The 57671-nt window shown below is 40.6% G+C and carries 46 protein-coding genes and 5 tRNA genes (1 of these 51 running past the window's edge); 17 read left to right on the plus strand and 34 right to left on the minus strand.

Going from position 1 to position 57671, the window contains the following annotated elements; all coding sequences use genetic code 11:
- The 6 genes from E4661_RS07710 to E4661_RS07735 form a co-directional block, all read right to left on the minus strand.
- Nucleotides 1-1392: hypothetical protein (locus E4661_RS07710; protein WP_136466262.1), on the minus strand; the 1392-nt coding region annotated here is incomplete at its 3' end.
- 437 nt (nucleotides 1393-1829) lie between these two features.
- Entirely contained in the window at nucleotides 1830-4169 is a 2340-nt protein-coding gene (locus E4661_RS07715) for a DUF7933 domain-containing protein (protein WP_136466263.1), read from the minus strand.
- Nucleotides 4170-4342: 173 nt separating this feature from the next.
- Nucleotides 4343-7138: a proprotein convertase P-domain-containing protein gene (locus E4661_RS07720; RefSeq protein ID WP_136466264.1), complete on the minus strand. Its 2796-nt coding sequence runs from the start codon at nucleotides 7136-7138 to the stop codon at nucleotides 4343-4345.
- Between the two features lie 269 nt (nucleotides 7139-7407).
- Nucleotides 7408-9366, minus strand: coding sequence for an OmpA family protein (locus E4661_RS07725; protein WP_136466265.1), 1959 nt, complete (start codon nucleotides 9364-9366; stop codon nucleotides 7408-7410).
- Between the two features lie 9 nt (nucleotides 9367-9375).
- On the minus strand, nucleotides 9376-10320 hold the full coding sequence (locus E4661_RS07730; RefSeq protein WP_136466266.1) for a PorP/SprF family type IX secretion system membrane protein: 945 nt from the start codon (nucleotides 10318-10320) through the stop codon (nucleotides 9376-9378).
- A gap of 14 nt (nucleotides 10321-10334) precedes the next feature.
- Nucleotides 10335-14270 carry a T9SS type B sorting domain-containing protein gene (locus E4661_RS07735; protein WP_136466267.1) on the minus strand — a complete coding sequence of 1312 codons (3936 nt, stop codon included), beginning with the start codon at nucleotides 14268-14270 and terminating at the stop codon, nucleotides 10335-10337.
- 386 nt (nucleotides 14271-14656) lie between these two features.
- Here E4661_RS07735 and E4661_RS07740 point away from each other — a divergent pair, with 386 nt between their 5' ends.
- Together E4661_RS07740 and E4661_RS07745 are read left to right on the plus strand one after the other, a co-directional pair.
- Nucleotides 14657-16249: a peptide chain release factor 3 gene (locus tag E4661_RS07740; protein ID WP_136466268.1), complete on the plus strand. Its 1593-nt coding sequence runs from the start codon at nucleotides 14657-14659 to the stop codon at nucleotides 16247-16249.
- A 100-nt stretch (nucleotides 16250-16349) separates the two neighbouring features.
- On the plus strand, nucleotides 16350-16781 hold the full coding sequence (locus tag E4661_RS07745) for a hypothetical protein (protein ID WP_136466269.1): 432 nt from the start codon (nucleotides 16350-16352) through the stop codon (nucleotides 16779-16781).
- A gap of 54 nt (nucleotides 16782-16835) precedes the next feature.
- Here the strand turns inward: E4661_RS07745 and E4661_RS07750 are convergent, their stop codons facing one another.
- From E4661_RS07750 to E4661_RS07865, 24 genes are all read right to left on the minus strand, one after another.
- The gene (locus E4661_RS07750) at nucleotides 16836-17147 is read right to left on the minus strand and encodes a DUF3467 domain-containing protein (protein WP_136466270.1); all 312 of its coding nucleotides are present in this window, start codon (nucleotides 17145-17147) and stop codon (nucleotides 16836-16838) included.
- A 161-nt stretch (nucleotides 17148-17308) separates the two neighbouring features.
- Nucleotides 17309-21607, minus strand: coding sequence for a DNA-directed RNA polymerase subunit beta' (gene rpoC / locus E4661_RS07755; RefSeq protein WP_136466271.1), 4299 nt, complete (start codon nucleotides 21605-21607; stop codon nucleotides 17309-17311).
- A 32-nt stretch (nucleotides 21608-21639) separates the two neighbouring features.
- Entirely contained in the window at nucleotides 21640-25461 is a 3822-nt protein-coding gene (gene rpoB / locus E4661_RS07760; protein WP_136466272.1) for a DNA-directed RNA polymerase subunit beta, read from the minus strand.
- 128 nt (nucleotides 25462-25589) lie between these two features.
- Complete coding sequence (rplL, locus tag E4661_RS07765; protein ID WP_136466273.1) at nucleotides 25590-25970, minus strand: 50S ribosomal protein L7/L12; 381 nt, start codon at nucleotides 25968-25970, stop codon at nucleotides 25590-25592.
- Nucleotides 25971-26023: 53 nt separating this feature from the next.
- On the minus strand, nucleotides 26024-26542 hold the full coding sequence (gene rplJ, locus E4661_RS07770) for a 50S ribosomal protein L10 (RefSeq protein WP_136466274.1): 519 nt from the start codon (nucleotides 26540-26542) through the stop codon (nucleotides 26024-26026).
- 22 nt (nucleotides 26543-26564) lie between these two features.
- Nucleotides 26565-27257, minus strand: a complete 693-nt coding sequence (gene rplA / locus E4661_RS07775; RefSeq protein WP_136466275.1) for a 50S ribosomal protein L1 — start codon at nucleotides 27255-27257, stop codon at nucleotides 26565-26567.
- Nucleotides 27258-27276: 19 nt separating this feature from the next.
- A complete protein-coding gene (rplK, locus tag E4661_RS07780) occupies nucleotides 27277-27714 on the minus strand; it encodes a 50S ribosomal protein L11 (protein WP_136466276.1) in 438 nt (145 codons plus the stop codon).
- A gap of 99 nt (nucleotides 27715-27813) precedes the next feature.
- Nucleotides 27814-28365, minus strand: coding sequence for a transcription termination/antitermination protein NusG (gene nusG, locus E4661_RS07785; RefSeq protein WP_136466277.1), 552 nt, complete (start codon nucleotides 28363-28365; stop codon nucleotides 27814-27816).
- Nucleotides 28366-28372: 7 nt separating this feature from the next.
- Nucleotides 28373-28561 carry a preprotein translocase subunit SecE gene (gene secE, locus E4661_RS07790; protein WP_136466278.1) on the minus strand — a complete coding sequence of 63 codons (189 nt, stop codon included), beginning with the start codon at nucleotides 28559-28561 and terminating at the stop codon, nucleotides 28373-28375.
- An 18-nt stretch (nucleotides 28562-28579) separates the two neighbouring features.
- Nucleotides 28580-28652 (minus strand) — tRNA-Trp (locus E4661_RS07795).
- A gap of 119 nt (nucleotides 28653-28771) precedes the next feature.
- Complete coding sequence (gene tuf / locus E4661_RS07800) at nucleotides 28772-29959, minus strand: elongation factor Tu (protein ID WP_136466279.1); 1188 nt, start codon at nucleotides 29957-29959, stop codon at nucleotides 28772-28774.
- A 47-nt stretch (nucleotides 29960-30006) separates the two neighbouring features.
- Nucleotides 30007-30078 (minus strand) — tRNA-Thr (locus E4661_RS07805).
- Between the two features lie 81 nt (nucleotides 30079-30159).
- Nucleotides 30160-30232 (minus strand) — tRNA-Gly (locus tag E4661_RS07810).
- A gap of 84 nt (nucleotides 30233-30316) precedes the next feature.
- Nucleotides 30317-30398 (minus strand) — tRNA-Tyr (locus tag E4661_RS07815).
- A gap of 22 nt (nucleotides 30399-30420) precedes the next feature.
- Nucleotides 30421-30494, minus strand: a tRNA-Thr gene (locus E4661_RS07820).
- A 101-nt stretch (nucleotides 30495-30595) separates the two neighbouring features.
- A complete protein-coding gene (gene hpf, locus E4661_RS07825) occupies nucleotides 30596-30898 on the minus strand; it encodes a ribosome hibernation-promoting factor, HPF/YfiA family (RefSeq protein ID WP_136466280.1) in 303 nt (100 codons plus the stop codon).
- A gap of 60 nt (nucleotides 30899-30958) precedes the next feature.
- The gene (locus E4661_RS07830; RefSeq protein ID WP_136466281.1) at nucleotides 30959-31849 is read right to left on the minus strand and encodes a tyrosine-type recombinase/integrase; all 891 of its coding nucleotides are present in this window, start codon (nucleotides 31847-31849) and stop codon (nucleotides 30959-30961) included.
- 90 nt (nucleotides 31850-31939) lie between these two features.
- Complete coding sequence (gene rpsU, locus E4661_RS07835; protein WP_073181465.1) at nucleotides 31940-32134, minus strand: 30S ribosomal protein S21; 195 nt, start codon at nucleotides 32132-32134, stop codon at nucleotides 31940-31942.
- Nucleotides 32135-32202: 68 nt separating this feature from the next.
- Nucleotides 32203-33342, minus strand: coding sequence for an acyl-CoA dehydrogenase family protein (locus E4661_RS07840; RefSeq protein WP_136466460.1), 1140 nt, complete (start codon nucleotides 33340-33342; stop codon nucleotides 32203-32205).
- Between the two features lie 34 nt (nucleotides 33343-33376).
- On the minus strand, nucleotides 33377-34246 hold the full coding sequence (locus tag E4661_RS07845; protein WP_136466282.1) for a ComEA family DNA-binding protein: 870 nt from the start codon (nucleotides 34244-34246) through the stop codon (nucleotides 33377-33379).
- Nucleotides 34247-34254: 8 nt separating this feature from the next.
- The gene (locus E4661_RS07850) at nucleotides 34255-35871 is read right to left on the minus strand and encodes an alanine/glycine:cation symporter family protein (protein WP_136466283.1); all 1617 of its coding nucleotides are present in this window, start codon (nucleotides 35869-35871) and stop codon (nucleotides 34255-34257) included.
- Nucleotides 35872-35957: 86 nt separating this feature from the next.
- Nucleotides 35958-36965 (minus strand): potassium channel family protein, encoded by a 1008-nt coding sequence (locus E4661_RS07855; RefSeq protein WP_136466284.1) that lies wholly within the window; start codon nucleotides 36963-36965, stop codon nucleotides 35958-35960.
- A gap of 2 nt (nucleotides 36966-36967) precedes the next feature.
- Nucleotides 36968-37195 carry a PspC domain-containing protein gene (locus E4661_RS07860; RefSeq protein ID WP_073181456.1) on the minus strand — a complete coding sequence of 76 codons (228 nt, stop codon included), beginning with the start codon at nucleotides 37193-37195 and terminating at the stop codon, nucleotides 36968-36970.
- A 9-nt stretch (nucleotides 37196-37204) separates the two neighbouring features.
- Nucleotides 37205-38485, minus strand: coding sequence for a DUF2851 family protein (locus E4661_RS07865; RefSeq protein WP_136466285.1), 1281 nt, complete (start codon nucleotides 38483-38485; stop codon nucleotides 37205-37207).
- A 262-nt stretch (nucleotides 38486-38747) separates the two neighbouring features.
- Between E4661_RS07865 and E4661_RS07870 the strand changes: the two genes are divergently transcribed.
- From E4661_RS07870 to E4661_RS07880, 3 genes are read left to right on the plus strand one after another with little or no spacing between them, the layout of a single operon-like run.
- Nucleotides 38748-40022, plus strand: a complete 1275-nt coding sequence (locus E4661_RS07870) for a M14 family metallopeptidase (protein WP_240751428.1) — start codon at nucleotides 38748-38750, stop codon at nucleotides 40020-40022.
- A 60-nt stretch (nucleotides 40023-40082) separates the two neighbouring features.
- The gene (locus tag E4661_RS07875) at nucleotides 40083-43304 is read left to right on the plus strand and encodes a SusC/RagA family TonB-linked outer membrane protein (protein WP_136466286.1); all 3222 of its coding nucleotides are present in this window, start codon (nucleotides 40083-40085) and stop codon (nucleotides 43302-43304) included.
- Nucleotides 43305-43309: 5 nt separating this feature from the next.
- The gene (locus E4661_RS07880) at nucleotides 43310-44740 is read left to right on the plus strand and encodes a SusD/RagB family nutrient-binding outer membrane lipoprotein (RefSeq protein WP_168796348.1); all 1431 of its coding nucleotides are present in this window, start codon (nucleotides 43310-43312) and stop codon (nucleotides 44738-44740) included.
- Between the two features lie 29 nt (nucleotides 44741-44769).
- On the opposite strand, the gene E4661_RS07885 is transcribed toward E4661_RS07880, so the two are convergent.
- The 4 genes from E4661_RS07885 to E4661_RS07900 all read right to left on the minus strand — a co-directional run bounded on the left by E4661_RS07885 (nucleotide 44770) and on the right by E4661_RS07900 (nucleotide 46855).
- Entirely contained in the window at nucleotides 44770-45279 is a 510-nt protein-coding gene (locus tag E4661_RS07885; RefSeq protein WP_136466288.1) for a DinB family protein, read from the minus strand.
- A gap of 10 nt (nucleotides 45280-45289) precedes the next feature.
- On the minus strand, nucleotides 45290-45601 hold the full coding sequence (locus tag E4661_RS07890; RefSeq protein ID WP_136466289.1) for a rhodanese-like domain-containing protein: 312 nt from the start codon (nucleotides 45599-45601) through the stop codon (nucleotides 45290-45292).
- Nucleotides 45602-45675: 74 nt separating this feature from the next.
- A complete protein-coding gene (locus tag E4661_RS07895; protein ID WP_136466290.1) occupies nucleotides 45676-46293 on the minus strand; it encodes a thioredoxin family protein in 618 nt (205 codons plus the stop codon).
- A gap of 4 nt (nucleotides 46294-46297) precedes the next feature.
- The gene (locus tag E4661_RS07900) at nucleotides 46298-46855 is read right to left on the minus strand and encodes a TlpA family protein disulfide reductase (protein WP_136466291.1); all 558 of its coding nucleotides are present in this window, start codon (nucleotides 46853-46855) and stop codon (nucleotides 46298-46300) included.
- Nucleotides 46856-46987: 132 nt separating this feature from the next.
- On the opposite strand from E4661_RS07900, the gene E4661_RS07905 reads away from it, so the two are divergent.
- From E4661_RS07905 to trpA, 12 genes are all read left to right on the plus strand, one after another.
- Nucleotides 46988-47434 carry a MarR family winged helix-turn-helix transcriptional regulator gene (locus tag E4661_RS07905; RefSeq protein ID WP_136466292.1) on the plus strand — a complete coding sequence of 149 codons (447 nt, stop codon included), beginning with the start codon at nucleotides 46988-46990 and terminating at the stop codon, nucleotides 47432-47434.
- A 1-nt stretch (nucleotide 47435) separates the two neighbouring features.
- Nucleotides 47436-48068 (plus strand): NAD(P)H-dependent oxidoreductase, encoded by a 633-nt coding sequence (locus tag E4661_RS07910; protein WP_136466293.1) that lies wholly within the window; start codon nucleotides 47436-47438, stop codon nucleotides 48066-48068.
- Between the two features lie 38 nt (nucleotides 48069-48106).
- Nucleotides 48107-48679: a YceI family protein gene (locus tag E4661_RS07915; RefSeq protein WP_136466294.1), complete on the plus strand. Its 573-nt coding sequence runs from the start codon at nucleotides 48107-48109 to the stop codon at nucleotides 48677-48679.
- A gap of 309 nt (nucleotides 48680-48988) precedes the next feature.
- Nucleotides 48989-50761, plus strand: a complete 1773-nt coding sequence (locus E4661_RS07920; protein WP_136466295.1) for an Ig-like domain-containing protein — start codon at nucleotides 48989-48991, stop codon at nucleotides 50759-50761.
- 203 nt (nucleotides 50762-50964) lie between these two features.
- Nucleotides 50965-52362: an anthranilate synthase component I family protein gene (locus E4661_RS07925; protein ID WP_136466296.1), complete on the plus strand. Its 1398-nt coding sequence runs from the start codon at nucleotides 50965-50967 to the stop codon at nucleotides 52360-52362.
- A gap of 1 nt (nucleotide 52363) precedes the next feature.
- Nucleotides 52364-52936, plus strand: coding sequence for an anthranilate synthase component II (locus E4661_RS07930; RefSeq protein ID WP_136466297.1), 573 nt, complete (start codon nucleotides 52364-52366; stop codon nucleotides 52934-52936).
- A 48-nt stretch (nucleotides 52937-52984) separates the two neighbouring features.
- A complete protein-coding gene (locus E4661_RS07935) occupies nucleotides 52985-53341 on the plus strand; it encodes a four helix bundle protein (RefSeq protein WP_136466298.1) in 357 nt (118 codons plus the stop codon).
- Nucleotides 53342-53367: 26 nt separating this feature from the next.
- The gene (trpD, locus tag E4661_RS07940; protein WP_136466299.1) at nucleotides 53368-54360 is read left to right on the plus strand and encodes an anthranilate phosphoribosyltransferase; all 993 of its coding nucleotides are present in this window, start codon (nucleotides 53368-53370) and stop codon (nucleotides 54358-54360) included.
- Complete coding sequence (gene trpC / locus E4661_RS07945) at nucleotides 54360-55145, plus strand: indole-3-glycerol phosphate synthase TrpC (protein ID WP_136466300.1); 786 nt, start codon at nucleotides 54360-54362, stop codon at nucleotides 55143-55145. Before trpD ends, trpC begins: the two co-directional genes overlap by 1 nt.
- On the plus strand, nucleotides 55142-55771 hold the full coding sequence (locus tag E4661_RS07950; protein WP_136466301.1) for a phosphoribosylanthranilate isomerase: 630 nt from the start codon (nucleotides 55142-55144) through the stop codon (nucleotides 55769-55771). Before trpC ends, E4661_RS07950 begins: the two co-directional genes overlap by 4 nt.
- On the plus strand, nucleotides 55768-56949 hold the full coding sequence (gene trpB / locus E4661_RS07955; RefSeq protein ID WP_136466302.1) for a tryptophan synthase subunit beta: 1182 nt from the start codon (nucleotides 55768-55770) through the stop codon (nucleotides 56947-56949). The genes E4661_RS07950 and trpB overlap by 4 nt, the downstream gene beginning before the upstream one ends.
- On the plus strand, nucleotides 56946-57671 hold the 5' portion of the coding sequence (gene trpA, locus E4661_RS07960) for a tryptophan synthase subunit alpha (RefSeq protein WP_136466303.1). Its footprint extends 36 nt past the window's final position; the window shows 726 of its 762 coding nt (coding positions 1-726); it begins with the start codon at nucleotides 56946-56948; its stop codon lies beyond the right edge, outside the window. The genes trpB and trpA overlap by 4 nt, the downstream gene beginning before the upstream one ends.

Raw genomic sequence — 57671 nt, forward strand, 5'->3', positions numbered from 1 at the left:
GGCGAAGAGCTCACCGCCCACTATCGACAGGGCGTTGCCAGCGTTGCCGCTGATCGCCACAGTGAACTCGTTGCTCCCATCAAGGTTCAGGCCGTTGCCGGCAGTGTACTGTGTGTCGTTGTCCGTATCGGGGACATAAAGCCCGTTCGCATCGATCGTCAGGGCGTTGCCCGCAGTCGTGCTCACATCCGCGGAGAAGACCGTGCCCGTAAGGTCAAGGCCGCCGCCGGCAGTGTACTGCGTGTCGTTGTCGGTACGGCCAGCAAGTGCGTCGATGGCCCCCTGTACATCGGTCTCGCCCAATGAGGAGGTGCTGTCGTCGAAGGACACCTCTCCGGCGTCCTGGTCGTCCGTCGCGTAGATGCCGTTGGCGCGTACGTCAAGGGCATTGTTCGCATCGGGGCTCGCAACGGCCGTGAACTCGTTGCTGCCGTCAAGGTCAAGGCCGCCGCCGGCAGTGTACTGCGTGTCGTTGTCCGTACGGCCGGCAAGTGCGTCGATGGCCCCCTGTACATCGGTCTCGCCCAATGAGGAGGTGCTGTCGTCGAAGGACACCTCTCCGGCGTCCTGGTCGTCCGTCGCGTAGATGCCGTTGGCGCGTACGTCAAGGGCATTGTTCGCATCGGGGCTCGCAACGGCCGTGAACTCGTTGCTCCCGTCAAGGTTCAGGCCGTTGCCGGCAGTGTACTGTGTGTCGTTGTCCGTACGGCCCGCAAGTGCGTCGATGGCACCCTGTACATCGGTCTCGCCCAATGAGGAGGTGCTGTCGTCGAAGGACACCTCTCCGGCGTCCTGGTCGTCCGTCGCATAGATGCCGTTGGCGCGTACGTCAAGGGCATTGTCCGCATCAGGGCTCGCAACGGCCGTGAACTCGTTGCTGCCGTCAAGGTTCAGGCCGTTGCCGGCAGTGTACTGTGTGTCAGTGTCAACTAAAGCAGCTATATCAGCTAAAGCAACTGAATATGTATTGGTATCTGAATCGGTAATAACCAAATTTGTATTGGTGGCATCTATGCCAAAAGAGGCAATTGTCGTATTTGTATCGGTCAATGTATCGCTAAGACTACTTAAATCGACATTTACATTTCCCCCATTTTCTAAAGTTAATGTCAATTGATTGGTAGCTCCATCAAAAGTGAACCCCGTTAATTGTTGGTCATCCGAAGATGTCAATTCCCAGGAATCTCCATCCCAAAAATAGATGGTACCTGTGCTGGTATTCACATATATGTCTCCTGCATCTGCTCCACTTGGAGTGACTGCTCCTGAACTGGAAACGGCTGTTCCACTCAACACTTCACAATTGCATTGGTCTTGCAATGTTACCGTGGTCTGTGAATAGGCAAATCCTGAGAAAAATAATAAGGCAATGATTATAATGCTCTTTTTCATGGGGTTTACGTTAAATGACATCGTCTGAATATGTTTTTTGTAATCTTTTATGCTAATTCGTTGTGTGCATTTAAATCGTTCACAATTCAAAACACTACAACACTTTACAAAATTACCTTTACCTATAGGGGGTGAAAATATTTGTTGTGTATACCTAAATTCCGAAGGTATAGCGGTTAAATCTTGAGGTGATAACTTAAAAAAACTTTAATTTTTTAGAGGTCATTGGTCGATAATACCAGTATTTTTAAAGGCTTTCGGATGCCCACTTTCTTTTGCAAAAAGAAATTTTATCTTATTTCAAAAAACAATTTTTATCGTTGAATCCAGCTTATTTGATAAAACAAACAGATTATATTCAAAGAAGTCAAATTTTGGAAAACAGTAAATGGAAAATGTTTTTCCTCTCCTATTTCTTATAAAAATCAATAAGCAAATCAGTCCTTATCTACCCTATATGTTATTTGACGATTAGTAATTAAGGTTGCAGGTCTCGCCAAAACCGTCAAATCCGAAGTTGTTGTTCCTGAAAGCGGGATATTTTGATCGTTAGTTATATCAGATGGAGAAATTGTATTTGTGAAAACTCCTGCAGCATTTGTGGTCACGTCAAATGTAAAAGTACAAGTGGTTCCTGCTGGTAAGCTGACACCGGAAATAGAAAAACTTGAAGCTCCCGAAACAGCAGAAATTGTCCCTCCACACGAAGATGAAGCATCGGGAGTAGAAGCTATTGTCATTCCTAAAGGGAGGTTGTTTGTTAAATCCAGATTAGTTAGTGAAACTCCATTGGAGGGGTTTTCAATGCTTATTGTTACGGTGGATTCTTGTCCTTCGTAAATTGTGGTGGGGTTGAAAGATGATGTGGCCACTGTTGGAAAAGCAATCTCATTTGAAGTAACAAAGACTCCTCCCCATATACCTTCAAGACTACTTCCCAATACCACATCCATTTCGGTTGCATTATTGGCAACAAGTCCGGTTGCATCAAATACATCAATATCCACCCCCCAACTATAGCCAAAGTTTGGGTTTCTAGTTCCCAAGTCAATGCCAAACTCTGAAATGGTTCCATTTAGTGTATTATTGGCAGGGTTCAATGCATTTGAAAGTGAAGTTCCTTCTATACTTACAAAGTCTCCTGTGCTACTAGCCTCACCATCCATACCATAATAGCCAACATGTGTCTCAAAAGTCCCTATAGATGGAGTCAAAAGTCCCGTAACGGTAAAAGAGTCGTTGGCTCCAAATCCAAAGAAATCAAATCCATCCCAAACACTAACGTTTCTTGATGTATCAGCAGGGTCGTTATAAATCACTACCATGGTCCATCCTCCATGAGGTCCTGTAAACGAACTTCCCGTAACCAAAGCTATATCGGCGACGAAATAATTACCATTTCCTCCGGATTGTACAATAGAAGTAACATCTGAGTAAGCCATAAATGTATTCCAGCCAGCGAAACTTGTCGTTTCTATGTTTCTTACATCCGAATTCACTGAGGTGTATGTTCCAGACGTGGGATCCATAAATTTAACTTGGTCAATATTCAACGCGCCAGAAGGATTTGTGATACCCCCATTGGAACTGTTGTAAACCCCTCCCCAGTATAATCCTGCCCATTGTACCGTAGACCCCACGGGCAAACTAAGGTTGCTACTACTTGAATTTACAGTACTGCCATCACTATCTACATCTGCGTATCCCATGACCACTGGTGGATTATTTGATACAGGGGTACCAGGACAACCTGAAGTACATTGTAAATTAGTATTTCCGAGCATCTTAAAGTTCCCCATTAGGTTTATTGCCACTCTTTCCTCATAAGGTCGCGTCACATTTGGATCATTATCATTATCATTAATTGTTACCGTAGCGGTATCGACAATCGAGATTGATGGGTCTGAAGTCGCCGTAAATGATATTGTAAAATTCTCGGTCGATTCAAAGGTGGTATCATCCAAAATGGTAATTGTAATTTGTTCGGTATCACCAGAAGTACCATTAAAATTAAGGGTTCCCGTATCTGAGGTATAATCTGACCCTGCCAAGGCAGTACCATTATTAGTTTGATAATTTACTGTAAAAGCTCCTGTAGCATCTGGACCATTGTGTGTTGCAGTCAGTGTAGCGGTTCCTGCATCTTCATTTATCGAAACATCTTCTATCAATATTTCGGGTGCAATGGTCGTTATGCTTAAATCATCTATTCCACCTTCAATAATATCTCCAGGTCCTGATCCATCTGAAACCGTTACCCTAATTACAACGTTAGACCCAGCTGGTATAGCAGCGGTTGCTTCCGTCCAAACCGCATTAGTAGTAATATCTCCAATAGATACCAAATTGGTATAACTACCTCCCCCGTTTAAAGAATACTCCAATAGAAAAAAGTCATTTACATCATCACCATTATCACGTTGCCCAAAAAAATACCAAATTGAGAGTTGAGAAGCCAACGTTATGTTATATGTTGGTGAGGTGGTAATGGATGTTCCTCCATCAACATCTGCATTACCTGCTGAGCTATTGGTAGCCGTAAAATAGGCATTTACACCAGCTGCCGTATGGTCATCCTCCAATTGAGTAGTAACACCACCACTGCTCTCTCCCGTAGGGTTGGCAACAATGAAAGTTCCTGTTGATGAAGTTCCGGATGTAGTCCAACCAGTTGCCGTACCACTTTCAAAATTCTCACTTACCTGCCCTACAACATCATGTGATAGCAATAGTGTGATCACTACGAAAAGAAAAGCTGAAAAATGCAATCTGCCCATAAATTTAAGTTTGAACCTATCAATTGTTAAAACTAGAACTCATTGGATTACTTGCACAAAAAATGTTGTCTAGATTGGAATCGTCTTGGTGAAAAGTTAAAATAATGAGGTATATCTATCTGATATTAAATCAAATACCGATGTTTAAAAGATCTATTACGTTGATTTCTTTTTTAGTTTCTATCTACTCGGTACGTAATTCTTCGGTTAGTTATGACGCTATTAACACGTAAGGTCAGAGTGGCATTTGAAGAAGTCAAAGATGGACAAGAACCTGTTGAGTTGGATACAATTACCCTGTAGACATATCCCTGCTTATCAGAACCCGCAGTCAAAACGGTAAGTAAAGCAGTATCTACGCCTGAATATTCAGACCCATTGGTTATGTTGGAAAAGCTACCTCCTCCATTAGCACTTACCTGCCACTGATAGGTATCTGCATTGGTGGTGCTGGTGGTAAAAGTGCCATTTGTACCCAAAATCACAGTTTGATCACTAGGCTGGGTATCAATGGTTATAGGGCTTACTATAATGGTCTGGGTAACATCGACAGTATTACCAGAACCATCTGTAACCCGGTAAGTTCTGGTGATTATTTCTGGGTTACTTCCCCCGTCACTCGAATCACCAATAAACGTTACAGTAGGGTTAGCGGTACAATTATCAGCCTCGTCAGTTACCACAGTAATGTCAGAAGCTGGTATATCAGATGAACAATAGACTGTAACAGGGCTTGGATTGCTTGCAGTCGGTGCTACATTATCCACAGTTAATGTAGTAACACCTGTAATGCTCAAAACAGGGTCACCTATTGTTCCACCATATTCCACAATATACCCTTGAGGGGCATAAGCTCCGCCACCTCCAGCTTCTGGTAAATCATTCCAAGATCCTGGGGTTGATGTAACTGAAGGGTCTGTAATATGTGCATAATCTTCATTTCCAACATTATTTGGTTCCCCAGCATTCCAAAAGGCAAAATTAGGTGTGCTTCCTCCTGCTCCTCCATTCCAGAAGTTCGTTCCTGCTTCAGGGCCTGTGACCCAGTTCCAAACTCCTTCCGTAGCCGCATCACTTCCACCAATCCATCCTACTCCCTGTGCTTGAGATCCCGAAAAATCTGCTTCAACCTGTGAAGTCAATGTTGCCAAATATCCTTGCAAACCAAAATAGGTTCTTAGCGCTGCAGCATCTCTAGCTGCGGTCCATGAAATTCCTGGGTTGGCGATAAATTCGTAATAATGCCCGGTTGGTGGTAAATAGTTAGCCGTACCTGGGGTAATTGAGAACTGTCTAGTTCCTGTTGGGCTTCCAGAACTACTTGAATATTCTACTGCTAAGATTGCTGTTTCAAACTCAGCAAAAGTAGTAGGCCCTTGTAAGGTAAGCTCCCCTTCCACCGCATCCCATGAGGCCGTTATATTCGGATGAGTGCCCGTTAGGGTCAACAAATCTTCCCCATTAATATATCCCGAGGAAATCTGAATATAAATGGCGTCCGCTGTAGTATCATCAGGGTCGGTTAAACTAACCGTCTCTACTATGGCCTGTGATGTTCCAGGGCAATATACTTGATTCCCCGATACTGTAAGTACAGGGGGCTGATCTGCTGCCGGAACAATTGACTCGCTCAAATCATCTGCAGTGGCATCACTATCAGTTTGATCGACATTCACAGCAGTAATCGTATTGGTGATGGTTGTACCACTAGTACCTCCATTTACACTTGCAGTAATGTTTAGGGTTGCAGTAGCGCCATTGTTCAAGCTTCCTATTGTCCAAACTCCAGTTCCCGAGTTATATGCACCATCATCACTTACATAAGTAACTCCTGCCGGTAAAATGTCTGTTAGGCTCACATTGGTTGCATTTTCAGGGCCATTATTGGTTACAGTAAGGGTGTATACAACATTGCTGCCCTCCTTTGGTGTACCATTATCAACTGTTTTGGCCACTGCCAAATCCGTAGATACGACTCCAAGGGTACAGACTTCTATGGAAAAACTATCTAAGGTTCCAGCATCCGCAAAAGCGAAATCATCGTTAACTGATAACGTCCATGTACCACTGGGATCCTCTCCGTTAAAATCTGATAGGTTCCCCTCTGGACTAAAGCTACCTGTAAAAGGTGCCGTTCCTGCAGTTATTGCAGTTGCTGCGGCGTCATCAAATACGGTATTGGTATAGTTATCACCGCCGCCGCCATTATCACTGGAAAGAAGAACCGTAGTTCCTCCAGGGCTGGTCAAAGTAATATCTAAATCATCATCCCAAGGATGGGTAATGTTCAAGGTAACATTCACATCGGTAATTGTACCTGATGCAAATCCACTCAAATTTGCGTTAAGTGGCCCTGATCCATCATCCGGAATATTGGATCCAGGAGAAGAAGAAATTGTATTACAGCTTGTTCCTCCCGAAGTCCCTTGAACCAAGACATCATCGATAAAATAGTATTCGGAATCACTATTTTGATTTGTCGCGAATTGCACTCTAATTTCAAGGGTTGAGCCAGATAGACCCGTAACAGAATACGAGGCCAGAACCCCAGTTACTGTTGAACTTTGAAAATCTATCCATCCTCCTCCGTCAATTCTATATGCGCCCGCAAACCTGTCAAATGTTGCGTTATTGTTTTCCACTCCAGCAAAGCCCGCGTCCAAACTAAAGGAAACATTGGTATATGCCGATATATCTATAGCTCCAGTGGACCAGGTTTCCACCTCATCCGTATTTCTGGCATGCATAACCTGATCACCACTTAAATTTTCGACATCCAACCTTCTAATAACATTGTTGTGGGTTTCGCCAGTAATTGACCATGTTGTTGCTTCAGGTCCAGTCGCAGTTCCGGATACATCTTGAACAGAACTTGGGCTTTCAAAGTCTTCAAACCATATGGTTGTTTGTGCAGAAACACTTATCGTTCCTAAAAATAAAAGAAAAAGTACGAGGGTTTTGATGTTCATCTTTTTGATTCAGCCAGATTACTTTGGAAATTGATTTATCATCTCCGATTATCTATAACCGAATAAAAATAGATTGAATGCCTCAAGGCAACCAAAAAATGTTGTCTAGTATGCTATTCTACTTGTGAAGAGACGAAACCAAGGTGTGAGTGAAAAAAAAATGCCGTGATTGAATGTATTTTATCAATCAATTCATAACAATATGGCTCTTTGGCATATATGAGATAGAGGGGCCATTCCACCCTTATTTGTAATCCGCTATGGATGCCCTACTCAAAAATAATGAATTCGGAACGTCTATTTAATTGATGTTTTTCACGAGAACATGAGACACCATTGAAGCAATCGTTCACCAAACGGGTTTCACCAAAACCTTCTCCCTCCAATCGGTCTCGAGCTATACCCTTAGAGATCATATAATCTACTGTCGATTGTGCTCTCTTTTGCGATAACCAAAGGTTGTACGCATCGTTGCCACGACTGTCAGTATGTGAGTTCACTTTAATCTTTAGACTTGGATATTTCTCCATCGCTGCAATTACCTTTTGAATTTCAATCTCCGCATCTGGACGTATATCAAACTTGTTAAGGTCAAAATAAATGGTACTCAGTTGGAGCAACTTGGCCAAATCATCGCCAAAACCACCAGTGACCACATCCCGTTCTAAATAAAAATCAACAATTCGAGGTTTTCCATAGGATTTGTTTAAATACTCCTCTGCGGGAACATAACCATCCCTAGATGCTCTAACAAAATTTCCCTTGGAGCAATCCAAATCAAGAACATAGTTCCCTTTAGAATCCGTTAAGGTAGAAGACACCTCGTTATTTTCCTCATCAATGATTTTAACTGTTGCACCAACCAAAATCTCGTTGGATATTCTATCCCTTACAGTACCTGTAACGTCTTGAATACAGTCCAGCACCAATGGCTCATTTTCCACAAATTCATAGATATCATCCTCTCCTACCCCTCCTGTCCTATTCGAAGAAAAGTAACCTGTTTTGCTTTCATTATCCATGATAAATGCGAAATCATCTTGGTTACCATTTATGGGTTTCCCAACATTTACCACAGGTTCATCAAAATTTCCAAAAGCAATTTTGGTAGCAAAAACATCCAACCCTCCTAAACCTTGATGTCCATCAGACGAAAAATAAAGCACACCGTCCTTGGTGATATAAGGAAAGGTTTCACGCGCCCTAGTGTTAATGTTTTTGCCCAGATTGATAATAGGTCCGTATGTTCCATCACCAATAATTTCCGTCATGAAAATATCTGACTCACCATGTGATCCTGGCATATCAGATACAAAATATAATTTCTTTTCATCTGGGCTCAAGACCGGATGCGCGACTGAGTACGAATCATTGTTAAACGGCAGTTCTATTACATCGGTCCACTCTCCATCAACAAGTTCGGCACTATATATCTTTAAGCGAATGACTCCTTTTTCGTCTTTCTTCTTCTTTCCATCCAAAAAATTGTTTCTTGTAAAGTAAATTGTCGAACCGTCTTTGGTAATAGCAGAGGTGGATTCGTGCAATCTAGTATTTACGTCTCCCTCCAATTTTACCACTCGATCATTGGAAATACTATCTGCGTTTACCTTATATAGATCTAAAAAATCCTTTGAATTCCACGTATGTCTGTAACGTGCCAAGTTTCCTGTATCTCTATCTGAGGAAAAAATCAAACCTTTTTCATAGTAGGATGCTGCAAAATCTGTGTACTTACTGTTATATGGAAATGGTTTAACGTTATACCTACCAGAGTTCTTCTCGATTTTCTCCAAATAATCCTCATCAAATGTATCTTCAGATGATGCGGCGGTTATCTCCTTGAATTTTGCCATTATTCGGGCAGATTCATCATAATCTCCCAACGTTTTCAAACTTTGGGCGTATCGGAAATAATAATCAGGTTCTATTTCTTCTGGATAAGCTTCTGCCAGTCTTTGATATACTTTAGCAGCTTCTTCATACTTGGCATTGAAATAATATGAATTTGCAAGTCTTTTTAACAAGTCTTGAGAAACATATCCCTTGTCAAGAACTTTTTTGTAAATATCTATGGCAGGACTAAAAGAGTATTCATTATACTGCTCATCAGCCTTAGCTTTAACCTTGGCTTGTTGCTTCTCGTTGACCTTTTCCTTGTCTTGGGCCAAGCCATATAATGCACCCCCTAAAAAAATGATAAGAAGTATGGATATTCTTTTTAGCATAACCCTATATTAAAAGAATCTTGGTGACACAGTTTTTTGAAAGGCTTTTAAAAGCTCCAATCTTAAAAAGACCTCGAATGATCCATCATTAAATTGGGTGCCTCCAAGCTCGGTTGTTTCGCGATCATAGGCAAGCCCCAACATAATCTGATCAGTTACTTGAAATCCAGCTAGCGCGCTTACCGCAGCATCTAATCTATAAGCTGCACCAAAACTAAATTTTTCAGCAAAAAGGAAAGTAGCCGAAACATCTACTTGAATGGGAGCCCCACCAACTGCCTTGGTTAAAAGAGCGGGTTTGAATTTCAGATCGGAATTTAAATCAAAAACATACCCCGTTATGAAATAGAAATTGATTCGCTCCGCAGCCAAGAAGTTAACCGAATCGGAATCGCCATTGTCAAAATATTCGGTTTGCAAAACATTTGGAGCGGAAAGACCTGCATAAAACCTATTGTTATGGAAATATACCCCCAATCCAAAATTTGGATTAAACTGATTATCGATATTGTCCTGTTGCACTATCTCCTGATCGAAGTTTCTTAAGCCATTAAAATCCAAGCTTAACATATTTCCGCCGGCTTTCAAACCAAATGATAGCTTGTTCTCTCCAGCAAATTCCAGCGTATAGGAAAGAACAGCATCAAGATATGTTTCTTGAACAACCCCATCGCCAATATTATCATTAACTATGGAAATACCGTAGCCCAACCTACTGTTTCTAATTGGAGAATGAAGATTAACCGTAAAAGTCTCTGGAGCTCCATCAAGTCCTACCCATTGCGAACGATATAATCCCGCAAATGTCAACTGCCCTCTTGACCCAGCGTACGCCGGATTTACACTAAGGGTGTTGTACATGTATTGGGTATATTGCGCATCTTGCTGAGCAGTAAGGTCCTGAAACGTCAAGACAATAAATAAAAACGGAATTAAAAAGTGTTTTTTAACCATTCTGATTCAATATGTTACCTGCTTATATATATGTATTCGGAGTCGGTAAAACTTCCTTCATCCGTTTCGTAGTCAAATATATAAAAATATACTCCCGCGGGGAGATAATCGTTGACGCTCAAAGTTGACCTACCACGTGAACGTCCGTCAAAAACATTGTTCACATTGTCATAGTTTGAACCTTCATAAACGGTCTTTCCCCACCGGTTGAAAATTCTGAGTGTACTTGATCTCACATAGTCCAGTCCTCTGATGAACAGAAAATCATTTTTAAGGTCTCCATTAGGTGTCAACATTTGATTCACTTCTATGTTCTCAATATTTACCGTAACAATTGCAGTATCACAATTACTTGGGTTGTCTACTTCACAAATCATGTATTCAATGGTATACGTACCACTTGCTGTTCCTGAAGTCACAACAACACTTCCATCGGTATCAATAGTAAGTACATTGGTTGCTGTAGAAGTCAAGATTACATCTGAAAGCATAACTGGATTATCGTTCAAAGTATCGTTGGTAAGCACATCACTATTTGGGATGGTTCCTCCTGAACCATCAGAACCATAAGAGTCGTCAACCGCTTCGATAGCATTAACCATGCTAGGTTCCACCACCACTGTGACGGTAGCTGTGTCACAATTATTGACATCCGCTGCTTCACAGATGGTATATTCAATAGTGTATGTGCCTGCCGGTGTTCCCGATTCAACGGTGATACTTCCGTTCTCTTCATTGATAGTCAGTTGATCCGTAGAAGTGGAAGTAAGAATCACATTAGAAAGGGTTACGGGGTTACCATCCAAAACATCATTATCCAAAACATTACTGTTAGGAATAACCCCTCCTGAATCATCCATGCTGTACATATCATCAACGGCGTCAATAACACTACCCATACCAGGTTCGACAACAACTGTCACGGTCCCCATATCACAGTTGTTAACATCAGCAATCTCGCAAATGGTATATTCAATAGTATACGTACCTCCTAGTGTTCCGGGTTCAACAGTAATACTTCCGTTCTCTTCATTGATAGTCAGTTCATTCGTAGAAGTTGACGTCAAAATTACATCGGAAAGCGTAACAGAGTTACCATCTAAAGTATCATTATCAAGCACATTGGCATCTGGGATTGTCCCTCCAGAAATATCAATGTTGTATGCATCATCCACAGCATCTATTACATTAATCATGTCAGGATCCAGATAGTCAGGCGTACCGTCACCATCGGTATCGTCATCGGTGGGATCCCCATCGCCATCAGCATCCTCGTCGGGGGTGTCGATGCCGTCACCGTCGTCATCGATATCACGGTAGTTCACGTCCTCGGTGCCATCCGTGTCCGGTAGGTCGTTGGCAGGGTCGTCAATCTCGTCGTTCACATCATAGCCATCATTGACATCGCTGCCCTCATAGCCGTCGTCAAGACCGTCGTTGTCCGTATCGGTGCCCGTGTACGCTTGGTCTGGGACACCGTCGAAATTGAAGTCGTTCCCCTCGTTGTTGTCCGCTACCATGTCGTTGTCCGTGTCCTCGTCAAGGTAATCAGGAATCTCGTCATCATCCGAGTTCTCAGGTGTAAGGCCTCCGATATAGGCGCTGTTCACACCATCGTTCGCCTCATAGGTCGCCTCGTCGTCATCGTTCGGAGGAATATAGGTCGATGTGGGCTGGGCCTCAACATTGTCCGGGATGCCATCGTTATCGCTATCTATGTCCAAGTGGTCAGGGCGTCCATCCCCATCACTGTCCAATGGATTGGTCAACGGGTCGTTGTCCCCGTCCGCATTGTGGTCCTCCACCGTGTCCAGGATACCGTCATTGTCATCGTCAAGGTCCACACTGTCCGGTACGCCGTCATCGTCAGTGTCGTCTCCCGGGTTATCTGGGTCGAGGTAATCCGGCGTACCGTCACCATCGGTATCGTCATCGGTGGGATCCCCATCGCCATCAGCATCCTCATCAGGGGTATCGATGCCGTCACCATCATCATCGATGTCACGGTAGTTCACGTCCTCGGTGCCATCCGTGTCCGGTAGGTCGTTGGCAGGGTCGTCAATCTCGTCGTTCACGTCATAGCCATCATTGACATCACTGCCCTCGTAGCCGTCGTCAAGACCGTCGTTGTCCGTATCGGTGCCCGTGTACGCTTGGTCGGGGACACCGTCGAAGTTGAAGTCGTTCCCCTCGTTGTTGTCCGCTACCATGTCGTTGTCCGTGTCCTCGTCAAGGTAATCAGGAATCTCGTCATCATCCGAGTTCTCAGGTGTAAGGCCTCCGATATAGGCGCTGTTCACACCATCGTTCGCCTCATAGGTCGCCTCGTCGTCATCGTTCGGAGGAATATAGGTCGATGTGGGCTGGGCCTCAACATTGTCCGGGATGCCATCGTTATCGCTATCTATGTCCAAGTGGTCAGGGCGTCCATCCCCATCACTGTCCAATGGATTGGTCAACGGGTCGTTGTCCCCGTCCGCATTGTGGTCCTCCACCGTGTCCAGGATACCGTCATTGTCATCGTCAAGGTCCACACTGTCCGGTACGCCGTCATCGTCAGTGTCGTCACCAGGGCTATCAGGGTCGAGGTAATCGGGCGTACCGTCACCATCGGTATCGTCATCCGTAGGGTCCCCATCGCCGTCAGCATCCTCGTCGGGGGTGTCGATGCCGTCACCGTCGTCATCGATATCACGGTAGTTCACGTCCTCGGTGCCATCCGTGTCCGGTAGGTCGTTGGCAGGGTCGTCGATCTCGTCGTTCACGTCATAGCCATCATTGACATCACTGCCCTCGTAGCCGTCGTCAAGACCGTCGTTGTCCGTATCGGTGCCCACGTACGCTTGGTCGGGGACACCGTCGAAGTTGAAGTCGTTCCCCTCGTTGTTGTCCGCTACCATGTCGTTGTCCGTGTCCTCGTCAAGGTAATCAGGGTTATCGGCTTCATCAGTATTCTCTGGGTCTATTCCTTCGTCTCCATTTCCCTCATACGCATTATCCAAACCATCGTTATCATCATCATTTCCTGTTGGAGGAATGTATCCCGATGTTGTTTGCCCTTCTACATTATCTGGTATGCCATCGTCATCAGAATCAATATCCCTAAAATTGGGTAACGGATCTGTGTCGCTATTAATAGGAGTAATTCCTTCCCCAGCTCCAGGATAAGATTCATAATGATCATCCAAGCCATTTTTATCATCATCTATACCACAAGGGATTTGAATATGACCAGGATCTTGAGCTTCAATGTTATCTATTATACCATCGTTATCGGAATCGATATCCCTATAATCTTTGATATAATCACCATCAGTATCGATTGGTAAAACACCACCACAACTGCCGGGAGTTTCTTCATAAGCATCATCCAAGCCATTACCATCGACATCGTTTCCAGACGGTGGAGTATATCCCACTGTAGGCTGTGCCTCTACATTATCAAGTATGCCGTCATCATCTGAGTCAATGTCCTTGTAATCTGGAATGTGATCATAATCTGTATCTACGGGAATCAAGCCACCGCAACTTCCAGGGGTTTCTTCGTAGGCATCATCCAAACCGTTGCCATCAATATCTTTTCCTGAAGGGGGAATATATCCATTTGTGGATTGCGCTTCAATATTGTCAATTATTCCGTCATCATCAGAATCTATATCCAAATAATCGGGAACACCATCTCCATCTGTATCGGTTGGATTGGTCCAATAACAATCATCACCATCTAAATTTTCATCTTCAACGGTATCGATTATTCCATCGTTATCGGAATCTATATCATCATTATCAGGAACTCCATCATTATCCGTATCAGTATAGTACGGTGTATTTCCTTTAGGATTTAATGCATTAAGAGGAGTTGTCATTCCTAGACAAAAGGCAAGGAACACCAATGAAAAAAGACTGTATGAAACCTTTTTCTTAAAAAATAAGAAAGTATTTTTTTCCATAATGATAGTTTTGGTCAACTAATCACCATGGCATTAGAGTTCTCGTACTTGCAAGAAAATGGGGCTTTTCTTAGCTTTCGTGGTTTTTATAATTTACCTACCACCTTTTGCGCACATAATTAATCTATTTCAGATGCACTTCCTATTTTAATCGACAAAAAGCGTATTCCTTGTCATTACCTGCCACTATTATTTATACGGACAGTGATATAAAAAAGATTACGTTTCGGTAAAAATCAAAAAAACGACATGCGAAAATTACTTCACTTTTACTCATGGAGCAAGTAATTCTTCTTTTTTTGTCCCCATACTATCAACAACTATTTAGAGTTTCCAATATGGGTTTAAAAAGAGATAATTACGCTATTTTTGCCGAAATTTTGTAGATGGATTTTGTATCAGAAATAGCTAGACGGAGAACTTTTGGAATTATTTCGCACCCAGATGCCGGAAAGACCACATTAACCGAAAAACTTTTGTTGTTCGGAGGAGCAATCCAAGAAGCGGGAGCGGTCAAAAACAATAAGATTAAAAAATCCGCCACCAGTGATTTTATGGAAATAGAGCGACAGCGTGGGATTTCCGTAGCTACTTCTGTATTGGCGTTCATCTATAATGACAAAAAAATCAATATTCTTGATACACCCGGTCACAAAGATTTTGCAGAGGATACTTTCAGAACATTGACCGCGGTGGATAGTGTAATCGTTGTAATAGATGTGGCCAAAGGTGTAGAGGAACAGACCGAAAAATTGGTCGAAGTATGCCGTATGCGCAACATTCCCATGATTGTTTTCATCAATAAGTTAGATCGAGAAGGGAAAGATGCTTTTGACCTTCTGGACGAAGTTGAGCAAAAATTAGGGCTTTCAGTCACGCCATTGAGCTTTCCGATTGGGATGGGCTATGATTTCAAGGGCATTTATAATATCTACGAAAAAAACATCAATCTATTTAGCGGTAATAGTAAGCAGAACATTGAAGAAACCATAGCCTTTACAGATATTGAAAATCCTGAATTGGAAAACATTATCGGAGAAGCTTCGGCGTTAGAGCTTAGAGACAATCTGGAACTGGTTTCGGGTGTTTATCCAGAGTTTGACAAAGAGGCTTATTTAAATGGAACTCAGCAGCCTGTGTTTTTTGGATCTGCTCTAAATAATTTTGGTGTTAGGGAGCTGCTGGACTGTTTTGTGGATATTGCACCTGCACCTAGGGCAAAAATGGCGGAGGAGCGACTTGTGGCATCTGATGAGAAGGATTTTTCCGGTTTTGTTTTTAAAATCCATGCTAATATGGACCCGAAACACCGAGATCGATTGGCATTTATAAAAATAGTTTCGGGTACTTTTGAACGTAACAAACCTTACCTTCATGTTCGACAAGATAAGAAGTTAAAGTTTTCAAGTCCCAACGCCTTTTTTGCTGAAAAAAAGGAGATTGTGGATGTATCCTTTCCTGGAGACATTGTAGGACTTCATGATACGGGCAACTTCAAAATCGGAGATACGCTTACCAGTGGTGAAAAATTGAACTATAAAGGCATTCCAAGTTTTTCCCCTGAGCATTTTAGATATATCAACAACGCAGACCCGATGAAGGCCAAACAGCTTTATAAGGGCATCGATCAACTTATGGATGAGGGGGTTGCGCAGTTGTTCACCCTTGAAATGAACGGTAGAAAAGTCATAGGAACTGTCGGAGCTCTTCAATATGAAGTAATCCAATATCGCTTAGAGCATGAATATGGTGCCAAATGTACTTATGAAAACTTCCCTGTACACAAGGCCTGCTGGGTAGATTCAGAAGATCCTAACGGTGAGGAATTTAAGGAATTCAAACGGGTAAAGCAGAAGTTTTTAGCCACAGATAAACAAGGGCAGTTGGTGTTTTTGGCAGATTCCGCTTTCTCACTTCAAATGACCCAGCAAAAGTACCCCTCCGTTGTTCTTCGTTTTACCTCGGAGGTAACAATTTAGCACCATTCATACCTAAACTTCTCATTATAAATAGTTTAAAACGAAGAACATTTCTACATTTTTTGTACTTTATTGGCTGTAACCAATAAAAACTGTTCTTATGACTGATTCAAACAAGCCACCAATCTGGTTTTGGATGGTAAGTGTCTTGGCGCTTCTTTGGAATTCAATGGGTGTGTACAATTATTTGTATACTAAATTCAATCAAGTTGAAATGTTGGAAGCCATGACCCAGGAACAACGCGCACTTTTTGAAGGTATCCCAGCTTGGGCAACAGCGGCGTTCGCTCTTGCGGTTTTTTCGGGAGTCATTGCTTCCATTGGTCTTTTGCTACGAAAAAAATGGGCAAAACCCCTATTCGTGGTGTCCTTGGTAACAGCTGTAATTCAATTCATCAATTGGCTATTTCTACAAAATGCCGCAGAAGTTTATGGCGGTGCAGCTTATACTATGCCCATTTTGGTAGTGGTGATAGGACTTGCCCTAATCTATTTTTCTAAAAAAGCAATTCAAAAGGGTTGGTTAACCTAAGTAGTAAAATATGAAGTAATAAAAAACCTGACATTAAATGTCAGGTTTTTTGTTTTATGCTTCTCCAGTTGGCCCAAAATTCAAGGGAATCGGAGGCTGCTCATAATCTTTGATGGTACCATGGGCCTGTTCAAATCGTGTCACATTATCGCTTAATGCTTTTAAAAATTTCTTAGCGTGCTGTGGGGTCAGAACAATCCTGCTCTTTACTTTAGCTTTAGGTGCTCCCGGCATCATGCTAATAAAATCCACTACAAATTCGGATACAGAATGATTTATGATTGCCAAATTGGAATAGGTTCCCTCGGCAGTTTTTTCATCCAGTTCTATATTGATTTGTTTTTGATTTTTATCGTTTTCAGCCATTATAATTTTTGTTTTAAAATTGTTTTGGATTTATTGCTAAGTTAAAGAAGGAATATTCTTCCATGACAATAAATTTTGATGAGACCCCGAAATAAATTCAGGGTGACGGTCATGTCCGACCTTAAAAAAAGAAAACCCTGACTTTCGCCAGGGTTTGTTTATTAGAATTTGAATTCCTCTTTTCGGGCCATGATTTCATCGTATTCTTCTTTTGAACCTACGATGATACTATCATAATCCCTCATACCGGTACCGGCTGGAATTTTATGTCCTACGATGACATTCTCCTTCAATCCTTCCAAAGTATCAACCTTACCGCTTACAGCAGCTTCGTTCAATACTTTAGTAGTCTCTTGGAACGATGCAGCAGAGATGAACGATTTTGTCTGAAGCGAAGCTCTGGTAATACCTTGTAAGATTGGCGTTGCTGTTGCTGCAACTGCATCTCTGGCTGACACCAAAGTTTTATCTTCTCTACGCAAAATGGAGTTTTCATCCCTAAGCTCTCTAGCTGTAACTATTTGACCAGCTTTTAAGTTTTCAGAATCTCCAGCGTCTTCAATCACTTTCTTTCCGAAAATCTCATCGTTCTCACGGATAAAGTCATCCTTATGCACCAACTGGTTCTCCAAGAATGTTGTATCTCCAGAATCCTCGATACGAACTTTACGCATCATCTGTCTAACAACTACCTCAAAGTGCTTATCGTTAATCTTCACACCTTGTAAACGGTAAACTTCTTGTACTTCGTTCACCAAGTATTGTTGAACTGCAGATGGTCCTTTGATGGATAAAATATCTTCAGGAGTAATGGATCCATCAGATAATGGCATACCAGCGCGAACATAATCGTTCTCCTGAACCAAAATCTGGTTGGATAGTTTTACCAAGTACTTCTTGATTTCACCCGTCTTTGATTCAATAATAATCTCACGGTTACCACGTTTGATCTTACCAAAGGAAACTACACCATCAATTTCAGAGACAACCGCTGGGTTGGATGGGTTACGCGCTTCGAAAAGCTCGGTCACCCTTGGAAGACCACCTGTAATATCCCCTGCTTTTGCAGATTTACGCGGAATCTTCACCAAAATCTTACCTTCTTTGATTTTCTCACCATCATCCACCATAATGTGTGAACCTACTGGCAAGTTATAAGAACGTAAGGTCTCTCCTTTTCCATCCTTAATCAATAAGGTTGGGATAAGTTTCTTATTCCTAGATTCAGAAATTACCTTTTCCTGGAAACCGGTTTGTTCATCGATTTCTACCTGATAAGTAACTCCCTGCTCGATATTCTCGTAAGCAATCTGTCCAGTAAATTCAGAAACAATAACTCCGTTATATGGATCCCACTGACAAATCACGGTGCCTGGTTTAATTTTGGCACCATTCTTTACGAACAATTGAGAGCCATAAGGAATGTTATTCGTGCTTAAGGTAATACCTGTATTGGCATCAACAACCTTAATTTCTGATGTTCTAGAGATTACAATGTTGGCTTTTTCACCTTCACTGTTCTCCCCTACTACAGTTCTCAAGTCCTCGATTTCTGCAATACCTTCAAACTTAGCTTCTAATTTATTATCCTCAGAAATGTTACCTGCAATACCCCCTACGTGGAAAGTACGCAAGGTAAGCTGTGTACCTGGTTCACCGATGGACTGAGCAGCAACAACACCAACAGCCTCACCTCTTTGAACCATTTTATTCGTCGCCAAGTTTCTACCGTAACATTTGGCGCAGATACCCTTAGGCGCCTCACAAGTCAAAGCGGAACGTACTTCAATTTTCTCAATTGGCGCAGCATTGACTTTCCTGACATCAGCTTCTGAAATCTCTTGTCCAGCAGCTAAAATCAATTCTTCAGTCAACGGATTATAAACATCATGCAATGAAACCCTACCAAGGATTCTTTCCCCAAGGGTTTCAACCACTTCTTCATTTTTCTTCAGGGCCTGAACCTCAATTCCACGAAGTGTACCACAATCATCAATATTGATGATCACATCTTGGGAAACATCCACCAAACGACGGGTCAGGTATCCAGCATCCGCAGTTTTCAAAGCGGTATCTGCAAGACCTTTACGTGCACCGTGAGTAGAGATAAAGTATTCCAAAATGGATAATCCTTCCTTAAAGTTGGAAAGAATTGGGTTTTCAATAATCTCACCACCACCAGCTGTAGATTTTTTAGGCTTAGCCATCAATCCACGCATACCAGTCAACTGACGAATCTGCTCTTTAGAACCCCTTGCTCCAGAATCCAACATCATATACACCGAGTTGAATCCTTGCTGATCTTCACGAATTCGCTTCATGGCCAATTCGGTCAACATGGCATTGGTAGAAGTCCAAACATCAATAACCTGGTTGTATCTTTCGTTATTGGTGATAAGACCCATGTTATAGTTCATCATAATACCATCGACTTGCTCGTTGGCATCATTGATCATGTCATGTTTCTCTGGTGGAATAATAATATCACCTAAACTGAAGGACAAACCTCCTTTAAAGGCGAATTCGTATCCCATCGTCTTAATCTTGTCCAAGAATTCAGCTGTAGCCGGCACATCGGTCACAGCGAGAATATCCCCGATAATGTTACGCAAGGATTTCTTGTTCAAAACTGTATTGATGTAACCTGCTTGTTCTGGAACCACGCGGTTGAACAACACGCGACCTACGGTGGTTTCGATAATCTGGTTTACAAGTTCTCCTTCTTCATTAAAATCCTTTGCACGCACTTTGATTCCCGCGTTCAAGTCTACTACCCCTTCGTTATGGGCAATCACAACTTCTTCAGCTGAATAGAACGTCAACCCTTCTCCTTTAATCGGAACTTCCTTGGTTGATTTTCTTTCTTTGGTCATATAATACAGACCCAATACCATATCCTGAGAAGGTACAGTAATTGGAGAGCCGTTGGCTGGATTCAAGATATTCTGTGAGGCCAACATCAATAATTGCGCTTCCAAAATAGCTTCAGGTCCCAGTGGCAAGTGAACCGCCATCTGGTCACCATCGAAATCCGCGTTAAATGCCGTACATGCCAATGGGTGCAAGCGAATAGCCTTACCTTCTATCAACTTAGGTTGGAAAGCTTGGATACCCAATCTGTGTAGTGTGGGGGCCCGGTTCAATAGTACTGGGTGTCCTTTAAGGACGTTCTCCAAGATATCCCAAACCACAGGCTCTTTTTTGTCTATGATTTTCTTGGCTGATTTTACTGTTTTTACAATCCCTCTTTCAATCAGTTTTCTGATTACGAAAGGTTTATAAAGCTCAGCAGCCATATCTTTTGGAAGACCACACTCGTACAACTTCATTTCCGGGCCAACCACAATTACGGAACGAGCAGAGTAATCCACACGTTTACCCAATAGGTTTTGACGGAAACGACCTTGTTTACCTTTCAAAGAATCAGAAAGGGATTTTAATGGTCTGTTAGATTCTGTTTTGACAGCAGATGCCTTTCTAGTATTATCGAAAAGTGAATCCACCGCTTCTTGAAGCATACGCTTTTCATTCCTCAAGATTACCTCAGGAGCCTTAATTTCCATCAATCGCTTTAAACGATTGTTACGGATAATAACCCTACGGTATAAATCGTTCAAATCTGAAGTAGCAAAACGACCACCATCCAAAGGAACCAATGGACGTAATTCAGGTGGAATTACTGGAACCACCTTCATGATCATCCACTCAGGTTTGTTCTCTCTATTATTCTGTGATTCACGAATTGCCTCAACAACTTGAAGACGCTTCAACGCTTCTGTTTTACGTTGCTTGGAAGTTTCGGTATTGGCCTTGTGCCTCAATTGATATGAAAGTTCTTCCAAGTCAATCCTACCCAAAAGGTCAATCAAACATTCCGCTCCCATTTTAGCGATAAACTTATTGGGGTCGGTATCTTCCAAATATTGGTTCTCACTTGGAAGTGATTCCAAAATATTCAGGTATTCCTCTTCGGTCAAGAAATCCATTTTATTGATTTCCTCACCTTCTGGACCTTTGGCAACGCCAGGTTGGATGACCACATATCTTTCGTAATAGATGATCATATCCAATTTCTTGGATGGAAGACCTAAAAGGTATCCTATTTTGTTCGGAAGTGAACGGAAATACCAGATGTGCGCTACAGGGACCACAAGATTGATATGCCCCACACGGTCTCTACGTACTTTTTTCTCCGTTACTTCAACACCACAACGATCACAAACAATTCCGCGATAGCGAATACGTTTGTACTTTCCACATGCGCATTCGTAATCTTTTACAGGTCCGAATATACGCTCACAGAACAAACCATCACGTTCCGGTTTGTGCGTTCTGTAGTTAATGGTCTCCGGTTTTAAAACTTCACCTCTTGACTCTGCCAAAATAGACTCTGGAGAAGCCAATCCGATGGAAATTTTATCAAACCTTTTTGGTGCGTTATTATCTTTTATTCTAGCCATAATACTATGGAGATGATATGATTAAAAATGCTTTATATAGTGTTCTTTTCTTCCAATCTGATATCCAAGCCCAAACCTTTAAGTTCGTGCATCAATACGTTGAAAGATTCTGGTAATCCAGGTTCTGGCATGGTCTCACCTTTTACAATGGACTCATAGGTCTTGGCCCTTCCGATTACATCATCGGATTTTACGGTCAAGATTTCACGAAGGGTAGAAGAAGCTCCATAAGCTTCCAATGCCCATACCTCCATCTCACCAAAACGCTGACCTCCAAACTGAGCTTTACCACCCAATGGTTGTTGTGTGATCAACGAGTATGGTCCAATAGATCGTGCGTGCATCTTATCGTCTACCATGTGACCCAATTTCAACATGTAAATCACCCCTACAGTAGCTGCTTGGTCAAATCGCTGACCTGTACCTCCATCGTATAAGTGGGTATGTCCAAATCTAGGCACGCCCGCCTCATCAGTATAAGCGTTAATTTGATCCAAGGTAGCTCCATCAAAAATTGGAGTTCCGTATTTTTTGCCCAATTTCAAACCTGCCCATCCAAGAACAGTTTCGTAAATCTGACCAATGTTCATACGGGAAGGTACCCCAAGTGGGTTCAATACAATGTCAACCGGTGTTCCATCTTCCAAAAACGGCATGTCTTCTTGACGAACGATTCGCGCAACGATACCCTTGTTACCGTGACGACCTGCCATTTTATCACCAACTTTAAGCTTACGTTTTTTCGCTATGTAAACTTTGGCCAACTTCATGATTCCTGCAGGTAGTTCATCTCCAACAGAAATAGTAAACTTATCTCTTCTAAGGTTTCCTTGAATGTCGTTCAACTTGATTTTATAGTTGTGCAACAAATCGGCAACCAAAGCATTGGTCTTATCGTCCGTTGTCCAGCTTCCGCCCACCAAGTGTGCGAAATCGTCAACGGCGTTCAACATTTTGATGGTGTATTTCTTTCCTTTTGGAAGTACTTCTTCACCCAAATCGTTGATGACACCTTGAGATGTTTTTCCGCTAATCAATCCAAAGAGTTTCTCTACAAGAACATCTTTTAATTGCTGGAACTTCACTTCGTAGTCCATTTCCAATCTAGAGATGGCTTCTTTATCCTCAGAACGCTTACGCTTGTCCTTGATGGAACGTGAGAACAATTTCTTGTCGATAACTACCCCTCTTAAGGAAGGCGAAGCTTTTAAGGAAGCATCTTTTACGTCTCCCGCTTTGTCACCAAAGATGGCACGCAATAATTTTTCCTCTGGAGTTGGGTCAGATTCACCTTTTGGTGTAATCTTACCGATAAGAATATCACCGGGCTTTACCTCGGCACCAATACGGATCATACCGTATTCGTCCAAATCTTTAGTGGCCTCTTCAGAAACATTAGGAATATCATTGGTCAATTCCTCCGCTCCCAATTTGGTATCCCTTACCTCCAAGGCATATTCATCGATATGGATAGAAGTAAAGATATCTTCGCGTACCACTTTTTCGGAAATCACGATCGCATCCTCAAAGTTGTATCCTTTCCATGGCATAAATGCCACTTTCATGTTTCTACCCAGTGCCAATTCACCTTTTTCGGTGGCGTACCCTTCACAAAGCACTTCACCTTTTTTAACCTTATCACCTTTTCTAACAATAGGTTTTAGGTTAATGTTGGTACCTTGGTTGGTCTTTCTGAACTTAACAAGTTCGTAAGTCTTAGAATCTTCTTCAAAACTTACTAATCTTTCTTCGTCTGACCTTGAGTATTTTATGGTAATCTTTTGAGCATCCACATATTCCACAGTTCCGTCTCCTTCCGCATTAATCAATACTCGAGAATCTGTAGCCACTTGTCTTTCCAACCCAGTACCTACAATCGGAGATTGTGGTCTAAGCAATGGTACGGCCTGACGCATCATGTTTGATCCCATCAACGCACGGTTCGCATCATCGTGCTCCAAGAATGGAATCAAAGAAGCAGAGATAGAAGCAATTTGGTTCGGGGCAACATCCGTGTAATTTACCTCAGATGGGGCAACAACCGGGAAGTCACCTTCTTCACGTGCAATTACTTTATCATCTTCAATTTTCCCTTTGTCATCCATGGGGATGTTTGCTTGGGAAATCTTCATTCCTTCTTCTTCTTCAGCACTTAGATAGGTATACTCCTTGGTATCAACAACACCATTTTCCACTTTGCGGTATGGAGTTTCCAAGAAGCCCATAGGATTGACCTTGGCAAATACTGAAAGTGAAGAAATCAAACCAATGTTTGGTCCTTCAGGCGTTTCAATAGGGCAAAGTCTTCCGTAGTGCGTATAGTGAACGTCACGAACCTCGAAACCTGCTCTTTCACGTGAAAGACCACCAGGTCCAAGTGCGGACAATCTTCTTTTGTGTGTAATCTCCGCCAATGGATTGGTTTGATCCATGAACTGGGAAAGCTGGTTTGTACCAAAGAACGAGTTGATCACCGAAGACAAAGTCTTTGCATTGATCAAATCAATAGGGGTAAATACCTCGTTGTCACGAACGTTCATACGCTCACGAATGGTACGTGCCATACGTGCCAAACCAACACCAAACTGAGACGACAATTGCTCACCAACGGTTCTAACTCGACGGTTAGACAAGTGATCAATATCATCAATCTCCGCTTTGGAGTTGATCAACTCGATCAAATATTTGATGATGGTTATGATATCTTCCTTGGTCAAAACTTGTTTGTCCATTCCAATATCAAGACCCAGTTTCTTGTTCATTCTGTAACGACCAACTTCTCCTAAGTTGTAACGTTGGTCAGAGAAGAACAATTTGTCGATAATACCACGAGCCGTTTCCTCATCTGGCGGCTCGGCATTACGCAATTGTCTATAAATATGCTCTACCGCTTCTTTTTCAGAGTTGGTAGGGTCTTTTTGCAATGTATTGTGGATAATTGCATAATCCGACTGTGTATTGTTTTCTTTATGAAGAAGGATTGTCTTCACATCGGCATCAATAATCTCGTCGATGTGCTCCTTTTCCAAAACAGTGTCACGATCAAGGATAATCTCGTTTCTTTCAATAGAAACAACTTCTCCTGTATCTTCATCCACAAAATCCTCATGCCATGTGTTCAGTACCCTTGCGGCCAATTTTCGGCCCAATACTTTTTTCAATCCGGCTTTGGAGACCTTTACTTCTTCAGAAAGGTCGAAAATTTCCAAAATATCCTTGTCACGCTCAAATCCGATAGCACGGAAAAGTGTTGTAACAGGTAACTTTTTCTTTCTATCAATGTAAGCGTACATCACACTATTGATATCGGTTGCAAATTCAATCCAAGAACCTTTAAAAGGAATTACCCTAGCTGAATACAACTTGGTTCCGTTGGCGTGGAAAGATTGACCGAAGAAAACTCCAGGAGATCTGTGCAACTGGGAAACTACAACCCTTTCGGCACCATTGATCACGAAAGTTCCACTTGGGGTCATGTAAGGAATGGTACCCAAGTACACATCTTGAACGATGGTTTCAAAATCCTCGTGCTCTGGATCGGTACAATATAATTTTAACCTAGCTTTTAATGGAACGCTATAGGTAAGGCCACGTTCGATACATTCTTGGATAGAATATCTTGGTGGGTCTATAAAATAATCTAGAAATTCGAGTACGAATTGGTTTCTAGTGTCTGTAATGGGAAAATTTTCCATGAAGGTATTGTAGAGACCTTCATTTCCTCTTTCGTCAGATTTAGTTTCAAGTTGAAAAAAGTCTTGAAACGATTTAATCTGAATGTCCAAGAAATCCGGGTATTCCGGTATGTTCTTAGCGGATGCGAAATTTACTCTTTCAGTAGTGTTTGTGAACATCAATGGACAAATTTTGATCGTGAAATATTACTGCGGGCCGTGTACGACTTTATACACTCCTATTAAATAGGCTAAGGTCTAACCATTATTATGGAAAGACCTTAACCAAATTTGTATGGTAAAAGCTATTATTTAAGCTCAACTTCTGCTCCTGCTTCTTCCAATGATTTTTTGATACCTTCTGCCTCATCTTTGGCAACACCTTCTTTAACAGCTTTTGGTGCGCTGTCAACGATGTCTTTAGCATCTTTTAATCCAAGACCAGTCAATTCCTTAACTAGTTTTACAACTGCCAATTTAGAACCACCAGCAGCAGTAAGGATTACATCAAATTCTGATTTTTCCTCTGCAGCTTCTTCACCACCACCGGCAGCACCACCACCAGCAACGGCTACTGCAGCAGCAGCAGGCTCAATACCGTATTCTTCTTTTAATATGTCGGCCAACTCGTTTACCTCTTTTACTGTTAGGTTAACCAACTGTTCTGCAAAATCTTTTAAATCTGCCATTTTTCTATCGTTTAATCAAATTTTTAAAATATACTTAGTTTATTGTGCGCGAATTATTCTTTCTCAGATAATGTCTTAAGGATACCGGCCAATTTACCGCCACCAGATTTAAGTCCAGAAATAACATTCTTGGCTGGTGATTGTAACAATCCGATAATATCCCCAATAACTTCCTCTTTAGACTTGATATTAACAAGTGCTTCAAGGTTTTCATCCCCTACATAAACTGCTTCTTCTATAAAAGCTCCTTTAAGTAAAGGTCTATCTGATTTTTTTCTGAAATTTTTGATAAGTTTCGCAGGTGCATTCCCGGTTTCGGACAACATCAAAGATGTATTGCCTTTCAATACTTCGGGGAGTTCACCAAATTCCTTATCAGAAGCCTCCATTGCTTTTGCAAGCAAGGTGTTCTTAACAACTGCAAGTTTAATATTGGCTTTAAAACAAGCTCTTCTAAGGTTAGAAGTGGTTGTCGCATCCAATCCTGAAATATCCGCCAAATAAATATTAGCGTTATCAGCCAACTGCGCAGTCAAGTCTTCTATTACGATTGCTTTTTCTTCTCTTGTCATAATTAAAATATTGAACTACCAGTTACGAAACTGCTTTTGGATCTAATTGAACACTAGGACTCATAGTACTGGACAAATAGATGCTCTTCATATAAACTCCTTTTGCGGCGGCAGGCTTCATTTTAACTAAAGTATCTAACAATTCCTTAGCATTACCTGCAATCTTATCCGCTGAGAAAGAAGCCTTTCCTATTGCAGCATGTACAATTCCAGTTTTGTCCACTTTAAAATCAATCTTACCAGCTTTAACTTCGGATACTGCTTTTGCGACATCCATAGTTACTGTACCGGTTTTTGGATTGGGCATTAAACCTCTTGGCCCCAAAACTCTACCTAAAGGACCTAGTTTACCCATAACGCTTGGCATGGTGATGATCACATCAACATCGGTCCAACCGCCTTTAATTTTATCCAAATATTCATCCAACCCAACAAAGTCTGCACCCGCTTCTTTAGCTTCTGCTTCCTTATCTGGGGTCACCAATGCTAAAACTTTAACGTCCTTACCAGTTCCATGAGGAAGGGTAACAACACCACGCACCATTTGATTTGCTTTTCGAGGATCTACACCCAAACGAACTGCAAGGTCAATGGAAGCGTCAAATTTTACATTGGTTATTTCTTTTACCAAAGCTGATGCTTCTTCCAAAGAGTACAATTTGTTTTTGTCTATTTTGGAATTAGCGTCTTTTTGCTTTTTAGTCAATCTTGCCATTATAAATTGCTTTAAGATTTTAAAAAGGTCTTTTACCGGCCACTTTAAGTCCCATGGAACGTGCAGTACCCGCAACCATACTCATTGCAGATTCCACTGTAAACGCATTCAAATCGACCATTTTGTCTTCAGCGATTGCTTTTACCTGATCCCATGATACTGAACCAGATTTAACCCTGTTAGGTTCGCCAGATCCTTTTTTAATCTTAGCTGCTTCCATCAATTGAACTGCCGCGGGTGGTGTTTTTACAACAAACTCGAAAGATTTGTCTTTGTAAACGGTGATAACAACAGGTAAAACTTTACCTGGCTTGTCCTGCGTACGAGCATTAAACTGCTTACAGAACTCCATGATGTTAACACCAGCAGCACCTAAGGCGGGTCCAACCGGTGGCGATGGATTCGCAGCACCTCCCCTAACTTGTAATTTAACTACCTTATCTACTTCTTTTGCCATTGTTTTTAATTAAAATGAAAGTGTGTCAATTGGAAGCAACACAACTTTATATATGTAACAGCTCTATTATTTTTCAGATATCTGATATCAGACCTCTGATTAAACTTTTTCAACTTGCATATAGCTGAGCTCTAACGGTGTCTTTCTTCCGAAAATCTTCACCATTACCTCTAGCTTACGTTTTTCTTCATTGATTTTCTCAACAGTTCCATTGAACCCATTGAAAGGACCATCAATAACCTTAACGGTTTCACCCAACACAAATGGAATGGCCACGTTATCTGTATTCACAGCTAGCTCATCCACTTTTCCTAGCATACGGTTTACCTCAGATTTCCTTAATGGAACGGGATCACCGCCTTTAACTTCACCCAAGAAGCCAATGACGTTGGTAATGGAGCGAATAATGTGCACCATTTCCCCACCCAAATTGGCCTTTATCATAATATATCCTGGAAAGTAAACTCTTTCTTTATTGATTTTCTTTCCATTTCGAATCTGAACTACTTTTTCAGTAGGAACAAGAACCTCCTCTAGATAGTCACCAAAACCATTACGCTCCACCTCACTTTCAATGTAACCTTTGATTTTGTTCTCTTGACCACTAACAGCCCTTACTACATACCATTTTTTCTCCAGAACCTCAGACATATCCTAACTACCCTATTATGTTATCAAAATACAATCGAATCAACTTGCTAAAAAGGGAATCAACACCCCAAGTTGCCAATGCAAACAAAATTGAAAAAACAGCAACTACAACCATAAGGTTGGAGGCTTTTTCCCTGTTCAACCAAGTCACATTGCTTTTTAATTCCTCAAATGATTCCTTTATGTACGTGAACATAATTATTGTATTTTCTCGCACGGGCGGAGAGACTCGAACTCCCGACACCTGGTTTTGGAGACCAGTGCTCTACCAACTGAGCTACGCCCGTAAAATTTGGCGTCTTTACTATCTCAAATTTCAGAGATGAACCACACCCGTTTATAATTACACTGAAAGGTATTCCGCCGCAACGGAACACCCTTTAGTGCAATATTTATTGTAAAATGATTAATCTAAAATCTCGGTAACCTGACCAGCACCTACTGTTCTACCACCTTCACGGATAGCGAAACGCAGACCTACGCTCAATGCAATCGGCTGAATCAAATCAACGTTGATGGTCAAGTTATCACCTGGCATAACCATTTCAACTCCATCAGGAAGACCAATGTTCCCTGTTACGTCAGTAGTTCTTACGTAGAACTGTGGACGGTAGTTGTTATGGAATGGCGTGTGACGACCACCTTCTTCTTTTTTAAGGATATAAACCTCAGCTTTGAATTTAGCGTGCGGCTTAACGGAACCTGGCTTACAGATTACCATACCTCTTTTGATATCGGATTTTTCAATACCTCTCAAAAGGATACCTACGTTATCACCAGCTTCACCTCTATCCAAAATCTTACGGAACATCTCAACACCAGTAATTGTAGAAGCTAATTTCTCAGCACCCATACCAATGATATCAACAGCATCACCTGTATTGGCAACACCAGTTTCGATACGTCCTGTAGCAACAGTACCACGACCAGTAATGGTGAATACATCTTCAACAGGCATCAAGAAATCTTTATCTACATCTCTTTTTGGAAGCTCGATCCACTCGTCAACAGCAGTCATTAACTCCATTACGGTATCAACCCACTTTTGCTCACCGTTAAGTGCACCAAGAGCAGAACCAGAGATAACAGGTCCGTTGTCACCATCGTACTCATAGAAAGAAAGCAATTCTCTTACTTCCATCTCAACAAGTTCCAAAAGTTCTTCATCGTCAACCATGTCAACTTTATTCAAGAAAACAACGATTCTTGGAATACCAACCTGACGACCTAAAAGAATGTGCTCACGAGTTTGTGGCATAGGACCATCAGTTGCAGCAACAACCAAGATAGCACCGTCCATTTGAGCAGCACCAGTAACCATGTTCTTTACGTAATCCGCGTGACCTGGACAGTCAACGTGGGCATAGTGACGGTTAGCTGTTTGATACTCTACGTGAGAAGTGTTGATGGTAATACCTCTTTCTTTTTCTTCAGGGGCATTATCAATAGAGTCAAAGCTTCTAAGCTCTGACAATCCCGCGTTAGCCAATACGGTAGTAATAGCAGCGGTCAACGTAGTTTTTCCGTGATCCACGTGGCCAATAGTACCAATATTTAAGTGCGGTTTGGAACGATCAAAAGTTTCCTTTGCCATTTTAAATAATTTTAATCTTAGTTTATATTAGTGTACAAATCGTTTTGAGCCAATGACGAGATTTGAACTCGTGACCTCTTCCTTACCAAGGAAACGCTCTACCCCTGAGCTACACCGGCGTAAAGTGCTGAATCAACTACTTCAAAATAGTTCTCCCATAAATTTGGAAGAGATTCTTGCTTTCGCAAGGATGACTTTAGAGCGGGAGACCGGGTTCGAACCGGCGACATTCAGCTTGGAAGGCTGACGCTCTACCAACTGAGCTACTCCCGCATTTTTTATTTGGGCTAAACCCAAAAAACACTTCAATATTTCAAAAAACTTCTCAAAACAAACTTTCTTTCAAAAATTTGTTTGTGGGGAGAGCAGGATTCGAACCTGCGAAGACATAGTCAGCAGATTTACAGTCTGCCCTCGTTGGCCGCTTGAGTATCTCCCCGCCTTATTTTCAATATGTTACGAGCCGATGGAGGGACTCGAACCCACGACCTGCTGATTACAAATCAGCTGCTCTAGCCAGCTGAGCTACATCGGCATTTTATGGCCTTTTTTCCATAAAAAAAGCCCGCTATTTCTAACGGACTGCAAATGTATATATTTATTTTTTTAATCAAAATAAATTTTGAAAAATTTTCATCAAGCTTTTGCTCTAAGTTTTTCTTTCTTTTTAACCAATTGTCTCTCCAACGAACTACAGGCAGAATCCACTGCTTCCTCAAAAGTTTTGCATTGTTTCTTTACAATAAAATTATCCCTAGGCACCAACACCTTAATTTCCACTATCTTATTTTCTTTTGCACTTGTATTATCAACCTTTAAATATACATCGGAACCAATGACCTTGTCATAGAATTGTTCCAATTTATCCATTCGCTTTTGGACAAAATCCATCAGCTTTCCATCAGCTACAAAATTTACCGATTGCGTATTTACTTTCATAAGATTTAGTTTTTAGGGCTACCTTTTGGCAGACTGGTTAAACAATTATAAGGAATGGGGCTATCCCTTATTTCTTGGATGGGCCTTGGCATGCACCTTTTTAAGTTCGGCTATACTATTGTGTGTATACACCTGGGTAGACGCCAAACTTGAATGACCCAATAACTCTTTCACAGCATTCATGTCCGCTCCCCTGTTCAGCAGATGCGTGGCAAAAGTGTGTCTCAGAATATGCGGACTCTTTTTTACCTTAGGGGATACCAAACTAAAATACTTATTTATGGTACGATAAACAAGTGTTTCGTAAATTTTAAGCCCTCCTTTGGTTAAAAAAAGATACGAGGCATCCACCACCTCTTCTAGTTCATTTCGATACTTCAAATACCTTAACACTACTTCTATGGTGCTAGGCAAAAGAGGCAGTATACGCTCCTTATTTCTTTTTCCCAACACTTTTAAGGTATTACCGGATCGGTCATAATCCGTAAGTTTAATATTCACCAATTCTGTCCTACGCATTCCTGTCGCGTATAATAACTCCACAATCAATCTATCGCGAGCACCTTCAAAACTTTCTTCGAAAGGAATCTCAGAGAGAATTTTTTCCATCTCTTCTTCTGAAAAAGGCACTTCCAACTTCTTTTTCGTTTTTAGAGCTTTATGTTTTTTTAAAGGAGTAACCGAAATCTGCCCAATTTTCTGCAAAAACCGATAGTAAGCCCGAAGGGAGGATATTTTTCTGTTTATAGTACGATTCGAAATCTTTTTGCCAACTAAGGAGATAATCCAGCCTCTAATGACAGGATAATCAATATCATCTATGGAGCTTAAGTCGTAATCAGAGCGGCAAAAATTCATAAACGTTTCTAAATCCCTTTGATAAGCCAGGATGGTATGCTCAGAATAATTCTTTTCAAGTCTGAGATAGGATATGAAAGCAGCTAAGGACATATTCAAAGTTACCCAAACAGTTCAGCTATTGCAACAAAAAAAATCCCGCTCCTATTGGAACGGGATTCTTAATTTGTTTGTGTCAAAGACCTAAATCTCTTCTTGATCTCTAAGTCCTTGTATATATTGAGCTTTTTGAATTTCAGCTCTACGCTTTACAGAAGGTTTTGTAAACTGCTGCCTTTTTCTCAACTGGCGCATTGTACCTGTCTTATCAAACTTACGCTTGAAACGCTTTAAAGCTCTATCGATGTTTTCTCCTTCTTTTACTGGTATTATTAACATGGGCTACAACCTCCTCTCTTTTAGATTTTGGAGTGCAAATATACAAGTATTAATTAGTAATGGGCAAATTACTTTAGAATATTTCTTGAAATGACCACTTTTTGGATTTCGGTGGTGCCTTCTCCAATGGTACACAGCTTGGCATCACGATAAAATTTCTCTACAGGAAAATCTTTGGTATAGCCATATCCGCCATGAATTTGAACCGCCTCATTGGCGGCCTTTACGCAAATTTCAGAGGCATACATCTTCGACATGGCACCCAATTTGGTCATGGGTCTACCTTCATTCTTTAGAAAGGCAGCCTTATGCAAAAGCAGTTCGGCAGCTTCAATTTCCGTAGCCATATCTGCCAATTTGAAAGATATTCCCTGAAACTCACTTATAGGTTTCCCGAACTGAACTCTTTCCTTGGAGTATTTAAGGGCTGCTTCATACGACCCTTTGGCCACACCAAGCGACAGGGCTCCGATGGAAATCCTTCCACCATCCAGTACTTTCATCGATTGGATAAAACCATCTCCAACTTTCCCAAGTCTATTTGCGTCAGATATACGACAGTCTGAAAATATCAATTCTGCCGTCTCGCTGGCACGCATTCCCAATTTATCCTCTTTTTTACCACTTGTAAACCCTGGTGTTCCTTTTTCGATGGCAAAAGCTGTCATCCCATGGCTATCTCCTTTTTCTCCGGTCCTAGCAATCACAACGGCAATATCTCCGCTCTTGCCATGGGTTATGAAATTTTTAGCACCATTCAAAACCCAGTGGTCCCCATCTTTTACAGCAGTGGTGTTCATTCCACCAGCGTCTGAACCAGTATTATGTTCAGTCAGTCCCCATGCCCCCAACCATTCTGCAGTGGCCAATTTAGGAATCCATCTTTGTTTCTGTTCCTCATTTCCAAAGGATAAAATATGATTTGTACAAAGTGAATTATGCGCGGCTACGGAAAGCCCTATAGCAGGGTCAACCTTTGAAATTTCCTCTAGGATGGCAACATATTCATGATATCCAAGCCCTGAACCTCCTAATTCTTCTGGAACCAAAACACCCATAAAACCCATTTCACCGGCTTTTTTGAATACCTCAATAGGAAAGGTCTGTTTTTCATCCCATTCCATCACATAGGGCAATATATATTGTTGGGCAAATTCCCGCGCAGATTCAGCTACCATCTTTTGGGTATCCGAGTAATCAAAGTTCATTGTGGACATCGTATCCGTAACCATCAGCTCAATTTTATAGGGTCAAATATAGCTTAATTCTATCAATCCTTTCGACAGGGAACGACTCTATATTCTTAAGTACTTCGAAAGAATCAAAGGGTCCATTTTGTTCTCGAAAAGTGACTATTTTCTTGGCCAAATCCTTCCCTATATATATTAAACGTGCCAATTGTTCGGCTGTTGCATTATTGATGTTGATTTTTAGAACCTTTGGCGGCTGAATCACCTTAAATTGATCTAGTACGCGTTGCACTACGTCGGATTCCAAACCGTAGACATCGTTCAATTGCTCATTAATTAGAAATCCTCCAAGCCTGTCTCTAAACTTAATGATTCGTCCAGACAACTTATCTCCTATTCCTCTAACTTTTTTGAGTTGTTCAGCGGTTGCCGAATTCAAATCGATGATTTCAACAGGACTTTCCATCGTTCTGGCGGACTTCCTTGTGCTCTTGGTTTCGCCATTTCTCTGGGTCCATTTAGGAAAATTAAAATAGGGTGAAATTGCAGTAAGCATGGAGTCGGATATTTGGGTCACTTCTTGAAATTCGGAAGCGGAATTAATGAATTTGCCCGTCTTTCGAAAAGCAAACAATTTGTCAAGCTCTTCTGTTGACATGCCCAAAGCATATCCTCTGTAATCACTAATGTAATTTGGGTTAAAAGGAAAGATTTTTGTCTTTTTTTCTTGCAATGCTAAAAATCGGAGGCTATCCACACTGGTTTGCATAGCCATGTCCACCGTTACCTTGGCCTCACCTCCAAAAGGCTTTGTTTTTATATAAAAGTATGCTCCTTGAAGAATAACGATAATGAGGAGTAAAAAGAAAATCCCACTTCGTTCTTGTTTATTGAATCTAAAGTGGGATTTTATTTTATTCAATGTGAAATTTATTTGCTCTTCACAAAATTCTTGATATCCGTAAGATACTTGTCCATCTCTTCCCTAACCCTAGGGAATAAGAACAATAATCCAATCATATTTGGGAATACCAGCGCCAAAATCATGGCGTCGGAAAATTTGATTACGGCATCTAGTGTAGCACCAGCCCCGATGACCACAAACAAAAGGAACATTACTTTGTATACAATATCTGCTGTTCTCCCTCTTCCGAAAAGGAATTTCCATGATTGCAACCCGTAATATGACCAAGAAATCATTGTGGAAAATGCGAACATAATAATAGCAATCGTCAGTACATATCTAAATCCTGGAATAACAGAGTCATAGGCCATAGAAGTCAAATCAACTCCTCCCACATAAGCTCCTGATTCATTAAGCAGCACTGTACTACCTACAGCGTTTCCATAATCAAAAGCACCTGCATCCATATTAAAAAAGATAATTACCAAAGCGGTCATGGTGCATATGACCACGGTATCGATAAATGGTTCCAATAGCGCAACTACACCTTCACTAGCTGGATATTTTGTCTTTACTGCAGAGTGAGCAATAGCTGCCGAACCAGCGCCCGCTTCGTTGGAAAAAGCTGCTCTCTGAAAACCGACAATAATTACACCAACAATACCTCCGAGTCCAGCGGCAGGTGTAAAAGCACCGCCGATGATCATTCCAAACGCATCCCCAATGTATTCGATATTGGCAAAAATGATGACCAAGGAGGCTAAAACATAGACCCCAGCCATAAACGGAACTATTTTCTCAGTTACACTGGCAATTTTCTTAATACCACCGATAATCACAATTCCCACCAATAACGCCAAAACCACACCGATAATAACACCAGTGGCTCCACCTTCCAAACTCAACATCGTAGAAAGTTGCACCGCGGCTTGGTTAGACTGAAATGCATTACCTCCACCAAATGATGCGCCTACACATAGAATGGCAAAAATGATGGCCAAAACTTTTCCAAGTCCAGTAAATCCTCTTTCTTTCAATCCCTTGGACAGATAATACATGGGACCGCCATATACAGTACCGTCTTCTCCTACGTCTCTATACTTTACACCTAGGGTACATTCCACGAATTTGGTGGACATTCCTATTAAACCACAAGCAATCATCCAAAAGGTAGCTCCGGGACCACCCAACGCAATTGCAACGGCCACACCAGCAATATTTCCTAAACCTACTGTTCCAGAAACCGCAGTGGCCAAAGCTTGAAAATGGCTTACCTCTCCTTCCTTGCTTTCATCCTTTATTGTACCGGGTAAATCTCCGTCTGGTGCGCTCAATTCTGTTTTTTCCACACTATGATGATCCAACTCATCATATTTTCCTCTTACCGTATTTATGGCCAACCCAAACTTGGTTATGTTAGGAAATTTGAATTTTATGGTAAAAAATGTAGCTCCAAATATTAGTAGAATAAGCACTAAAGGCATGTTGTATTCCCCAATTGGAATCGATGTTAACACAAAGCCTTCCCACCAAGTGGCAAAAGGCATAAAGGCATCGTTAACCCTCTCGTCCAAACCCTTTTCCTGTGCATTTGACATTAAGGGTAGTAAAAGAGAAATCATCGCAAGAAGTTTATACTTCATAATGTTCTATTTGGTTATGTTAATTTGATGTATAGTGGGCAATATCCTAAAAAAATTCAACGGAATCAAATTTAAAAGTTAGAAAACTACCCTATCTGAAACATTTGGTTGAGCTTTTTTATCTGCTCTGGTCGTCCTAAAACAATGACTTTCCCTTTAGGTTCCAACACCAAATCAGCTTCGGGATTTATAATATAATTTCCGTTGGGTTCTATATAACCTATAATGGTACAACCTGTTCTTTTTCGCAAATCCAAGTCGCGAAGGGAATTACATTCAATTTGATCCGTAAAATCCTCAATCTCTACCTCTTCAAGATTGGTAGTATGCTCCCCCTCGACTGATAATTTATTGATAAAGGTCACCAAGTCTGGCATGACCACTAAAGACGCCATATAATCCCCTCCTATTTTATCGGGCATAATTACCTTGTTAGCTCCTGCCAATTGAAGTTTGCTCTGAGAGGTGACTTGGGAAGCTCGGGTAATAATGAAAAGACTTTTATTTAATTGTCTTGCCGAGAGAACAATGAAAAGGTTCTCAGCGTCATCAGGAACAGCGGTAATCAGGTATTGCGCGCGTTCAATCCCGGCGGCCAAAAGGGTTTCATCTTCATTGGCATCGCCTTCAACAAACAAAATCTCTTCTTCATAGCGCTCTATGACCTCTTTGTCCTTTTCAACAACTACAAATGGCCTTTTATAGGCCTTCAACTTTTCTGCCGCCTGCATTCCATTTCTTCCAAATCCGCAGACCACGACATGGTCGGACAAGCTGTCAATTTTTTTCTTCACTTTTTTCTTTTTTAAAATCTGGAGCGAATTGCGTCCCAATAGATATTCTGTAATGACCGAAATGGCAAAACCGAAAATAAAAACACTGGTAACAATTAAAAATACGGTAAAAATCTTTGCATTGGCATCCAAAGGCCTTACCTCTGAAAACCCAACCGTTGTGACCGTTATAATGGTCATGTAAACGGCCTCAATCCATGTAAAATCCGAAAGCAGCTTGTACCCGACTACCCCAAAAAGTAGCACGAGCAGCATTAAACTGAGAGCCCACACAATTTTTGAACGCAGTAATCTAATCATAATCAAAGATCAAAGACTGAGGTTCTTTTGGTATAGACCAAATCTTTGATCTTTAACCAAAATGCAATAAAAAGATAAAGGGCGAAACCAAAGCCCAATGTTGCAAAAGTCAGATAAATAAACGTGGTTCGGACTACCCGGGCCCTGATACCCAATCGTTCGGCGATACGCCTACAGACCTCAAAACCTCTTTTTTGAAAGTAGTAGAGGGTATTGTAAAACAAACTCATAATTTAAAATTATGTATTTCTGTTCAATAAATGAGCGCCCAAGGTACAATGAAGACATTTATTTTTTAAACAATAGTTGTTGTACAGTTGAATTTTAGCTTGACTTTCCAATGCGTTCCCAGTGTTCGAACCTAAATTCTTAAATCCATCTATAATGGAATTTTTTTCAGGATTTATTTGGGTGATCAAAGACAATACATCGTTGGTCCAAGCGAGACCCTTATTTTTCGAATAACAGAAACGGAGAGGGACTATAGTATTGATGATTAATAGGTCGATAAAGCTTTTTGAAAGTTTCTTTTTAGTTTTTTTTGATATCCTTCCAAAGGTAAAATGGCTTTCCCAGTACAAGCTGGCCTCCGTTGCCAGAATAGCATGGATATCTTTCACGTGATTGACTTGCATCAATTTGGCAAACAAACTTTGATACCGATGGTAGAGACTCGCTAATTGTGAAATTCGGATGGTTGGGAAATTATTAGGTCGCAACCCAAAGAAACCTGGTTTTTTCATTGGTGGTTCCAGTTCAAACTTTTTTGAGAGATAATCATATTCCTTACGGAGCCCTAAATAATATGAATCGGTACAATCTTCAACATCTAGTAAACCCAAATAACCAAAAAGAAGGCTCTCCAATTGATGTAGATTGGCGCTAGTTTTCCTTATTCTGGAAAAATCCAACTGCAGAGCTCTTTGCACAAAGAAATCTCCATTCACTTTGGAGCCAAAATTCTTCATCAACATTACAAAAAGTACAGCTTCCCAATTATTGTTGGTTTTTTGAAGTAGTTCGGAAATGAGTTTTGACTTTTGCTCCAGTCGCTCTATGTAAAGTCTTTCCAAAAAATTGTCCACCAAAAAGGAATCTAGCTGGGCAAAATCCTTTTCACAATTAATAAAAGTGGGATTAAAATGTTGAAACAGTTGTTGATACTTCCTTAAAACCTGAGAAGAGATATAATTTTTTAACTCCAAAGTCGGAATCTGGGAACCATCTTTTCTAAAAACAGCGATATCGTCCTCCCATACCACATGCAGAATTACATTGTCGTAATTGGAATCCGTTTCGTGATGGTGGATATACCAATCTGATGATTTGAGGTGCATTTCTACATTGCCAGCCCATAGCTGACCACCAACCTCGACTTGCGCATTAAAAAAATCCGGACCAGCCAATAGATTTAAGCTTCCTGTTTTTTTAATAACAACGTTTTCGGAGGTTGATGTGGTAAGTGGTCGTCCTTGAAGCTTATCGCACCTCCATATAAAATGGAGTAGGTCTTCCCGCATTGTTCAAGCTTTGTTATTTCTGTTCAAAAGACTTGTTGTCTACAAATGTATGAAATCTTCATTTCAAGCCTATTTATCCATTTGAAAAACTACAATCCAGAAGTTGAATTTTCAACAGTAAAGTTTTTTTTATAAATTTATTCATCATATCAATACGTATTTGTACAACCTCTTCATATACAAAACGTAGTTGATACTCAACCCAAAGTGTTATTTCTCAATCTTTTGTTTGATTTAATCAATCGAGACAAATACGTATGTAATGCATTTTTCAATCAAGACCAGTATTGAAGCTTATAAACTTTTTCTAGTGCTGCATCTAATTTCAACCCCTTTTGTGTTTGAGATGGATGCCCAAACAGCGCTAAAGGAAGTTTATTTCCCTAAAAGTGTAAACACTATTTCAAGGAGCATCTCATTTCAGAATAAACAAACATTTGAATTGACTGATATCGGTATATATGCCAGTAACGAATTTCAAGGAGCTCGCCTAAACGATTTTAAAAAGCTAAATGACAGCACTGTTGCCGTATTCATTGAACCCGAAAACATACCTATCAATAACAGTGCTTATTATTCCTTCTTAATATGGGCCGAGAGCGAAAAAGAAATATACCTAAACTTTAAATACCCCTCTAAATACAAGCACCGATACAGGCCTAAGATAAAACGTGTGGATCACGGCTGGAAAAAATTAAAGAAAAAAGATGTTATAAAAGATGGTAATGGAGCCATCATAAAAATACACGTTGACAAAACCCCTATTTTGGTATCCGCCCAAGAATTATCAACATCAAAAGCTACCGAAAAATGGATAAACACCTTAGTTTCTGGCAGAGAAGATTATGTGCATCTATTATCGGCGGGCAAATCCAAATTTCAAAGAAACATTCCTGTTTTGGATATTTACAAAGGTTCAAAACAAGGAAAGCCCATTGTGGTGCTACTAACACGTCAACATCCGCCAGAAATCACAGGTTTTTTTGCCTACCAGTTTTTTTTAGAGACCATATTGGAAGAATCGGAACTTTCTAAGACCTTTTTTGAGAAATATAGGGTTTTGGCTTTCCCTATTGTTAATCCGGACGGTGTTGACCTCGGCCACTGGAGGCATAATGGTGGTGGTGTAGATCTTAACAGGGACTGGGCCGTGTTCAACCAACCAGAAACCAGGAATGTTGCAACCTTTATAACCAATTCCAAGAACGATGGCGGAGGTAAAATTATACTGGGGTTAGATTTTCACTCTACATACAAAGATATTTTTTACACCAATAAAACCAGAGCAAAGACCGCCATGCCCAATTTTATTCCCCAGTGGTTCAAAAGTTTGGAAAAAAACATACCTAATTACGAGGTAAATGAAAACAAAAACGATAGTAAAACCCCCAATACCAAAGGATGGTTTTTATATGGTCATGATGCTGTTGGTATAACATATGAGATAGGTGACTCCACACCTAAAAGGAAAATAAAACTTATTGGAAAAGTTTCAGCACTGGAAATGATGAGAATTTTAGTGGAAAACTCGGAATAATGATAAAAACACATAGTCTTTAATAATTGGTATCCCAAATACTGAACCATAACCTACATTATGAACAAACTACTCAAAAGAATACCCTTGTCATTTATTTTATTGGCAAGCACAATCCATGCTCAAAGGACCATAACCGGCACCGTAAGCGATGATTTTGACATATTGCCCGGAGCAACAATACTTGTAAAAGGAACAAATCAAGGAACTACTACAGACTTTGATGGAAAATATTCCATTGAAGTTCCTGGCGACAATGTCGTTCTGGTATTCACCTATCTTGGATACAAAGACAAAGAGATAGAGGTAGGTGACAAAATCTTGATAAATGTACTATTGGAAGAAGATGCCCAAGCTCTTGATGAGGTGGTGGTAAACGCTTTAGGTATAGAAGTTGACAAAAAAACACTCGGCTCTACAGTTTCCAAGATCAAGGCTGAAGATATGGCCACTTCAGGAGAGGTAAATATTATCAATGCCCTGCAGGCCAAAGCTTCAGGTGTTAGAATAGCTCGTTCTAACGGAGATCCAGGAGCGGGCTCCAATATCCAAATTCGGGGAGCAAATACCATTTCGGGCAGTACACAGCCCTTAATTATCCTAGATGGTGTGCCTATTAGCAATGATAATGAAAATGGCAGTAACGATCCAGATGCCGGAACATCCCAGCAATCCAGAATGAATGATATCAACGAAGATGACATCGAATCAATAGACATCTTAAAAGGGGCGTCTGCAGCTGCCATTTGGGGTTCACAAGCTGCCAATGGGGTAATTGTTATAACAACCAAAAGAGGTAGAGATACAGGAAAACTAAATGTAGAGTACAAAACAACCATTTATATAGACAAAATAGCTAATCTTCACCCCCTACAAACCACCTATGGGCAAGGTAGAGATGGAGTTTATGTAAACGACACCAATATCTCATGGGGAGATAGAATAGCATCTCGACCAGGTGGAGCCGACGAGTTCTATACAAAAGATGAAGAAGGCTTTTATACCGATCAAAATGGTATTGAGTGGTTATTGGTCAAATCCAAAAATTCCAGACAAACCTTTATAGAAAGCAATATGGATAAAGTTTTTCGGGAAGCCTTTTCGCAAAAACACAACCTTAGTATAAACAACGCCAATGAAAATGGCCGATATCGTTTTAGTTTGGCTTCGGTGAATCAACAAGGGGTTATTAAAACGAGTGACTACAAAAGAATAAATTTAGGATTTAGCGGAAAATACAAGTTCAACGATAAACTAGATGTATATTTCCGAACAAGATACACCAATACCAAATCCAATCGAATACAACAAAGTTCTAATACTGCTGGCCTGCTGCTAGGTCTGTTGAGGAACGCTCCAGACTTTGACATTTCAGGATATACAGGAACATACACCAATGAGGATGGAGAGCAAAGCATAAACAGGCACCGTTCATACAGAAATCCAATAGGAGCAAGTACAAATCCCGGCTACAACAATCCGCTATGGACACTATATCGACAAAAAAGCCCTAATGTAGTCGATAGAATTATCGCTTCGGCAGATTTTAATTACAAGTATAACAAGTGGCTTCGATTTAAGTTCAGAGGCAGTTATGATTCCTATTTTGATGAAAGAAGATACTTTTTCCCAATCCATACAGCCGGAAGAGGCACGGGAAGGTTCAACCTGGATAACATTAACAACAGAGTAGTAAACTTCGATTTCATTGCAAGAACCCGAAATCTAAAAATCAGTAAAAAACTGAAAGGAAATCTTTTAGTCGGGTATAATTTCAATGACAGAAACAGAAAATCGGTTTACAATCAAGGAAGCAATTTTTTGGTAGATTCAGAGAAGCAAGTTTTCTCAAATTCTGCCCAAATTGAAACACCTAGGCATTTTATCACCCAAAGACAAAAATTCAGGCTTTATTACGCAGGCGGCCTTAACTACGCAGATCAATTATTTTTAAACACCTCGGGGGCGGTTGAACAGGCTTCAACCGTGAACGGGGCGTTCTTTTATCCTTCCGTAGACATTTCTTGGATTTTTACCGAGTTAGAAGGGCTGAACAACAGTTTAATACTAAGCTCAGGAAAATTGCGATTGGGTGTTGGCCAAGTGGGTGTAGAACCAAGAGCCCATAGAGCGCAAACTTCATACGAAACCCCTACTTACTCTGATTACTCCGATCCTTTAAGTCTCGAAGATTTTGGTGGAGGATTCAGAGTAAACAACAATCTAGGAAATCCCAATTTAAAACCAGAAATCAAAACAGAATATGAAGTTGGACTGGACTTGACGTTTTTCGATAATAGACTTTCCTTGAACGGCACATATTATTATAATAAAGTAGTAGACATACTTATTCCGATACCAAAATCGCCTAGTACTGGTGCTGATGATATTTATGGAAACGGAGCCAGTTTGGAAAATAAGGGCCTAGAGTTCGATTTTAAATATGACTTTATAAAAAACAACAGAGGATTGAAAGCATCTATTTATGGTAATTTCAACAATAATAAAAACAAGGTACTCTCAATTTTGGGGTCAACCTCCATATCACTAACGGGTAATTCAATCAGCTCAAGAGCAATTGTCGGATACCCAATGGGCACTTTATGGGGTTCAAAAGCCTTAAGAAATTCAGATGGCACGTTCGATTTGGATGAAAATGGATTTCCACAACTTGATCCTGAACAAGGTGTTTTGGGCGACCCCAATCCAGAATGGAGAGGCGGAATTGGATTACGAATCAATTATAGGAGTTTCTTCTTTAATACACTGTTCGAACACTCTCAAGGAGGTGTTTTTGCAGAAAGAACCCGTTTCATTCTGCGAAACTTCGGTACACATGCCGATGTAGGATATACGGTAACACCATCAGTTGATTTAATAGATAGAGCTGGAATTATCCACCCGGCCGGAACACCTGTTCGAGGAAACATCAGGGATTTTGGTGCAGGGCCAGTGCTACTGAACGAATCATACTATTCAACCATTGGAGGTGGTTTTGGTTCCTCCGTTATCAATGAATTTGCAATTAACCAAGATGCCACCTGGACTCGTTTAAGCGAACTCACAATGGGGTACACTCTTAACTCTGAAAGATTTCGCGAAAAAACAAAATTGTCATCAATTTCTTTTACCTTAACAGGAAGGAATCTGTTTTTATGGACCGATATCTTAGGAATAGACCCACAAACAAACCAGACCGGGGTAGGCAATGGTTTTGGCATAGATTATTTTACAAATCCAGCCTCAAAAACATATTCTTTCACACTGGAAATCAAATATTAAAACTTATGAAAACAAAAACTTATATCGGAATATTTTTTGCTTTCCTCATGTTTTCATGCGATGAATCATTTGAAGAGCTAAACCGTAACCCAAATGCCATAACCGCTGATGAGTTGATTCCTCCAAACTTGCTCATCAAAGGAACCATGCTGGCCGATATTGCCATGAACGTAAGTCACCTCCAACGTATTTCAGGAATGTGGTCTGGTCAATATAGGGGCGAACTGGCACTTTACTTAGGCATATACAATTATGATATATCCTCTGAAGAATCCAATAGTGCATGGGGCTATCTGTATAATGGCATTATCAGACAAAACAGACAAATGACCAAATTCTATGATTTAAATGGAATCAATGGAGAAGGAATGCTCATAACCGCAATTACGAGGATAATTGAAGCACATGCAGCCGGAACGGCGACTGCAATTTGGGGAGATATTCCTTATTCCGAAGCAGTATTGGGAATAGAAGATCCAAAATTTGACCAACAAGTTGAAGTCTATGAATCTTTACAAACCCTTTTGGATGAAGCCATTATCTTATTGGAAAGTGATAACACCGAGGATGACCTAGAAGAGGATATTTTCTTTGGAGGAGATAAAGAAAAATGGAAACAAACAGCATATACCTTAAAAGCTAGATATTATTTACAGACAAGACAATATAATTTGGCACACGAAGCCGCGCAAAATGGTATTTCGGAACACGAGGGAACCATGAGATTTATACCATTGTCAAGTGGAACATTTGGCACTGAAAACTTATTATACAGATTTATGATAGGTAGCAGAACGGGATATCTAAGTGCCTCCGACACCTACTGTAGAAACCTATTAAGCACCAATTCTGGTAATAGGAATAATGCTAAAACAGATGAAAAAGCTAGGAGAAATTTTTTAAATGCTGGAGGCAAATCAGGCAGTCGTGCAACAAACATTATAAACGGTGAATTTACTCCCATGAATTTGGTAAGCTATCAGGAAAACTTGTTGATTTTAGCAGAAACAGCTACAAGAACCATCTCTTTTGAAGAGGGGCTTGCTCAGCTTAATTTGGTAAGGGAGTTTTTGGAATCTGAAGATTCTTTTGACCTGAGATTCTCTTCAGATGAAGACAATAAAATCTATGAACCTTATGAAGCTGTTGATTTTGAAAATGGAGGGATGGAAAACGAAGATGGTATTGATCCAACCAGGGCCCTATTGCGTGAAATAATAGAAGAGCGCTATGTAACTGGTTTTGGCACATTTATTCCTTGGAACGATTTAAGGCGTTTACGCACTGAAGAAGATATTGTTGTTCCAGTACCTTTTAACAGATTAGGAATTTCAATACATCCACAACGTTTTATAATATCCCAAAATGAGTTGAACTCCAATACCAATGCCCCTAATGGATTATCAATTTTTGACCCTACTCCTATTAATCAATAAAAAGAATGATCATTAAATTGGAAAACCAATCACCATTTCCCGGCATAGGCTAATGAATCTCCGGAACTTTCCAGAAGATAGGCGCGCCTAATCCTATTCACCTGCCTTATATGCAGATAATCATGGGCTAACCAACTATTTAAAAAGGATCGTGCGGTAATTGGACCTAAATCAGGATGATCAACGGCATTTTCCCATTTTGGGTTGGACAATCCTCTTAACCAAGCTATTGAGTTTTGACGTTCTTGATGCCATCGTTCAACCGATGATTCAAAATTTTGACCCCTGTAATTTCGGGAAATAGCCCAACCGGGTGGATCAATGGGAATCAAAGGTTTCTCTGGAGTGTTCAGCGCATGGTTGATGCGAATCCTGAAATCCTCGACTTCCTCATCAATTAAATGACAAACGATTTCAAGTATGCTCCAATCCTTTGGATTGACTTTCCACTTAACAAATTCGGAAGGCAATCCTTGGAATATTCCAAGAAACACCTTCCGATTTCTTTCAAGTTCATTTATGACATTGGAAACATCCACGGCATAGAATTTATTCTGCTACTTCACCTTCCCAATTCATGAAACCTCCTTCGAGGTTATAGGTATTTTCAATGCCAACACTATTCATTATGGCACAGGCTTGGGCACTTCGGTTACCTGATCGGCAGTAAACGTAGTAGTTCTTAGACTTATCGAGCTTCTCAATTTCGTCTAAAAACTCCTGCCCTAAATAAATATCTATGTTGGTTGCTCTGGGAATATAACCCTCTTCTACTTCCACTGGTGTTCTTACATCGAGGATGAAGGCGTTGGTGTCATTTTCCAATTGTTCTTCCCATTCTTCTTGTGATAAATCTGACATCTTTAAAAGTTTAAGTTTAGCAAAAATAAAAATCCGGAGCATTACCCCGGATTTAAACATGCGTAATTTTCCTTTTAAGTTTTTATAGTACATCCTATGGCCCTAGTCTTGGTAACTTTTATCTCTTTTCTGGCCAACATGGCGTCCACTGCATTTTCTACGTATTTCTCGTCTACTTTAGATGCGCTTTGGTAATTATCATCGATGGCTCCAATATATCTGACAACGTTTCCATTCGCTGTTTTTTCCAACAGAAAAACATGGGGCGTCCTTGTAGCTCCATATTGCGGATAAACGGTTTGTCCTTCATCTAGTAAATAAGGAAAAGTGAATCCTTTTTCGGCTGCTCGAGTTTTCATTTTGGCAAAGCTATCACCAGGTTTCTTTGAAGGATTGTTGGGATTAATGGCGATAACTGGTACTCCTTTTGACTTATATTTTGCATCCAGAGCATTGATTCTGTCTTCATACGTCACAGAATATGGGCACGTATTACACGTAAAAATCACTAAAAAACCTTTGGCTTCGTTGTAATCTGAAAGGGAAACCATGGAACCGTCCACATTTTTTAAGGAGAAATCCGTTGCAATATCCCCAATAGCATACCCCTCATATTTCGAGGTTAAGTTTCCAGAGAAAGCTCCCAGCGTAACCACCAGAGCGATCAGTCCAAAGATTTTAAGCGTTTTCATGTCATCAGTTTATAAATTTATTCAGTTCGTCATTCAATTCGTCGTAGGTAAAACCACGTTCGTAAAAACTTCGTTTGTTCTTATTATAAATTAAGGTAGCAGGTATACCCCCACCCCATGCTTCGTCAATTTTAGGAATCCACTCATTTTGTTTTGGGTCATCCAAAATCACCACCTTTCCCTTAAGTCCTTTCTTTTCCACAAAGGGCTCCAATCGTGTTTTCCACATCGAAGGCATGTCCAGACTCACCAACACCAGCTCTACATTATTACCTTTTTGCTCTTCATAAACTTTTTCGAAATATGGAAGTTCCTCAATACAAGGCTTGCACCAAGTTGCCCAAAAATTGATAATATAGGTTTTGCCATCATCCTTATATAAAAGCGGTTTCAAACCTTCATAATCATATACAGGAAATTTTACCGGATCATTTTCATCCATTTGCACTCCCGCATGGGCCACTTCTTTATGGGTTTGGGCAGTTTCCTTACTCTTTGATTTCTCTCCGCAGCCCACCATCAATAAAATGGAACAAGACCACAAAAACAACAAGTGCTTCATTATCTGGTATTTACAAATTAAAATTAACCAATGTAGTTCCCTTGGAACTGTTTTTAACAAAAATTTATCTGTTAAAGCTAGGTGCGAAGTTAATTATAGATATACATTTGTATATACAATTATTGTATCAACATGAATGTAGAGGAAATTATAAAAACAGAAAAGAAGCTTCCTTTAAAAATGAGGACCATGATTCATTTTGCCTTGGTCAGCAACAAAATTGTTGAGCAATTTGCCGCTGCCCTTAAGCCTTTTGAAATTTCCCAGCAACAATTTAATGTAATGCGGATTTTAAGGGGGCAAAAAGGTAAGCCCGCGAATTTGTCAACCATCAACGAACGCATGGTGACTAAAATGAGTAATACTACCCGATTGGTTGATAAATTGATTACCAAAGGTTATGTAGATCGGTCAGTGTGTCCATCTAACCGACGTAAGGTCGAAATTTTAATTACCGATGAAGGCAAAAAGGTTTTGGAAAAACTTGATGTCGTCATTAAAGAAACGGAAAACAAAATCCTTAAAGATTTTACCAATAAAGAATTGGAAGAACTGAACATATTATTAGATAAATTTTAAAATGAGCAATATCCTAGAAAATAGAACCTGGCGTTATGCCACCAAAAAATTCGATAGTACCAAAAGGGTGTCAGATGAAGATTTAGAGTTGTTATTGGAAGCGACCAGATTGAGCGCATCGTCATATGGATTACAACCTTACCACATTTTTGTAATTACCGATCAAGAGACAAAGGAAAAACTAAGACCTGTTTCGTGGGGGCAATCCCAAATTACGGATGCATCACACATCATTGTCTTTGCTAACGTAACCGATTTTGGGGAAGAGTTAATGGATGGGTATCTGGAAAATGTGAGTTCTACACGGAATATTCCAACGGAAGGACTCCAAGGTTATGGAGATTTTATGAAATCCAAACTATTAGAGCTACCCTTGGAAACCAAAAGCATTTGGGCCTCAAAGCAAGTCTATATTGCTTTTAGCAATATGATGCAGGCAGCAGCCGAGTTAAAAATTGATACCTGCCCCATGGAAGGCTTTCAGGCGGCAGCATACAACCAGATTCTAGGTTTGGAAGAAAAAGATCTTAATGCATCCGTTGTGCTAGCCGTGGGCTACCGTTCCGAAGAGGATGAAACACAACACTATGCCAAAGTAAGAAAATCAAAAGAAGAATTATTTACATATATATAAACCCTAATTATTTAAAAACGAAAATTAATTACACAATCATGAAAAAAACAGTTTTAAGCCTTGTATTGACCACTGTATTTGGACTTTCTGCAGTAGCAAATCCAATCGACGGTGTTAAGAAAGACATCAAAGCGGATAAAAGCACCGTAACTTGGAAAGCTTATAAGGTAGGTGGATCGCACACGGGAACCATTGATCTTAAATCAGGAGCGTTGGAGTTTGATGGTGACAAATTGGTAGGCGGAGAGTTTGTCGTGGACATGACCACTATCAATACAACTGACCTACAAGGTGACTATAAAAACAAATTGGATGGTCATTTAAGCTCTGATGATTTCTTTTCAACAGCTTCCAATCCAACAGCAAGCTTAGTTTTCACGGAAGTAAAAGGAAATGGAACAAACACTTACAAAGTTACCGGGAACCTTACCATAAAGGGAATTACCAAACCTGTTTCTTTCGAAGTTTCCATAAATGGTGATAAGGCAACCGCTAATTTGAAAGTTGACAGGATTAAATACGACATAAAATACAAGTCCGGTATTATTGGTACCGCAAAGGACAAGTTGATACATGACAATTTTGACCTTGTGGTCGATTTGCAGATGTAATCAGCTGAAGTTTAGTGTTTGGAAATCCCGCTTGAATTATTTTAGGCGGGATTTTTAAGTTATTAGCATTATGAAAGCACCTTAATCATTTGTTAGATATATCATCTTGCAACAATCATTTTTTTAGTATTTTTTGAACGCTTATATTCAGAAAGGTTAATATTCTGTTTCGACCGGCCTTTTCCATGATACTTCCCTGATTTTGTGAAATTTACTTTCTGTTTTCGACACGAAATCTATATATTTATACTACCTATTAATGCTAGAATATTTTCCGCCCCATAAAATATCCTACTAAAAAATTTTACCATGAAACAATTAGCAAAAAATCGCTTGGTTTTTTTTGTTGTCCCTATGGCATTACTCCTTGCCTGTAGTAGCAATGAAGACAACAATGCAAACCACCTAGCAGAAATTAGACTGAACAAATCAGTTTTAGGAATTATTGTAGGAGAAACCTACACATTATCAGTAACTTCTCCATCAGACAACTACAACATTGAATGGAGCAGTAATAAAACAGATATTGCCTCAGTAGACTCACAAGGCATTGTAACCGGGCTTTCCGAAGGAACCGCTGTTATAACGTCAAAAATAGGAGACTCTAGGGCCATTTGCACAGTGGTCATAAGAAAAAAAACATACGATTTAGAACTGAACCAAGACAACCTTAGGTTATATCCATATCCTGAATATGCCCAAACTTTAGAAGTGCTTACTGATTTAGAAGGTAATGAGGTTATTTGGGAGAGTAGTGACCAAAGTATTGTTACGGTCGATCAAAACGGGAATGTAACCCCAATAGCCATTGGAGAAACCACTGTAACGGCCAAATTTGATGATTTTTTTGTTGAATGTTTTGTTGAAGTGGTAGAAGGGCCGGTAACCCATATTGAACTTAATAAGACAGGGGTCGTTATGAAAACCTTCAAAACAGACCAATTATCCATTGAGAACATAGAATCAGAATTGGAAGAAATAGGTTCCCCAATATGGGAGAGTAGCAATCCAGAAATAGTGAGTGTGGACAATCAAGGGAAACTTACCAGTTACGGACAAGAAGGTGACGTTACCATATCTGTAACGATTGATAACCTAACCGTTGAAGTTATAGTCACGGTTACACCCGCAACTATTTATGTTGTGGGGTGGGACAATGGAAAAAAAGCCATGCTTTGGAAGAATGGCGAAGAAATTTCCCTAAATGAAGGGGAAAGTGAGGCAGAGTCGGTTCATGTAACGGATGGCGGAGATGTTTATATCTCAGGACATGTGGGTTCTAGTAATAACAGAACCGTAACAGTATGGGACGGCACTGGCGCGGAATTGCATACTCTTACGGATGGAAATAGAGATGCCCGAGGTAAAGGAGTACTCTACAACGATGGCACCAACACTATATATACTGTTGGATATGAGGACGATGCACAAGGGGATAAAATTGCCAAAATATGGCAAGATGATCAAATTCTATATGAACTCACCAATGGTAGCGAAGACGCCCTAGCTGACGACATCATTCCACACTCTGGAAGCCTTTACTCTGTCGGTTATGAAAGGAACTCTATGACCAACAAGTTGGAGGCTACGGTATGGCAAGATAATATGAAGTTATATACACTGACCGACAGCGGATTCGAATCACGGGTTTATGCAGGGGAATTCATTGACAATGATATCTATACTGCAGGTTATGAAAGAAATCCAGATTCAGATATCGGTCGTATTGCCAAGGTTTGGATAAATGATGAAGAACTGTATGTTTATTCAAACAAAACTAGGGCATATGATATGTATGTTTACAATGGTGACATATATGTTGCTGGCCGTGATGATGAGATAGGACCCGACACTGCAATTATTTGGCGGAACGGGAACGTATTGTATGAACTTACCGATGGGAATAATAATGCAACTGCTTATTCAGTGTACGTTACAGAGAATGGAGATATATATGCCTCGGGCTCTGAAGAAGATGGGAACGGGAACGAAGTGGCCAAAATATGGAAGAACGGAGAAGAACATCTTACATTAAGTGATGGTAGCACAGATGCCCGTGGACTATCTATTGTTGTAAAATAAAATCTAGAATTGTATTAATTGCTTTTATTGAGTTAAAAATTGGTTTGTTTTATTTTCCTTTCTATATTTGATGCAATGAAATTTAGAACAGTAAATACTTGGTGGTGGATCAACTTACGTCAAACGTCGTGAGCTAGTCCCCATTGTAATCATATAGAGGCTTGTCATCACGACAGGCCTTTTTTAATTTATCACTATTTGATATGGTTTATGAACTAAAAACACATTACAAACAAATTCTGGCCGATACCATTACCCCAGTCAGTGTTTATCTTAAAATCAGGGACAAATTCCCGAACAGCATTCTTTTGGAAAGTAGCGACTACCATGCCAACGATAACAGCTTTTCATACATCTGCTGCAACCCGATTGCTTCGATTAAGGTTGAAAACGAAGTAATTACACAACGATTCCCTGATGGCACAAAAGAGGAATTAGCTATTACCCCTGAGGTAGATGTTACGGATGTCATCCATCAATTCGGGCAAAAATTTTCTGTCCCAAGTAATGGTTTTAAGTTCATTAACAACGGACTCTTCGGATATATGGCTTACGATGCTGTACGGTATTATGAAGATGTGGAAATTTCTAAAAAGGAAGATTCGGTTCAAATTCCAGATATCTATTATGCGGTATACCAAAACATCATTGCTATAAACCATTTCAAAAATGAGGCTTATCTGTTTGCACACTGTTACCAGAGTGAAAGCAATGTTGATGAGATTGCACAGTTATTCAATGTGCGGAATTTCGCTTCGTATAACTTTTCAAAGGATGGTGAACCTATTTCCAACCTAAAGGATGAGGAATACAAAGAGCATGTGGCCTTGGCCAAAAAACATTGTCAACGGGGTGATGTTTTCCAGCTAGTACTATCTCGAAGATTCTCACAAGGGTTCAAGGGAGACGAATTTAATGTATACAGGGCACTTCGTTCCATCAATCCATCTCCTTACCTATTCTATTTTGACTATGGAGATTTCAAGATTTTTGGGAGCTCTCCAGAAGCTCAATTGATTGTTAAAGATGGTAAGGCTGAGATACATCCTATTGCTGGAACCTATAAAAGAACCGGAAATGATGAGCAAGATGCCGAGCTGGCTAAAAAACTGGCACAAGATGATAAGGAAAATGCCGAGCATGTAATGTTGGTGGATCTAGCCAGAAATGATCTCAGCAGAAATGGAAATACCGTAAATGTTGAAACCTACCGTGAAGTTCAATATTTCTCCCACGTGATTCACCTGGTGTCCAAAGTAACCGGACTAAAGAAAAAAGACAGTCCAACCATGAAAGTGGTTGCAGACACCTTCCCAGCCGGAACCTTGAGCGGTGCTCCAAAACACATGGCGATGCAACTGATTGAGAAATACGAAAAAACCAGTCGTGCGTACTACGGAGGCGCCATTGGGTTTATGGATTTTAAGGGCAATTTTAACCATGCCATTATGATCCGGACTTTTTTGAGTAAAAATCATCAATTGCATTATCAAGCCGGAGCAGGCTTGGTAGCAGCTTCCGATCCAGAAGCCGAATTACAAGAAACCTATAACAAATTGGGCGCGTTGAACAAGGCGCTGGAAATTGCAGAAACGATCTAAAATGGGAAGAAAGATTCTAATGATAGACAATTACGATAGCTTCACCTATAACCTAGTGCACTATTTAGAGGATTTAGATTGCGATGTTACCGTAAAACGAAACGATCAACTGACCTTGAAAGATGTTGAAGCTTTTGAAGAAATCGTATTGTCGCCCGGACCTGGAATCCCGGATGAAGCAGGTTTGCTCAAGGAAATTATCGAAACCTATGCCCCTACCAAACGGATATTGGGTGTTTGTTTGGGGCAGCAGGCCATCGGTGAAGTTTTCGGAGGAACCTTGGTGAACTTGGACCAAGTGTACCATGGGGTAGCTACCACAATCTCCGTGACAAAAGAAGATATCATTTTTGAAGGTTTACCCGAGCAGATTCAGGTAGGTCGATACCACTCTTGGGTGGTCCATCCTGATTTACCGGAAAGCTTGGAGGCTACCTCCGTGGATGAAAACGGACAAATTATGTCCTTAAAGCATAAAACATACGACGTAACCGCAGTGCAGTTTCATCCCGAATCTGTATTGACTCCAGAAGGAAAACAAATGCTAAAAAATTGGCTCGCTAAAAGAGGTTAGACAGTAGACTTTAGATATGAAAATATTACGTTAAAAATATTGAATTCAATGAACAATCATAGAGAACTTATTGTTTGGCAAAAATCCATGTTACTTGTGGAATTAGTTTATGAATTGTCGGCTTTATTTCCAGATGAGGAAAAGTATAGTTTAACAAATCAGGTTAGACGAAGTGCAGTTTCAATTCCATCAAATATTGCAGAGGGAGCGGGTAGAAATTCAAAAAAAGAGTTTAGAAACTTTCTTGGAATTGCCAATGGGTCTCTCAATGAGCTGAATACTCAATTGGAATTATCAAAACGGCTAGGATTTGTCAGTGATGAAGTGATGAAGAAAATTTTTGACTTAGGAGATGAAGTTCAAAAAATGATATATACCCTAATCAATAAATTCTCTAATATCTAAACTCTAACATCTCAAATCTATCTATTATGAAAGAGACACTCAACAGGTTGATAAACCACGAAATCTTGTCCAAGGCTGATGCCAAGCAAATCTTGGTCAACATTGCCAAGGGAGACTATAATACCTCACAGATTGCAGCTTTTTTAACCGTCTACATGATGCGAAGCATCACCATTGAGGAGTTGGAAGGCTTCCGTGATGCGCTTTTAGAGCTTTGCCTCGCAGTAGACCTTGCGGAGTTCAATCCTATTGATCTTTGCGGCACAGGAGGGGATGGCAAGGACACCTTCAACATTTCCACATTGGCATCTTTTGTAACTGCGGGAGCAGGAGTTAAAGTTACCAAGCACGGAAACTATGGAGTATCCTCAAAATGCGGGAGTAGTAATGTGATGGAGTTTTTAGGTATTAAATTCAGCAATGAAGCTGATTTTTTAAAGAAATCTATTGATGAAGCTGGGATTTGTGTACTACACGCTCCCTTGTTCCACCCAGCCATGAAAAATGTGGCTCCTATCCGAAGGGAATTGGCAGTAAAGACCTTCTTTAATATGTTGGGACCTATGGTGAATCCCGCCTTCCCTAAAAACCAGATGGTGGGGGTTTTCAATTTGGAATTGGCCCGAATGTACGGCTATCTCTATCAGAATACCGATAAAAACTTTACTGTACTCCATGCTTTGGATGGTTATGATGAAATTTCATTGACGGGAAATACTAAGACCATTTCCAATAATTCTGAAGGTATTTTGTCGCCCGTTGATTTTGGTGTAAAACGCATTACCCAAGCCGAGATTACAGGAGGGGATGATATCGCCCAATCTGCCCAAATATTCATGGACATTTTGCAGGGAAAAGGTAGCGAGGCCCAAAACAATGTGGTCTGCGCCAATGCTGGTGTGGCGATTGCAACTGTAAATGACATCACTCCAAAAGAAGGATTTGAAAAAGCAAAAGAATCGCTTATGGGTGGAAAAGGATTGGAAACATTGAAAAAACTTCAAAAGCTTAGTGCTTAATGAACATATTAGACAAAATAGTGGCCGATAAACGCAAAGAGGTCGATTTAAGAAAATCGCTGATTCCCATTTCACAATTGGAGCAATCAGTTCTTTTTGAAAGAAAAAGTCCTTCTTTGGCCGATGCTTTGCGAGAGAGCAATACCGGAATCATCGCAGAACATAAAAGACGATCACCCTCCAAATCCGTCATCAATCAAAGTTTGAATGTTCAGGATGTGGCCAAAGGCTATGAAGATGCTGGAGTATGTGGAATGTCTGTTTTAACCGACGGCAAATATTTTGGAGGTTCGTTGGATGACCTATTACTTGCTAGGTCGGCAGCTAATATTCCTTTGCTAAGAAAGGAATTCATCATAGATGCATATCAAATTTTGGAGGCCAAAGCGTATGGCGCAGATGTAATCTTGCTGATTGCCGCAATCTTGAACAGGGATGAAATCAAAACGCTTTCTGAAACGGCTAAAAGTTTAGGATTGGATGTACTTCTTGAAGTTCATAATGAAGAAGAACTGCATAAATCCATCGTGCCGAGTTTGGACATGTTAGGAGTCAACAATCGAAATTTGAAAACCTTTGAGGTGAGCTTGGAAACCAGTAAGTCACTTTCGACCCAAATACCAGACGATTTTGTAAAAGTTTCGGAAAGTGGCATTAGTTCTATCGAAGCCATAAAGGATTTAAAGCAATACGGATATCAAGGCTTTCTAATTGGGGAGAACTTCATGAAAACGGACAACCCCGGGGAACATGCTGCCACATTCATAAAAAATCTGGAATCATGAAGTTGAAAGTCTGCGGCATGAACCATAATCCCAAGGAGGTAGCACAACTACAACCTGACTACATGGGCTTTATCTTCTGGGAACCTTCTTCACGATTTTTTAAGGGAGAGATGCCCACTTTATCAAAATCCATCAAAAACGTAGGCGTGTTTGTTAATGCTTCGCTGGAAGAAGTTTTGGAAAAAGCTCAAAAATATAATTTGGCTGCCGTTCAACTCCATGGTTCTGAAAGTCCAGAGTTTTGCAAAGACTTGCGTGAAAACACCCAGTCGCTTGATATCATCAAAGTTTTCTCCATTAAGGACGATTTCGATTTTTCCATTTTAAAGAGATACGAAGAGGTCTGCGACCATTATTTGTTTGATACTAAAGGAAAGCTTCCAGGAGGTAATGGATATACTTTTGATTGGTCCGTTTTGAATAATTACCCCTCCACAAAACCCTATTTTCTTAGCGGTGGAATTGGACTGGAAAGCGTTGAAAAACTGGAATCATTTATGAACAGTCCGACATCAAAATATTGCCATGTAATCGATGTCAACAGCAAGTTTGAAATAAAACCAGGACTGAAAGATATTGATCAACTAAAAAAATTTAAAAATAGACTAACCCAAGATACGATATGAGCTATCACGCGAATGAAAAAGGGTATTACGGAGAGTTTGGAGGTGCGTTCATCCCCGAAATGCTTTATCCGAATTGCGAGGAATTGCGACAAAAATATATCCAGATTATGGAGGAACCTTCCTTTAAGGAAGAATTCAATCAACTGCTAAAAGATTATGTGGGACGTCCCTCCCCACTCTATTTTGCGGAAAGATTATCCAAAAAATACAACGCAAAAATCTACCTGAAACGGGAAGATTTGAACCATACCGGTGCGCATAAGGTGAACAACACAATTGGGCAAATTCTTATGGCGAAGCGATTGGGCAAAAACCGAATCATAGCTGAGACAGGGGCAGGTCAGCATGGAGTCGCCACAGCTACGGTCTGTGCTCTTATGGGTATCGAATGTGTTGTCTACATGGGAGAGATTGATATTGCCCGGCAAGCTCCGAACGTTGCTCGAATGAAAATGTTGGGTGCTGAAGTTCACCCTGCGCTTTCTGGCAGTAAAACTTTAAAAGATGCTACGAACGAAGCTATTCGAGATTGGATCAATAATCCGGTGGACACGCACTATATTATTGGCTCTGTAGTCGGGCCTCATCCCTATCCCGATATGGTAGCCCGTTTTCAATCTGTGATTTCTGAAGAGATTAAAGCGCAATTGCTCGAAAAAGAAGGTCGTGAAAACCCTGATTATGTAGTGGCCTGTGTTGGTGGAGGAAGCAACGCTGCTGGGGCTTATTACCATTTCTTGGACACTTCAGAAGTAGGAATCATTGCCGTGGAAGCCGCTGGAAAAGGCATCCATTCAGGTGAAAGTGCGGCTACTTCAGCTTTAGGTAAAGTTGGAATTATTCATGGAAGCAAAACGCTATTAATGCAAACCGATGATGGTCAGATTACCGAACCCTACTCCATCTCAGCTGGATTGGATTATCCCGGAGTTGGACCATTACATGCGCATCTATTCAAATCAGGACGTGGAGAATTTATTTCGATAACTGATGACAATGCCATGAAAGCTGGAATGGAACTTTCTAAACTGGAAGGTATTATCCCTGCCATAGAATCGTCCCACGCTTTCGCCGTTTTGGACCAAAAGAAATTCGAACCCTCCGATGTTGTCGTCATCAATTTATCAGGAAGAGGCGATAAAGATTTACAGAATTACATTGACTATTTCAACCTATGAACAGAATCAATCAAAAATTACAAGAAGATAAAAAACTGCTTTCCATATACTTTACGGCAGGGTATCCGAATTTAAATGATACCGTTAAGGTTATCCAAGATTTGGAAAAAAGTGGAGTGGACTTAATTGAAATTGGCCTGCCGTTTAGCGATCCTTTGGCCGATGGTCCTACCATACAGGACAGTTCTACAGCTGCCTTAAACAATGGGATGCATACAGAATTGCTTTTTGAGCAACTCAAGGGCATCCGAAAAACGGTTTCTATTCCTTTGATCATTATGGGTTATTTCAATCCTGTACTGCAATATGGTGTGGAATCCTTCTGTCAAAAGTGTCAGGAGATTGGAATCGATGGCATTATTCTACCTGATTTACCTTTGGATGTGTATCAAGAAGAATACGAATCCATTTTCAAAAAATATGGACTGATCAATGTGTTTTTGATTACCCCGCAAACCAGTGATGACCGCATTAGTGCCATAGATCAAGCCTCGGACGGGTTTATTTACATGGTCAGTTCCGCAAGTACCACTGGAGCAAAAACAGGATTTGGAGAGATGCAAAAGGCCTACTTCGACCGAATTGCCGCCATGCAGTTGAAAAACCCACAAATTGTAGGTTTTGGAATCAGCAATTCACAAACCTTTAATCAAGCCACGGAAAAGGCAAAAGGTGCCATCATTGGTTCAGCCTTTATAAAACACCTTAGCCAACATGGAGCA

This window comes from Flagellimonas onchidii (genome assembly GCF_004804315.1).
In the GTDB taxonomy this organism is placed as follows: Bacteria; Bacteroidota; Bacteroidia; order Flavobacteriales; family Flavobacteriaceae; genus Flagellimonas; species Flagellimonas onchidii.

Coding starts and splice junctions, on each gene's coding strand:
- E4661_RS07715 (WP_136466263.1), bottom strand. CDS start 4,169: ATGGGCAGATTGCATTTTTCAGCTTTTCTTTTCGTAGTGATCACACTA.
- E4661_RS07720 (WP_136466264.1), bottom strand. CDS start 7,138: ATGAACATCAAAACCCTCGTACTTTTTCTTTTATTTTTAGGAACGATA.
- E4661_RS07725 (WP_136466265.1), bottom strand. CDS start 9,366: ATGCTAAAAAGAATATCCATACTTCTTATCATTTTTTTAGGGGGTGCA.
- E4661_RS07730 (WP_136466266.1), bottom strand. CDS start 10,320: ATGGTTAAAAAACACTTTTTAATTCCGTTTTTATTTATTGTCTTGACG.
- E4661_RS07735 (WP_136466267.1), bottom strand. CDS start 14,270: ATGGAAAAAAATACTTTCTTATTTTTTAAGAAAAAGGTTTCATACAGT.
- E4661_RS07740 (WP_136466268.1), top strand. CDS start 14,657: ATGGATTTTGTATCAGAAATAGCTAGACGGAGAACTTTTGGAATTATT.
- E4661_RS07745 (WP_136466269.1), top strand. CDS start 16,350: ATGACTGATTCAAACAAGCCACCAATCTGGTTTTGGATGGTAAGTGTC.
- E4661_RS07750 (WP_136466270.1), bottom strand. CDS start 17,147: ATGGCTGAAAACGATAAAAATCAAAAACAAATCAATATAGAACTGGAT.
- rpoC (WP_136466271.1), bottom strand. CDS start 21,607: ATGGCTAGAATAAAAGATAATAACGCACCAAAAAGGTTTGATAAAATT.
- rpoB (WP_136466272.1), bottom strand. CDS start 25,461: ATGTTCACAAACACTACTGAAAGAGTAAATTTCGCATCCGCTAAGAAC.
- rplL (WP_136466273.1), bottom strand. CDS start 25,970: ATGGCAGATTTAAAAGATTTTGCAGAACAGTTGGTTAACCTAACAGTA.
- rplJ (WP_136466274.1), bottom strand. CDS start 26,542: ATGACAAGAGAAGAAAAAGCAATCGTAATAGAAGACTTGACTGCGCAG.
- rplA (WP_136466275.1), bottom strand. CDS start 27,257: ATGGCAAGATTGACTAAAAAGCAAAAAGACGCTAATTCCAAAATAGAC.
- rplK (WP_136466276.1), bottom strand. CDS start 27,714: ATGGCAAAAGAAGTAGATAAGGTAGTTAAATTACAAGTTAGGGGAGGT.
- nusG (WP_136466277.1), bottom strand. CDS start 28,365: ATGTCTGAGGTTCTGGAGAAAAAATGGTATGTAGTAAGGGCTGTTAGT.
- secE (WP_136466278.1), bottom strand. CDS start 28,561: ATGTTCACGTACATAAAGGAATCATTTGAGGAATTAAAAAGCAATGTG.
- tuf (WP_136466279.1), bottom strand. CDS start 29,959: ATGGCAAAGGAAACTTTTGATCGTTCCAAACCGCACTTAAATATTGGT.
- hpf (WP_136466280.1), bottom strand. CDS start 30,898: ATGAAAGTAAATACGCAATCGGTAAATTTTGTAGCTGATGGAAAGCTG.
- E4661_RS07830 (WP_136466281.1), bottom strand. CDS start 31,849: ATGTCCTTAGCTGCTTTCATATCCTATCTCAGACTTGAAAAGAATTAT.
- rpsU (WP_073181465.1), bottom strand. CDS start 32,134: ATGTTAATAATACCAGTAAAAGAAGGAGAAAACATCGATAGAGCTTTA.
- E4661_RS07840 (WP_136466460.1), bottom strand. CDS start 33,342: ATGAACTTTGATTACTCGGATACCCAAAAGATGGTAGCTGAATCTGCG.
- E4661_RS07850 (WP_136466283.1), bottom strand. CDS start 35,871: ATGAAGTATAAACTTCTTGCGATGATTTCTCTTTTACTACCCTTAATG.
- E4661_RS07855 (WP_136466284.1), bottom strand. CDS start 36,965: ATGATTAGATTACTGCGTTCAAAAATTGTGTGGGCTCTCAGTTTAATG.
- E4661_RS07860 (WP_073181456.1), bottom strand. CDS start 37,195: ATGAGTTTGTTTTACAATACCCTCTACTACTTTCAAAAAAGAGGTTTT.
- E4661_RS07865 (WP_136466285.1), bottom strand. CDS start 38,485: ATGCGGGAAGACCTACTCCATTTTATATGGAGGTGCGATAAGCTTCAA.
- E4661_RS07870 (WP_240751428.1), top strand. CDS start 38,748: ATGCATTTTTCAATCAAGACCAGTATTGAAGCTTATAAACTTTTTCTA.
- E4661_RS07875 (WP_136466286.1), top strand. CDS start 40,083: ATGAACAAACTACTCAAAAGAATACCCTTGTCATTTATTTTATTGGCA.
- E4661_RS07880 (WP_168796348.1), top strand. CDS start 43,310: ATGAAAACAAAAACTTATATCGGAATATTTTTTGCTTTCCTCATGTTT.
- E4661_RS07890 (WP_136466289.1), bottom strand. CDS start 45,601: ATGTCAGATTTATCACAAGAAGAATGGGAAGAACAATTGGAAAATGAC.
- E4661_RS07895 (WP_136466290.1), bottom strand. CDS start 46,293: ATGAAAACGCTTAAAATCTTTGGACTGATCGCTCTGGTGGTTACGCTG.
- E4661_RS07900 (WP_136466291.1), bottom strand. CDS start 46,855: ATGAAGCACTTGTTGTTTTTGTGGTCTTGTTCCATTTTATTGATGGTG.
- E4661_RS07905 (WP_136466292.1), top strand. CDS start 46,988: ATGAATGTAGAGGAAATTATAAAAACAGAAAAGAAGCTTCCTTTAAAA.
- E4661_RS07910 (WP_136466293.1), top strand. CDS start 47,436: ATGAGCAATATCCTAGAAAATAGAACCTGGCGTTATGCCACCAAAAAA.
- E4661_RS07915 (WP_136466294.1), top strand. CDS start 48,107: ATGAAAAAAACAGTTTTAAGCCTTGTATTGACCACTGTATTTGGACTT.
- E4661_RS07920 (WP_136466295.1), top strand. CDS start 48,989: ATGAAACAATTAGCAAAAAATCGCTTGGTTTTTTTTGTTGTCCCTATG.
- E4661_RS07925 (WP_136466296.1), top strand. CDS start 50,965: ATGGTTTATGAACTAAAAACACATTACAAACAAATTCTGGCCGATACC.
- E4661_RS07930 (WP_136466297.1), top strand. CDS start 52,364: ATGGGAAGAAAGATTCTAATGATAGACAATTACGATAGCTTCACCTAT.
- E4661_RS07935 (WP_136466298.1), top strand. CDS start 52,985: ATGAACAATCATAGAGAACTTATTGTTTGGCAAAAATCCATGTTACTT.
- trpD (WP_136466299.1), top strand. CDS start 53,368: ATGAAAGAGACACTCAACAGGTTGATAAACCACGAAATCTTGTCCAAG.
- trpC (WP_136466300.1), top strand. CDS start 54,360: ATGAACATATTAGACAAAATAGTGGCCGATAAACGCAAAGAGGTCGAT.
- E4661_RS07950 (WP_136466301.1), top strand. CDS start 55,142: ATGAAGTTGAAAGTCTGCGGCATGAACCATAATCCCAAGGAGGTAGCA.
- trpB (WP_136466302.1), top strand. CDS start 55,768: ATGAGCTATCACGCGAATGAAAAAGGGTATTACGGAGAGTTTGGAGGT.